Source organism: Buttiauxella agrestis, assembly GCF_900446255.1.
GTDB lineage: Bacteria > Pseudomonadota > Gammaproteobacteria > Enterobacterales > Enterobacteriaceae > Buttiauxella > Buttiauxella agrestis.
The window spans coordinates 2410688-2466666 of sequence record NZ_UIGI01000001.1; the positions used below are offsets into that span (position 1 = coordinate 2410688).

Consider the following 55979-nt stretch of genomic DNA (forward strand, 5'->3'; position numbering starts at 1 on the left):
CATTACAACCCCGACGTCTGCACCGGCTGCCGTTACTGCATGGTCGGCTGCCCGTTCAATGTGCCGAAATACGATTACGACAACCCGTTCGGCAAAATTCATAAATGCGAACTGTGCAATCAAAAGGGCGTTGAACGCCTGGATAAAGGTGAGCTTCCTGGTTGCGTTGCGGTGTGTCCTACCGGGGCGGTGATTTTCGGCACCCGTGAAGAACTGCTGGATGAAGCGAAACGCCGACTCAACGGCAAAGCCGGTGAAAACACCCGCTATCCGCGCCAGACGATTGCGCATGACAGCTACGAACATCCCATCGCCCATTACCAGCCGCATATCTACGGCGAAAAAGAGGGTGGCGGTACTCAGGTTTTGGTGCTGGCGGGCGTGCCTTTCGACAAGCTGGGCTTGCCTGCGCTGGCGGATTTGTCTACCGGGGCGCGTTCGGAACATGTCCAGCACTCCCTGTACAAAGGCATGGTACTGCCGTTTGCCGCGCTGGCGGGGATCACTTTTATGGTGCAGCGCAATATGCGCAATGAGCAGCGCAAGGACAAAGAGGATCAAGACGATGAGTAACACGAAGCCTCTTGGCGGGCGGTTGGTGAGCTGGCCGGTGATGCTGCTGGCTCCTTTTGCCGTCCTTTGCCTGCTGCTGATCGTCAAACGTCTGGTCTTTGGACTGGGGAATGTCTCTGATTTAAACGGTGGTTATCCGTGGGGGATCTGGATTGCCTTTGACCTGCTGGTGGGCACCGGCCTGGCCTGCGGTGGCTGGGCGCTCGCCTGGGCGGTGTATGTCTTCAACCGTGGTCAATATCACCCGCTGGTGCGCCCGGCGCTATTAGCCAGTTTGTTCGGCTATTCCCTCGGCGGTTTGTCTATCACGATTGACGTCGGGCGTTACTGGAACCTGCCGTATTTCTATATCCCCGGCCATTTCAACACCAACTCAGTGCTGTTTGAAACTGCCGTCTGCATGACGATTTACATCGGCATTGTGACGCTGGAATTTGCCCCGGCGTTGTTGGAACGCCTCGGCTGGAAGAAACCGCTGCGCTTGCTGAATAAAGCGATGTTTTTGATTATCGCGCTGGGTGCGTTGCTGCCGTCGATGCACCAGTCGTCGATGGGATCGCTGATGATTGCCGCAGGCTACAAGGTGCATCCGCTGTGGCAAAGCTATGAACTGCTACCGGTATTTTCGCTGCTGACCGCCGCCATTCTTGGCTTTTCGATTGTGATTTTCGAAGGCTCGCTGGTGCAGGCTGGGCTGCGGGGAAGAGGAGTGAACGAGACGCCGCTGTTTACCCGCCTGACGCGGCTCACTGAGATCTTCTTGCTGTTGTTTATCGTTTTACGCGTAGGCGAAATCATCGTGCGCCAAAAAACAGCGTATCTGTGGCATCTCGACCGTTTTGCGTTGTCGTTCTGGGCCGAAATGGCACTGATGCTCTTCCCGCTGGTGATTTTCCGCTGGAAGCGCAACCGCAAAGATCCGCGTCTGCTGTTTCTCGGGGCTTTAAGCATGGTGTGCGGCGCGGCCTTCTGGCGGCTGAATTACGCGCTGCTGGCTTACAACCCAGGTAACGGTTACGCCTATTTCCCGACCGCCAGCGAATTGCTGATCTCCATCGGCTTTGTCGCCATTGAAGTGTGTGCCTACATTTTGCTCATCAGACTTTTACCTGTCCTGCCAGAGCAACACCGTCATAGCGAAAATAACGAAACTAAAAATTCAGGGGAAGTTCATGAGCCAACGCATCACCATTGATCCTGTCACGCGCATTGAGGGACATCTGCGCATCGACTGTGAAATTGAAGAGGGGAAAGTCGTTAAGGCCTGGTCTTCCGGGACGATGTGGCGCGGCATGGAAGAGATTGTCAAAGGCAACGACCCACGCGATGCCTGGATGATCGTCCAGCGTATTTGCGGGGTTTGCACCACCATTCACGGGCTGGCCTCGGTGCGCGCGGTGGAAAATGCCCTGAGGATGGAAGTGCCGGTCAACGCGCAATACATTCGCAATATCATTTCAGCGGCCCACAGCATTCACGACCATATCGTGCATTTCTATCAGCTTTCGGCGCTGGATTGGGTTGATGTCACCTCCGCACTTAAGGCCGATCCGCAGAAAGCCGCAGATATGTTACGCGGTTTGTCCCAATGGCCGCTGAACAGCGCAGCCGAGTTTCTTGCGGTGCAGAACAAAATCAAAGCGCTGGTAGATAGCGGGCAACTGGGCATTTTTGCCAACGGTTACTGGGGGCATCCGGCGATGACACTGCCGCCGGAAGTGAATCTGATTGCTGTGGCGCACTATTTACAGGCGCTGGAGTGCCAACGTGACGCGAACCGCATTGTCGCGGTGCTCGGCGGCAAGACGCCGCATATCCAGAACCTGGCCGTGGGCGGCGTGGCGAACCCGATAAATCTGGACTCCCCAGGCGTGCTAAACCTTGAACGCCTGATGTACCTGAAAAGCTTTATCGACAAACTGGGGGATTTTATCGAGCAGGTTTATCTGGTCGATACTGCGATTATCGCCGCGCATTATCCGCAGTGGCTGACGATGGGTAAGGGCGCGGATTGCTATCTCTGTGTCCCTGAATTGCCAGTCGATCGTAAAAGTGAGCACTATCTGCTGCCGGGCGGTTATCTGGAAAACGGCAAATTCCGGCCGATTGCCACGCAACAGGATGCGTATCTACAACAGGGCATTGAGGAAAGCGGCAAACACGCCTGGTATCAGGATGACCAACCGCTGGCCCCCTGGGAAGGGCTGACGCGGCCGAACTACACCGGCTGGCAGGAAGATGGGAAATACTCCTGGGTTAAAGCGCCAACATTTTACGGCAAAACCGTGGAGATGGGACCGCTCGCGTGGTTGCAGTGTAGCCTGCAAGCCGGGCATCAGCCTACGCAGCAGGTATTTAGCCAGTTCACCGGGATGATGAAAACCCTGACCGGAGAAACGCTTAAAACCGAACAGCTTGAATCTACATTAGGGCGCGTGGTCGGGCGTACGGTTCATGCCTGCGTGCTGCATCAGACTCTCAGTCAGCAGTGGCAAGCGCTGGTCACTAATATTGGCACCGGCGACCACGAAACCTTTATTCCACCAAACATTCCCGCTACCGGTGAAATCCGCGGCGTCGGGTTTATCGAGGCACCGCGCGGGGCTTTGTCGCACTGGGTGGTGATCAAAGACGGCAAAATCGCAAACTATCAGGCGGTTGTACCTTCTACGTGGAATGCCGGGCCGCGCAATTTCAACGATGAGCCTGGCCCGTATGAGCGTGCTCTGGTCGGTACTCCTGTGAGTGACCCGGCTAAACCGCTGGAAGTGGTGCGAACCATTCATTCGTTCGATCCCTGTATGTCGTGCGCCGTTCACATCGTCGATGCCACCGGCGGTGAAGTGACCCGCGTTAAGGTGTTGTGATGAGTATTCTGGTGTTGGGCATAGGCAATTTATTGTTGGGTGACGAAGCGATAGGCGTGCGAATCGTCGAGGCGCTTGAGCAACGCTATCTGCTGCCACCGCACGTTGAAGTGCTCGATGGCGGCACCTCGGGCATGGACCTGATGGACGTGATGGCGAATCGCGACCATTTGATTGTCGCCGATGCGGTACTCACCGGGGACGAGCCTGGGAGTGTCGTGGTGCTTCGTGATGATGAAATCCCGGCGATGTTTACCCGCAAGGTTTCGCCTCATCAGCTTGGGCTTGCCGATGTGCTGATGGCGCTGCGCCTGACCGATGAGTTCCCGGCAAAACTGACGTTGGTTGGCGTGGTGCCACAGACCCTGGCGCCGGGAATTGCTTTGTCGCCGGTCGTGCGTCAGGCGATTGAACCTGCGTTGCAGCAAATTATGGCGGCGTTGCACGCCGAGGGCGTGAGCATGATTAGTGCGGAGGTGTCAGATGTTGCCGGGCATTAACGGGTTTACGCACGACCCCTCCACTTTGCTCGAAGACGCGTTTCAGGCCGTCGCGCAGAAACAAATGCGCCAGTTGCCATTTTATCGGGCGCATATTCCTGTTAGAGCCTGCTGTTTTCAGCTGTTCGAGCATCAATGGCTGGGCAGCATGCTGACGCCCTGGATGCTCAGTTTAATGGTGTTACCAGGGCCAGGTCAGGTGTGGCCGATGCGCATCGTGGGGGAAAAACTGGCGCTTATACTTCCCTGCGGCAATGTTCGTTTTACCGTCGGGGAAATGGACGGTTGTGGGCAATATCTGGCTGCTTCGCTGATGTCACCCCTGGAAAAACAGCTCTCTGTGGACACGATGATCATGCTCGCGGAGCAGACCGCCAGAATGGCGCTGTCATTGCCGGTGGTGGATAGCACTCAGCCTGAAAATCCAGGGCGCAGGGCTTTTTTCCGTATGCCAGTCGGGAGTCCCGAAGGTGCATGAACTCAGCCTCTGTCTCAATATGGTGGAGCTCATCGAGCAACAGGCAAGGCTGCACGGCGCACAAAAAGTGACGCAGGTGTGGCTGGAGCTTGGGGCGCTGGCCTGCATTGAAGAGCAGGCGCTGCGCTTTAGTTTTGCCAGTGCCACTCGCGGCACGCTGGCAGAAAACAGTGAGCTTCGCCTTAGTCATCTTCCTGCTTTGGCGTGGTGCTGGGATTGCAGTCACAGCGTGCAGATTGAAAAGCACACCAGCCCGTGTCCGTTGTGCGGGGGTCGCAAGCTGAGTATTGAGACGGGCGAAAGTCTGCGTATTAAACAGCTGGAAATTGAATAACCACGCAGCGGAGGAATAAGTATGTGTATCGGTGTGCCCGCAAAAATTATTGAGGTAGGTGAGGATTGTCATCATTTCGCCAGCGCCGAGGTGTCGGGCGTAACAGTCAAAATCAATATCTCGCTGGTGTGTGAAGGTTCGCCCCAGGAGTTGGTCGGGCGTTGGGTTTTGCTGCATGTTGGGTTCGCCATGAGCCTGTTGGATGAGCAAGAGGCATTGAACACGCTCGAAGCGCTTAAAGCGATGCAGATGGTTTGACAGGCAAAGGAAAATAACTTTAAGGAGAACCAAAGATGCGTTTTACAACTAAGACTGTTGTTTCACTTTTTGCGCTGTTTCCGGCACTGGCATTGGCTCATACGGGCCAGGATAGTGGGGCGCACCACACTTTAAGTTTCAGTGAAGGTTTTCTCCATCCGCTGACCGGAGCCGATCATCTGGTTGTCATGCTGTTGGTCGGTGTCTGGAGCGCCATGAATACCCGGCAATGGTGGCTTGCGCCGCTGGTGTTCGCCTGGCTTTTATTGACCGGGGCACTGGCGGGTATGGCCGGTCTTACCCTGAGCGGAACGGAATTTATTGTTGCCACTTCGCTGCTGGGGTTGGGCGTGATGGTGGCGCTGCAAATGAAGCTCCCTGAAGCAACGGGCGCGTTAGTCATCGGTGCTTTTGCGATTTTCCACGGGCTGGCGCACGGTGCGGAACTCTCGCACTCTTTAGCCGCGCTTTCAGGGATGGTCCTCGCCACAGCGGGGCTGCATCTGGCGGGGCTTGGCATTGGCTGGCTGTTGATTCGCTCGTCAGTCAAACACGGTGCGTCGCGTGTGCTGGGTGCTTTCGCATCGTTAATCGGCATCGGACTGCTCGCGGGGATGATCTAAGGCGTTTAGCCCTTTTCTTTATGAGTTCTTTATGGGCGACTTTACGGCAAAGCGCCTGAATTTGCAGCAGGCTGTCAATATTTGTTGACACAGCGCTTCCCGCAGCATGGGAACTGTCTTATCATCCAGAGGTTAATAGCTATGAGGATGATATTCCCATGCGTCTTGAAGTCTTTTGTGAAGACCGTCTCGGTCTGACTCGAGAATTACTGGATTTACTGGTACTGCGTAGTATCGATTTACGAGGTATCGAAATTGACCCCATCGGGCGAATCTACCTGAATTTTTCTACCCTCGATTTTGATACTTTCAGCAGCCTGATGGCTGAAATTCGTCGCATCCCGGGAGTGACGGATGTGCGTACCGTGCCGTGGATGCCTTCCGAGCGCGAACATCGTGCGTTAAGCGCCTTGCTTGAAGCGCTACCTGAGCCAGTGCTGTCGCTGGATATGAAAAGCAAAGTTGAGCTGGCGAACCCGGCGAGCTGTGCACTGTTCGGCCAAAACGAAGACAAGTTGCGTAACCATAACGCCGCGAGCCTGGTGAACGGTTTTAACTTTATGCGTTGGCTGGAAAGTGCGCCGACGGAATCTCATACCGAACATGTGGTGATTAACGGGCAGAATTTCCTGATGGAAATCACGCCGGTTCATCTTGATAGCGAAAACGAAGGCGCGACGTTAGTCGGCGCGGTGGTGATGCTGCGTTCAACCGTCCGCATGGGGCGCCAGCTCCAGAACCTCTCTAATACCGATGTCGGCGCGTTTAGCCAGATTGTCGCGGTCAGCCCGAAAATGCGCCATGTCGTTGATCAGGCACATAAACTGGCATTGCTGAATGCACCACTGCTGATTGTGGGTGATACCGGGACCGGTAAAGATTTGCTGGCTCATGCTTGCCATCTTGGCAGCCCACGGGCGCAGAAACCGTATCTGGCGCTCAATTGCGGCTCGATGCCGGATGACGTGGTTGAAAGCGAATTGTTTGGCCATGCGTCAGGCGCATACGCCAATGCCGTCGAAGGTAAAAAGGGCTTCTTTGAGCAGGCAAACGGTGGCTCGGTTCTGCTGGATGAAATTGGTGAAATGTCGCCGCGCATGCAAACAAAACTGCTGCGTTTCCTCAACGACGGGACATTCCGCCGCGTGGGTGAGGAGCATGAAGTTCATGTCGATGTGCGCGTGATTTGTGCGACGCAAAAGAACCTGATTGAAATGGTGCAAAAAGGCGAATTCCGTGAAGATCTCTATTATCGCCTGAACGTCCTCACTCTGAATTTGCCGCCGTTGCGTGACCGCCCGCAAGATATCATGCCGCTGACCGAGCTGTTTGTGGCCCGTTTTGCCGATGAACAAGGTGTTCCGCGTCCGAAACTGGCCAATGACTTAAGTAATGTGTTAACGCGTTATGGTTGGCCGGGCAACGTGCGTCAGTTAAAGAATGCGATCTACCGCGCATTAACCCAACTGGAAGGGTACGAATTACGTCCGCAAGACATTTTGCTGCCAGATTTTGATACCGCGAGTTTAGTGGTTGGGGAAGAGGCAATGGAAGGGTCGCTGGATGATATTACCAGCCGCTTTGAGCGTTCGGTGCTCACACAGCTTTATCGTACTTATCCAAGTACGCGCAAGTTGGCTAAACGTTTGGGCGTTTCGCACACCGCGATTGCGAACAAATTACGTGAATACGGCCTGAGCCAGCGTAAAACAGAAGAGTAATCAATATGCCCCCGGTTCGCGGGGGCATTCACACTTAAGCCTTCAGAGCTTCCAGTGCTGCGGCATAATCTGGCTCATTAGTGATTTCGTTCACTAACTCGCTGAATACCACTTCGTCTTTCTCATTGAGAACCACAACAGCGCGAGCCGTCAGGCCTTTCAGTGCGCCTTCAGAAATACCCACACCGTATGCTTGCTGGAACTCTGGATTACGCAGAGTAGACAGTGTGACAACATTGCTCAGACCTTCTGCGCCGCAGAAGCGAGATTGTGCAAATGGCAGGTCAGCGGAAACACACAGTACAACGGTGTTATCCATCTCTGTCGCCAGTTGGTTGAATTTGCGCACGGAAGCCGCACAAACGCCGGTATCAATGCTTGGGAAAATGTTCAGGACTTTACGTTTTCCATCGAACTGGCTCAAAGTAACATCAGAGAGATCTTTTGCTACCAGAGAGAAGGCTTCAGCTTTGTTGCCAGCTTGTGGGATCTGACCTGCAACCGCTACAGGGTTGCCCTGGAAATGAACGATTTGTGACATGTTTGATTTTCCTGTTTACATATAATTAACGCCGCCCACAGTGTATGTCAGTATTCATCGTCTGAATATAAAAAACTGATACTGCAAGTAAAAGTGTTCTCTGGCTATACTCTGGCAACGATAAAAACAACGACGACAGGCAAAAAATAATGAGAACAGTCAAGGTTTACCAGGAAGCGTGGCCGCTCCATACCCCGTTTGTGATTTCACGTGGTACACGCAGCGAAGCGGTGGTTGTGGTGGTCGAATTGGAAGAAGACGGCATTAAAGCGGTGGGCGAATGCACCCCGTATCCGCGCTATGGCGAGAGTGTGGAATCGGTGCTGGCGCAAATCACCACGGTGATTCCCCAGTTGGAAAAAGGAATCACGCGTGCCCAACTGCAAGATGCGCTGGCGGCGGGTGCCGCGCGTAATGCCATTGATAGCGCATTGTGGGACTTAGAAGCCCGACGCAAACAACGCACGCTGTCTCATATTGCGGGTGTCGAACTCCCGGAACTGGTGACCACCGCACAAACCGTCGGTATTGCTGAACCTGAACAAATGGCCGCCGCCGCGAAACTGCTGTGGGATAAAGGCGCGCGCCTGTTAAAGGTTAAAATTGACGACCGACTGATCACCGAGCGCATGGTGGCGATTCGTGCCGCTGTGCCAGAAGCGGTGATTATCGTTGATGCCAACGAAGCATGGAAAAGTGACGGCCTGGCGGCGCGTTGCCAGTTACTGGCCGATCTGAATGTGGCGATGCTGGAACAGCCGCTGCCTGCCGGGCAGGACAGTGCGTTGGCGAACTTCATCCATCCATTGCCAATTTGTGCGGATGAGAGCTGCCATACTCGTGAAAGCCTTGCCGGGCTGAAAGGGCGCTACGAAATGGTGAACGTCAAGCTGGATAAAACCGGTGGTTTGACCGAAGCGTTGGCCTTAACGCAAGCCGCGCGCGAAGCAGGATTTGATGTGATGTTGGGCTGTATGCTGTGTACGTCGAGAGCTATCGCCGCCGCATTGCCGCTGGCGGCGAAAGTCCGCTTCGCCGATCTCGATGGCCCAACCTGGCTTGCGGTAGACGTTGAACCCGGTTTGCACTTTGAAACCGGGAAACTTTATCCGTAGGGCGGTTATTTTTGCCAGTGCAGTAAGCCCATCATGGCATCCAGATACCGCTCACTCGCTTCGTCAGCCGAGATGGGCGGGAATTCTGCGGTAATACAAGGCAGGTCTAAATCGGCACACCAACTGCCAAATGACCCCGGTGTTTCGTAACCCACGCTGGTCACTAACGGCAGCGCAAACTCTTTCGCAAGCCATGCGCCAAGCGGGGAGTTATCAGGATCTTCAATACAGCCTAACGGATCGTGGAAAGAGACAATCCATGCAGGTTGTAACGTATGAATCAGCTGACATAATGCGGCGGTTTCTGGCTCAGAGCCGGGCTTTTTGCCGGTCGATAACACCACGTCGCGTGCGTCGGCGCTGCTGTTCCAGCGATAAACGGTTTCGCCAGATTTCCAGTTTGCCGCCGGGAAATTACGATTTAAATCCACACCGTTGGCATTGGCGCGTAAACCCAGTTGGCAACCGTCAGGATTCACCGCCAGCACAACGTGATGACGGCGGTGTTCGGGTTCCAGGGTGCGCAGTGCGCAAGACAACGTGACCATGGCCGCATTTTCATCGCCATGCGTGCCTGCAATGATTAAGCCGCTGCGTTGTTCACTCGGGGCGGCCGGGAACCAGATAAGCGGCGCGCCGAACACAGATTTGCCATAACGCTCGGAGCCTTTCGGCAAATGACCACGTTGTGAACGAGGGCGGTGGGCTGACATAGCATTCCTTAAATCGACTCAAATTTTTAATGCTGATAGTAATAGCAGTGATTTAAAAAAAACTCATCTGAAACAATCTCCTGACAGACCCGTTCATCCTTTGCGCCGATATTCACAAAAACCTCACCGGGAGGCGATTTTCGTCACGTTATTTATTTTTGTTATTGGCAAAACAGTTGATTGCGTTACATTGTTTGTCTGTCACTGGCGTGAGCGTAGTGCTGGCCCAAACAAAATTATTCATAAGGGTAAAACATGAAAAAGCGTTTTTTGACTACTTGTTGCGCATTAGCCATTGCCAGCCTCTTTTCTAATGCCTGGGCGGCGGATGTCCCCGCTGGTACTAAACTCGCGGCTGACCAAACTCTGGTTCGCCATATTAAAGATGAACCGGCTTCACTTGATCCCGCCAAAGCCGTCGGGTTGCCAGAAATTCAGGTGATCCGTGATTTGTTTGAAGGCCTGGTTAACCAGAACGAGAAAGGGCAGCTCGAACCCGGTGTCGCCACCAAATGGCAAAGCAACGACAACCGCACCTGGACCTTTACGCTACGTGACAACGCGCGCTGGTCTGATGGCTCACCGGTTACCGCACAAGATTTCGTCTATAGCTGGCAGCGTTTGGTTGATCCGAAAAATACCTCGCCATTTGCCTGGTTTGCCGCCCTTGCTGGCATCAACAACGCACAGGCCATCATTGATGGCAAAATGCCTGCGGATAAACTGGGCGTGACGGCGGTTGATGATAGAACGCTGCGGATTAATCTCGATAAGCCCGTACCATATTTCCCGAATCTGACCGCTAACTTCTCGCTCTATCCGGTGCCAAAAGCGGTAGTTGAGAAATTCGGCAATGACTGGACCAAACCAGGTAACCTGGTCGGCAACGGGGCATATGCGCTCAAAGATCGCATCGTGAACGAAAAACTTGTGGCGGTGCAGAACAAGAATTACTGGGATAACAGCAAAACAGTGATCACCGAGGTGACCTTCATTCCTATCAACCAGGAATCTTCAGCCACCAAGCGTTACCTGGCGGGTGACATTGATATCACTGAGTCATTCCCGAAAAACCTCTATCAAAAGCTATTGAAAGATATTCCGGGCCAGGTTTATACGCCGCCACAATTGGGCACCTATTATTACGCCTTTAACACTCAGAAAGGCCCGACGGCTGACGCGCGTGTGCGTCTTGCCCTGAGCATGTCGATTGACCGTCATATCATGGCTGAAAAGGTATTGGGTACGGGTGAGAAACCGGCGTGGCGCTTTACGCCAGATGTGACGGCGGGCTTTACGCCAGAGCCTTCTCCGTTTGAACAGATGAGCCAGGAAGAAGCCAATGCGCAGGCTAAAACACTGCTGCAAGCAGCAGGCTATGGTCCGAACAAACCGCTTAAATTAACGCTGCTGTATAACACCTCCGAAAACCATCAGAAGATTGCGATTGCTGTAGCATCGATGTGGAAGAAAAATCTTGGTGTGGATGTGAAGCTACAAAACCAGGAGTGGAAAACGTACATCGATAGTCGTAACACCGGTAACTTCGATGTGATTCGTGCATCGTGGGTGGGGGATTACAACGAACCTTCGACGTTCCTGTCGCTGTTAACTTCAACGCACAGCGGTAATATTTCGCGCTTCAACTCCCCGGAATATGACAAAATTCTGGAGCAGGCAAGCCAGGAAACAACCGATGCCGCGCGTAATAAAGATTACAATCAGGCGGAAAAAATCCTCCAGGAAAAAGCTCCGATCGCACCGATTTACCAGTACACCAATGGTCGCTTGATCAAGCCATGGCTGAAAGGGTATCCGATTAATAACCCTGAGGATGTGGCTTACAGCCGTACCATGTATATCGTGGCACATTAATTAAATTTTGATTTAACGGCCCTGACTTTCATCAGGGCCTTTTTGTTTCATCACGAAACAGAAGTGGCGTAACCCCCGGCAATAAACCAGGTGATAAACACGATTGCGGCCACGATGATGGCTATTGGGAACAAAACGCCAATTTTCATTTTCTTCTCATTCTTCAGTGTGGAAAAGTTGCCACTGGTTCCGGCCTTGTTCTTTGGCCTGATACAGCGCCGCATCAGCTTGCGCAATCAGTCGCGTAGCAGACATGCCCGGCTCCCAAATCGCGATACCGAGACTCATTGTGACGCAGGGTAAGACGAGCGACCCGGCATGAGGAATTGCGAGTGCTTTTAAGTTCTGTAGGATACGTTCTGCCACGTCAATCGCCTGCTGCGCAGTGGTATCAGGAAGCAGCATAATAAACTCCTCGCCTCCAAACCGCGCCACAACATCTTGTGTCGAACGAACCGCATCTTCAAGGCATTGAGCGACTTTTATCAGACATTCATCACCGGCCTGATGACCGTAATGGTCGTTATATTTTTTGAAGTGATCGACGTCTAACATAATCACTGACAGCGACGAGTTGCATTGTTCCTCTCGTTGCAGCGCTTTATCCAGCAACAGATGGAACACACGTCGATTGGCAATCCCGGTTAACGGGTCGCGGTTCGCCAACGTTTGTAACTGCGTTATCAAATCTCTGTTTTCATGCTCACGGCGGACGGCCAGAATAAACCAACCGCACAAAATCCGGCGGCCCGACTCAAACAACCCCGCCAGCAGGATATACAACAGCGCATTGAGCACCGTGAGATCAGAAGGATAAACAAAGTTACAGATAAGAATAACCACCCAAATGGGCAGGGTGAAACTCAGTAAAACGCGGGTATCAAAATAGAGTGAAATCAGCGCGGTGAAAATCAGCAACGCGGCGAAGGGGAACACAATCCGCGAATCGCCGCTGGCAATGAAGATGTAAAAACAACACACCCAAAGAGCGCTGATGCCCAGTAATGCCCCGTGCAGGCATTTACTCAGCCACTCGGCGTGTTGATCGGGGGCCATTCGCAAAAGGAAAATCACCGAAGACGAGATGGCGAGTATCAACCCCATAAGCAGTTCAAGCACGGGGTATGATTGCGTGATGTTGGCGATTTGTTGTATCGGCGAAAAGTAATGTCGGCCTAAAATGAATAGACAGAACAATAGGTTAATCCACAAAAACCAGACACCACTGATCGTGATCGCACGTTGCCGCATGACCTTAAGGCGAAAATCTAAATTGGTGTAAGTTCTGCGTACATCTAGCAAACATCATCTCCGTATGCCCTGGTGGCATTGCTGTATCCGAAAAACAACAGAAATGTAACATTTTTTATTGAGCAAATTCAGGAAGTTTGCATATTTTTCCGAGTTACATAACAAAAGAAGACGGCTAGACTGACAACAGAAATGTGGCAATACGTGGAGAAATGCTTTGGAAACCATTAAAGGGCACGATTTAAAAGTGCCGGACGCCGTATTAGCCTGGCAACTCGATGGCAATGGCGGCGTCGAAACCATCGAAGATAACGACACTATCGATGCTGCACATCCTGGTTGGTTGCATTTAAATTATACCCATACCGATAGTGCAAACTGGCTGGCGACCACACCATTACTGCCCAATTATGCCCGTGATGCGCTGGCCGGCGAAAGCTTGCGCCCGCGTGTGACACGTATTGGCGAAGGGACGCTCATCACGTTGCGCTGCATCAATGGCAGTACCGATGAACGCCCCGACCAACTCGTCGCAATGCGCTTATATATCGACGAGCGGCTTATTGTCTCAACGCGTCAGCGCCGGGTACTGGCACTTGATGACGTGGTGAATGACCTCAAAGAGGGCGCTGGTCCGGCCGATACGGGCGGTTGGCTGGTGGATGTTTGTGACGCGCTGACTGACCATGCCAGCGAGTTTATTGAGCAGTTGCATGACAAAATTATCGATCTCGAAGATAACTTACTCGATCAACAAATCCCTCCACGAGGTTTTCTGGCGTTACTGCGTAAACAGCTGATTGTGATGCGCCGTTATATGGCGCCGCAGCGGGATGTCTATGCGCGTCTTTCGAGTGAGCGATTGCCGTGGATGACCGATGATCACCGTCGTCGGATGCAGGATATTTCCGACAGGTTAGGGCGCGGGCTGGATGAAATCGACGCCTGTATTGCGCGTACTGCTGTGATGGCGGATGAAATCGCCCAGGTGATGCAAGAAGCGATGGGGCGTCGAACCTATACCATGTCATTAATGGCGATGGTTTTCCTACCAAGCACATTTCTGACGGGGCTGTTTGGCGTGAATTTAGGCGGCATTCCAGGCGGCGGCTGGCATTTTGGTTTTAGCCTGTTTTGCATCATGTTGGTGGTTCTTATTGGCGGTGTTGCCTGGTGGTTACATCGCAGTAAATGGCTGTAAAATTTAACATTTTTAACAAGGTGCTTACTAAAAAAGGCTGCGATAATTGAGCCAGGTCAATAACTGGAACGCCGGTTCAAGGCACTATCTCTCTCGCAGGTGAATGCAACGTCAAGCGATGGGCGTTGCGCTCCATATTGTCTTACTTCCTTTTTTAGAATTACTGCATAGCACAATTGATTCGTACGAGCCGACTATTAGTCGGCTTTTTTTTGTCTGCGATTTGTTGACTATGCTTAAAGGGAAGGTACAAAACTGGAGGCCATAATGACTTTTTATCGAAGCTTATTCATGAGCGACCCGACATTCCCGAGCGAACCCACGCCTGTGCCCGATCCGATACCCAGGCCGCAGCCGATACCCGACCCGCCGCTTGATCCCGATCCAAAACCGATTATCGACCCGCCGCCGCACATGTGAAGGTTTCCCTCTCCGCTGCCGGAGAGGGACGATATGACTATTTTATTTCGAGGATATCGAGGCGTTGCGCAGGGGATTCACTGTCTTCGTCTTCTGGCTGCCAGCCCGCAGGCTGCATCGGCAATTCTTCGCGGTCGAACGCTAAATCACCACCATCGACAACTTCCGCACCGTGTTTCAGGCCTTTGAAATCAAACAGCGTGGTATCGCACATATGCGAAGGCACCACATTTTGCATCGCGCTGAACATGGTTTCGATACGGCCAGGATAACGTTTATCCCAGTCGCGCAGCATCTCGCCAATCACCTGGCGCTGGAGGTTTGGCTGTGAACCACACAGGTTGCACGGAATAATCGGGTATTCACGCGCGATGGCGAAACGCTCAATATCTTTCTCGCGGCAGTAGGCCAGCGGGCGAATCACAATGTGCTTGCCGTCATCACTCATCAGTTTTGGTGGCATGCCTTTCATTTTGCCGCCGTAGAACATATTCAGGAACATCGTCTGAAGAATGTCATCGCGATGGTGGCCAAGGGCAATTTTCGTTGCCCCTAACTCGGTTGCGGTGCGGTAGAGAATGCCACGGCGTAAACGAGAGCAAAGCGAGCAGGTGGTTTTCCCTTCTGGGATCTTGTCTTTTACGATGCCGTAAGTGTTTTCTTCGACAATTTTGTACTCCACACCAATGCTTTCCAGGTACGCAGGCAGAATGTGCTCAGGGAAACCGGGTTGCTTCTGGTCGAGGTTAACCGCCACCAGGCTGAAATTGATTGGCGCGCTCTGCTGCAAATTACGCAGAATTTCCAGCATGGTGTAGCTGTCTTTGCCACCAGACAGGCAAACCATAATGCGATCGCCTTCTACAATCATGTTGTAATCAGCGATAGCTTCGCCCACGTTACGACGCAGACGTTTCTGTAATTTGTTCAGGTTGTATTGTTCTTTCTTAGTAACTTCTTGTTTATCTTGCATTTAGTTGACGCTCTAACTCGAAAAGGGGCACCGCAGGGGCATAGCCATGCTACATGGCGTGTATGGTACGGATTGCGGCGACGAAAGTCAGCACGAAATGAAGTAAAAAGCGTTTCTTAATGGCGTGGTTTTAATGAGATTAGAATAAGTTTGCCCTATTAAAACCTTATTTATTGCATGGATAATTTCACTTATGTATTATGCGCCGCCGGCCAATCTTTATAATCCCTATGTGATTATGAAATGAAGGGTCAGGCATGCGTTAAAAACCGCCACTAGCTCATCGGGAAGAGCGGCAACCTCTGTGTTGTAGTACGGGGTTCGAGGCTCCGGTGGCGGACCAAAGCAAAATCTCTTTTACTTCACTCTCACCACACTATTTGCTTCACACAATCCCGTTATGCATCTGGTTTTTCATAGCGCGGCAACTGCGTAATCTCATAGGTACTTGTGCTCAGCACGACGCAGCGATCTGGCTCAGGGTTGCCGGAATAAAACATGAAATAGGTCTGTTTTCCCGGGAAGAACACCAGGTCATCTCCATTTTGAAAACGTGTGACGCGGAAAGGGACATCATTCTGGGTTTTGTTCTGTCTGACTCCGGAGGCAACCTGAAAGTGTTCGTCCCATTTCATTGTCGTGAGGCTATAAGCAAAACGCGAAATCACCATATTTTCACGCATTGAACATGAAAGTCGGGTTGCTGTGGCGGCAAATACAGAAGAATGAACGAGGCCTAAAAGGCTTAATAAAAGAACAAATTTCATGAGACACCTTGTCATCTAATGTAGGTAACAGAAGGGTAACATGAATCGCCATAGAATTTAAATTTGCGCAATTCATATTCTTTAGATGATTTATCTAATGAAACTGAAGGTTCGCGGAACTCAAAACCGGGGAGGGATATATTCGCAGGTGGGTATTAATTCGGGGAGGGGTTAACCTGATTGATAATTTAGTAAATTGCTTCTAGCTTATCCAGAAAATAAAAAGAGTGGGTTGGTACATCAAGAGCATTAACCAGCAACATTAACCAGGCCAGAACCACAAGAACTAAAATGATAGCGGCGGCTTTGAATCCCTGAATCATAAAATATTTTATCGTACAATGAGTTAGATTATTTAAAGCCAGTGCATAGCACTGGCTATTTAACTTACTTAGAGCAATAAACGCGTGCATCACGTGGGGTATAAATACCAAACGTGATAAAGCCGAGGAAACCGTCAGCAAACGTCTGCTGAACTTCTGTGCGTACCACTTTATCTGCACCGCCGCATACCGCTGCCGCATCAACAGTTTTGGTTTGACCAATACCGCTTACAAAGAAGTGATGTGTCGTGGTTTGCTGTGGTTTCTCAGCAATATCTTTATTAATCGTGAAGGTTTGCTGCGCACAGCCAGATAAAACCAGAGAAGCAACAGCCGCTATCATTAACTTTTTCATAACAATCCCTTTGTTTATTTGTAGTAACCGCGCGCAGAATCGCATTGTAATTATTAATAAGAAATCCGACCAGTTGTTGGTATAAGAATTATCTTGCCATTGTTTTGGATTTGTTTATATCGCATCAAATTAGACGATTTGGATTAACCTTTATCGATCATTTGAAAGATTTAATACTGAAGTCATGATTATCAGGGTAAATCAGGTCTTATCACAGCGTGTGACTTGAAATGGCAGCCCTAATTTGCTGGAAACTGCCGCGTTGCAGCGACGAATCTGCTAATATGCGCGCCAGACGCTGTCTGACAGCCCATTAATTGAGAGTATAACTGTGACATCTTTTTCTACCCTAAACGTTCTGCCAGCAGAACAACTCGCCAACCTCACCGAACTTGGTTATCACACCATGACGCCTGTTCAGGCGGCTGCATTACCCGCGATTCTGGCTGGGAAAGATGTCCGCGCACAGGCGAAAACCGGCAGTGGCAAAACCGCTGCATTTGGCCTGGGCTTACTGCAACACATTGACGCAAATCAGTTTATTACTCAGTCGCTGGTGTTGTGCCCGACTCGCGAACTGGCTGACCAGGTAGCAAAAGAATTACGCCGCCTGGCACGCTACATGCCGAATATTAAAGTGCTCACGCTTTGTGGCGGGCAGCCGTTTGGTGCCCAGCGCGATTCGCTGCAACATGCTCCGCATGTGATTGTCGCGACACCTGGCCGTTTGCTGGATCACCTGAAAAAAGAGACCGTCAAGCTCGATGCCCTGCAAACGCTGGTGCTGGACGAAGCAGACCGCATGCTGGATATGGGATTTGCTGACGCCATTGACGAAGTGATTAGCCATGCGCCGCAAGATCGCCAGACCCTGCTTTTCTCTGCTACCTGGCCGACGGCTATTGCATCCATTAGCTCCCGCGTGCAGCGTTCGCCAGAAACCATCGAAATTGATTCCGTAGATGAATTGCCTTCTGTAGAGCAGCAATTCTATGAAATCTCCCGCAGTGGCAAAATTAGCCTGTTGCAGAAACTTCTTAGCAAGCATCAACCTGCGTCTTGCGTCGTCTTCTGTAACACCAAGAAAGATTGCCAGGCCGTTTGTGATGCGCTAACCGAAAGCAACCAAAGCGTGCTGGCGCTGCATGGCGACATGGAACAGCGCGATCGCGATCAAACGCTGGTGCGTTTTGCCAACGGCAGTAGCCGCGTGCTGGTCGCAACGGATGTTGCAGCACGTGGTCTGGACATCAAAGCACTGGAAATGGTGATTAACTACGAACTTTCCTGGGACCCGGAAGTTCACGTTCACCGTATTGGTCGTACCGCTCGCGCCGGTGAAAGTGGCCTGGCAATTAGCCTGTGCGCACCTGAAGAAGCCCAGCGTGCCAGCGTGTTAGCAGAGATGTTGAACTTGTCTTTGAGCTGGCAGCCCGCGCCTACAGCCGGAAGCATCAAACCGCTGGAAGCGACTATGGCGACGTTGTGCATCGACGGCGGTAAAAAAGCGAAAATGCGTCCAGGTGATATTCTCGGTGCGTTGACCGGTGATTTGGGACTGGATGGCGCAGATATCGGCAAAATTGATGTGCACCCGATGCACGTTTATGTCGCGATCCGAGAATCTGTAGCGCGTCATGCGTGGAAGCAATTGCAGAGTGGTAAAATTAAAGGCAAATCCGTCAAAGTGCGTTTGCTGAAGTAAGTTTTTAACACCGCTCCCTGCAACATTAGGGCAGGGGGCGGTTAATTCTATTCTTTCGCGACCGCATCCAGTACCCGCACCAGTTGCGTGACGAAACCGTACTCGTTATCGTACCAGGCCACGGTTTTAACCAGTTGCAAATCACCCACTTCAGTCACTTCCGTCTGCGTGGCATCAAACACCGAACCAAAATTCGTGCCGACAATATCGGACGACACAATTTCCTCGTCGGTGTAGCCAAATGATTCATTGCCGTCGGTCGCTTTTTTCAGCGCCGCATTAATCTCCTCGACCGTTACCTTCTTATCAAGAATCGACACTAATTCAGTGACCGAACCGGTCAGCGTTGGCACACGTTGCGCGTGACCTTTGAGTTTGCCCTGAAGCTCAGGGATCACCAGACCAATGGCTTTTGCCGCGCCGGTTGTATGCGGAATGATATTTTGCGCAGCCGCACGCGAAGCGCGCAGATCTTTACCTCGCGGGCCATCTACCAGCGATTGCGTGCCGGTGTATGCATGGATGGTGGTCATGGTGCCGACTTTAATCCCAAAGTTGTCGTGCAGCGCTTTTGCCATTGGCGCGAGGCAATTGGTGGTACATGAAGCGACGGAAAGAATTTTATCTTCCGGGGTAATCGTGTTGCAGTTGACGTTAAAGACGATGGTTTTCATATCGCCAGCAGGGGCGGAGATCAGCACTTTCTTCGCTCCGGCATCCAGATGTGCGCTGGCTTTTTCCTCGGAGGTATAGAAACCGGTGCATTCGATGACTATCTCAACGCCGACTTTTCCCCAGGGAATGTTTTTGGCGTCTTTCTCGGCATACACCGCAATTTTCTTGCCGTTCACAATCAACGCGTCGTCGGTGTAATCCACCGAGCCGTTGAAATTGCGGTAACTGGAGTCGTGTTTTAACAAATACGCCAGCACTTCAGGCGAGGTGAGATCGTTGATAGCAACAATTTCAACTTCGCTTTTGGTTTCAAGAACACGGCGTAACACCAGGCGACCTATACGACCAAAGCCATTGATACCGACCTTTTTCATGAACTGCTCCTCAATTTTAGCTTTTGTGAGGGTAACTTCCGAAATCAACTCTTAGTGATAGTTCATAAAACCATCAGCTGCAAACCTATACCGGTAACCACAAACGCTACCAGACGTACTGGAAACGTACCGTCCAGTTACTGACATCGGGTGAATAAGACCGCTTTTGCACCGTATCTGAATAAGCAATCAGCCCACCTAACTCCGGGGATAACTGAAAACCAATTGTAGCGCCTAACAGATTGTTATTTTGTCGATTATCTTGCGGGGCGCCGTCAATTTTAGTTTCGCCTCCCACACTCCAGGTCGTATCGATGGATGCCCACAACGCTTGATTAAAGTTGTAGCTGTAATGCCCTTCAATGGCCCACTGTGGGCGCTGTGCCAGCGTCTGATTACCGAGGTAATCATCGTTATTGGTATAGAGTGAAACCCAGGTATTCACTTCAATCCAGGTGGGGCCGATAGGTTTGCCAAAAGCGAGTTCAGGTTTGAATACCCAGCGGTTGGCACCGGTGTTAATCAACCTATCTTTGTCGTAATCACCGGTAGGGGCTGTGAGCCAGAACGCTGCGCTGAGAAAGGTTTCTGGTTGCCATTTAGCGAATTCTTCGCGACTTAAAGCAGGTGCGCCAAACAGGTTATGAACCAGGATAAATTGCGTATCTCCCATTCCATGTCGCTTATGTTCACCGTCCAGCATCACTGCGTCATCAAGTGTGGCGCGAATATCGGCATACGGTTGCAGGATTTGAATGCCCGAAGAGCGGCCATCAATTGCAAACGAGTGGGCATAACGAAGGATATAGACATCCGCTTTGATGGTGGAACCGTCGATGGGCACCGAAGTATCCAGCGACGTATTTGCCTCTACATGACTGTAATAACCAAAGACCAAATCTAAATCTTGCGGCATATTTTGCCAGTCGCGGGCATTATCGGCGTCAGCGCAAAACGACATTAGCGACAGCACCAACCCGCCCGCGCATATAGCGCGGGTTGAACCATAATAGCTACCCATAAAAGTTCCTGACTAATAAGGTTAAGGTGTGCTTATTGAGCTATTCCATATTGAAAGTAATTTAATTCACGGTGTCACAATATTAAACATGCCAGGGAAGTTATCTAGCATATCTATCAGTTGATTAATTTTTACTTTATCCCCAGTAATGGTTGAGGACTCTTTTAGAATGGATTCACGCATGGTTGTTGGGCCCATTACTAATTTCGCGAAACTGAGTGTATCCATTTTTAATGTTGCATCAGCATCACTAAACTGTTTATTGGCCTCGTAAATAATAACGCTGTTGTTCAGTTCAATCGTATATTGTTGGCCACCAGGTTGCTGCCAGTTCAGGCGAATATGCTGGCCGTTAGCTTTATCTGTATTTAGTCGTACCCCCATATAATCGAGTAACAGTTCCGGCGTCATGGCTTTGATCATATCCCGGCTGGTTGTGCTTATTGGCGGCAAATCAGGAATACCGTTACGTAGCTCATAAGCGCCCATCAGATACTCATTGCGCCAGGTTGGATTCTCGCTCTGATATCCCAGTTGTTCGAATGCATCGGCCTGTAATTCACGGGCTTCTTTATTCTGCGGATCGGCAAAAACAACTTGCTTAAGCACCTGTGCTACCCAGCGGTATTCACCCTTAGCAAACGACAACCGGGCTTTAGCCAGCACATTGTCCGCACCGCCCATATAATCTACATACTGTTTAGCGGCTTCAACCGGAGGGAGAGGGTTTAAATCGGCGGGATTACTGCTATACCAGCCAATATATCGCTGATATACCGCTTTCGCATCGTGGCTGACTGAACCGTAATAACCGCGGTTCGCCCATTTCAACGCCAGAGAATCAGGTAATTTTACCGATTCGGCCACTTCGTCCATAGTCAAACCTTTATTAGCCAGATTCAACGAACGGTCATGGATGAATTTGTACATATCCCTTTGGCCTGACAGGAAATCTACAATTCTGGTTTGTCCCCACACCGGCCATTGGTGCTGAGCAATAACTATTTCGGCACGGCTACCATAGTTTTCAATAGATTGATTAAGCGTTTTCCACCAGTTACTGGCATCCCGAACTTCAGCACCACGTAGGGTGTATAGGTTATGCAGCGAGTGAATGGCATCCTCTGCAACATCCAGTGTTTTAAACTGTGGTAACCAAATCAGCATTTCTGCGGGCGCTTCGGTACCTGGTGCTAACTGGAATTCCATTGTCACACCATCAATAACGCGCTGCTCTTTGTCACGGGTAATGGTGTCGGTGGGGGCGATGAGAGTGAATGTTCCTTCAGACGTCGTTTTACCGATCCCTGCATCTACCTGGCCGAGCGGGCTTTTCGGCAACATCGCACCATATTGGTAAAGTGTCCTACGGCTCATTGCATTCCCCGCCAGGACGTTCTCACTGACTGCGGCATCCATAAAACCCGTTGGGGCCAGCACTTTGACCTGACCGCTGGCAACTTGCTGCTCAGTAACCACGCCTTTTACACCGCCATAATGGTCAGCGTGGCTATGGGTGTAGATAACGGCAACAACCGGGCGGTGCGGACGGTTCTGATAATAAAGATCAAGAGCCGCTTTAGCGACTTCAGTTGTGACCAGCGGGTCAAGAATAATTAATCCTGTTTTCCCTTCAATAATGGTCATATTGGAAAGATCATAACCCCGAACTTGATATAACCCATCGGTAACTTTAAATAGACCATTATTCATGTTCAGTTGGGTGTTGCGCCATAAACTTGGATTAACAGTGGCAGGGGCTGTGCCTTTTAAAAACCCATAGTCCGATAAATCCCACGAAATATTCCCCTTTGCATCACGAATGGTTAAAGGGGTTTGCGTGGCAATAAATCCACGGCTGGCATCGTCAAAATCTTGTTTATCATTAAAAGGTAATTGTTTTAAAACAGACTGATTGGCTGAAGCTGTAATATCGGTGGCGTTTTTTGCCATTTCCGCAGCACTTAAATTCTGGCTACATATGCCCATCACGCACAGGAGTGCGAGCTTTTTAATTTTCATCATTTGAGTGTCCGTTTGCTATAATTTAGCTTTGCTGAATCAAAAGTGAACTGTAACTTAATGTCATTTGAAAGAGCCCGCCGGTGGCTTCCGGTGTGGGTGACTGACAAGCTCGAGCATGATAAGGGAATGAGCATCACTATTGCGTTCACTGCCTTTTGAGACGCTGGCGCTGCGATACTTAACTGACGTTCTTTGAACGTGCTGCTGACAATAACAACCTATATAAACCAAATCAACCGGCAGGGTTGATTTTATTGATTGCAAAGGATGTCTGGCGAAGTTGCAGTGTAGTTATTCTTTTTAAAACAAAGAGTTTAATAATTTAGAGATGAAGAAAAATCAACCAGTAGTTGATATTGATCAAAATAAAGACAGCCTGATTTCTGAATGGTTGGCTATCAAAGAGATGATTGGTTTACCGGGCATGCCTGGCAGCGCCCAGGGATGCCATAAAATGATGGTGCGCATGACGCGGGATAATCCGGAAGCAAAAAGAAAAATTCCAGGCACCAAAGCCTACGAATACCACTTTTCGTTACTGCCGCGTGAAACGCTGAAAGTCGTTTTTACCCAGAACCACCCAGGCCACGCGCAGGAGTGTATTGGCAGCAATAAGTTGTTGAATCAGTGGATGGATATCTTCCACTCGATGTCCACTAAAGAGCAGGAGCAGGTTGTGGCATACGTCTTTCGTCATGGATTTAGTAGCATTCTTAACCTGGTAATAAATAACCCGCAAAATGATTGCCGGGACGAACCCTGCGATTAAATAAGTTTGGGTGTTTAATGTAGGGAGTAACCTGCGTGATCAGCTCAGTCGTATGCCGACTTAAGTCAGAGGCAGCGACTGGTCGATTCGGTTCATGTCATGGCAGGGAGAAGCCACTCATCAAACGGGAAATGTTGCTGTAATTCACCAGATGTTAATGATTTTCTAAGTATTTGCCGTTATCCTGGAAAAAATCATTGTGACTAAGCAGGACACCTTAATGCGCAGCAAATACACCTCGTTACAGATAACACTTCACTGGCTGGTTTTTTTATTGATTGTGGGGGCTTATTGCGCGATGGAACTGAAAGGTTTTGCGCCGCGATCGTACCGGCCCATTTTTAACGCCACCCACGTGACCTGCGGGATCAGCGTCTTTATTTTGATGATTACGCGCCTGCTGGTGCGAGTTAAGTATCGCGCTCCGGCCATAGCGCCCAAGCCACATCCCGCGATTACCGGGATGTCGCACCTGGTGCATACGATTATCTATCTGATGTTTATTGTGTTACCGATTCTGGGATTCATGACGGTGTACTTCAAAGGCAGCGACTGGTCGGTGTTGGGGATCCCGATGCCACACGCCGTTGAGCCGGATGAAGATATGGAATTCAACATCAAAAGTTACCACGAACTGCTCGCCAACATCGGCTACTTCGTAATTGGCATTCATGCTTTCGCCGCACTGTTTCACCATTACGTCTGGAAAGACAACACGCTGCTTCGCATGATGCCTGGCAAAAAAGACTGATATCAGGCCACGCCAAACTGGCGCAAAGTGGCCGTGATTGCCGCAGAAATAATAATCACGGCAATCAGCGGGACTTTGCGCCAGGCGAGAAACACGGCAATCGCCACGCCCGTAACGCGGGCTATGCCGGAAAAATGATCGTTCTCGTAAAAAGTAGTGGCGATGGCGACCGAAAAAAGCAGTACCGTCGCCGCATCCGAAAGCAGTGATTTCGCCGTTTCAGAGAACACTAGCCGATTGCCTAATTTCGCCCCCGCCAGGCGCATTAAATAAGTGCCGCAGGAAAGCAGCGCGAGGCCCGCTAAAATTTTCATCGTTTCAGTCATTATTTTTTCCTCGCAAAGACACCCAGCAGCGATAACAAAACAGGCATCCCCACTGGCGTGAAGGGAACGGCAAGTAGCGAAATTGCGGCTCCGGTTAAAGAACGCAGTGCGGTAGTGCGGTTTTTAAAGGCTGGGATCACTAACGCCAATAAAATGGTTGGGAATACCGCATCCAGACCGATGGTTTCCGGCGCGGGTAAGAGTTTACCCACCGCACTGCCCAGCAGCGTTCCAAGCGGCCAAAAGAGCGCCACGCCAATCCCGCATAACCAATATGCCGCCTTACGTGCCTCGGGCGTTTTCTGTGATAAACCAAACACCACGCTTTCATCATTCATGATGTGACAGCCGATAAAGCTCGACAGGCGAGTGCCGACTAAGTCACGCACCGCAATGCCGAACGGGAAATGGCGAGCGTTCACCAGTAAACCGGCTATGGCGGCGGCAATCGGACTCCCCCCGCTGGCAATAATGGCGATAAACATAAATTCTGACGCGCCGGCCAGCACCACAATCGAAGAGAGCACCGGCAACCAGAGCGGGAAGCCGTAGGCGATGGATAGTGAACCATAGGAAACGCCCACCACACCTACGGCGAGGCAGACCAAAAATATCGCTTTTTTAGACTCTCGGGACACAGCTGCAAAATGTGTAGAGAACATGATGTCATCTCATAACGAACGTAATGTACAATATAATGAACAAACATGATGAATTGATCAAGCGAACGATTCGTTCGTTTTAATGAACGAAGGGGCGAAAATGTCACAACCAATCGACATCATTGCAAAGAGTCTGGTACGTGAGCGTGAAAGCGCTAATTTGTCACTCGCCGAAGTGGCAAGGCGGGCAAATATTGCAAAATCGACGCTGTCACAACTGGAAGCGGGCAACGGAAACCCTAGCCTGGAAACCTTATGGGCGCTGTGCGTCGCGCTCAATATTCCTTTCGCAAAACTGCTGGAGCCGCAGGGAAACACCACGCAGGTTATTCGTAAAGGGGAAGGGACGAAAGTGGTGTCAGAGCGTGCCGATTACCAGGCGATTTTGCTGGCGACATGCCCGCCAGGTGCGCGGCGCGATGTGTATCTTTTAATGGCGCAACCCGGCGAAGAGCGGCGTTCGCATCCGCATCCAGCAGGGTCAGTTGAGCATATTATTATCACGCAAGGCAAAGCGCTGGTCGGCACACTGGACAACGCGCATGAGCTTGAGGCGGGGGATTACATTTGTTATCCCGCTGATGAGGAACATCTCTTTAAGGCGCTGGAAGCCGATACCATGGCGGTGATGGTTTCCGAGCAAAATTAAAAAATCGCTCAATCCAGTTCAACAATATTCTGGCCGTCTTGCCCAAAAACGTAACGGCAAAGGATCTTGTAACTGTCGCGGTCAAAATGTGTTGTGGGCGTGATCATTGATTTACCTGACTCCAGAGACTGAGCCGTCCCCAGATATAACCAGTTACTCAGGATATGGTATTCAGTGAGCGCGCCTGATTTCTCTTCTATTGCGATGCGGCCGGGATAAGGCCAACTGCGAATTCGTAACGATTCAAGCGAGTCTCTGAGTCGTTGCTGATGGTTTTCCAGCGTCTCTTGCCCGCAACATGCGCCTGCACATTTCTTCAATGAGAAACGGAAGCACGCTCTACCCGCCGTTAATTTTTCCAGCCCCAGTGCGCCATAGCAAAGCCTTTCCTGATCCGCTAACTCTCTTATCTGATCGATAGCCGCATACCGGGTTTTAAACAGGCCAAACAAATCTGGCGCATGCGTGAAATCAGTTTCATTGCTGAAAACGAATTGCGTGGTTTTCTCGGTAATGCGCAGAGAACACAGTTTACGAGCTACCCGTAATCTCTTATTAAACAATGGGCTTTGGTTTTTTATCAGTTGCGATTCAAGCAGCAGGGCACCAATTTCACCAATGGTTTCATGAAAACCAATGTCAGTGGTCATATGCAGCAATTTCGCTTCCGATTGCGTTCTGAAATGCGCCAGAACACGGCTGCGGATGTTGATACTCTTCCCGATATAAAGTGGGAAGGTTTGATCCGAACCATAAAAAATATAAACGCCGGGACGCGACGGAAGTGTTTCAAGGGTATGCCGGAGATGCTCAGGATATTGATACTGTAGGGTCATGCTTGAGTCAGATAATTCTCTTCACAGCGGGAAATAGCGCATCCACTTGCAATATCGCAGTCTTTGCATGAGTTTTAACCAGGTTATCGTAATGCTCATTTTGTGGACTTGCAACACTGGGCACCCGCATCGTCTATGGTTTTGTTAGCAGATAAGTAGATTGTTAGCGAAACGCGATAAAACAATGTACCATACCCCCCTATAGTATCAGGAGGTCAAAATGCCCCATTCACCTGAAGACAAAAAACGCATTCTGACTCGCGTGCGACGTATTCGTGGCCAGACAGAAGCGCTGGAGCGCGCGCTGGATAGCGGCGAGCCATGCATCGCTATCTTGCAACAAATCGCCGCCGTACGCGGAGCCGCGAATGGCCTGATGGCCGAAATGATGGAAATTCATCTTAAAGATGAACTGGTCGCGGGGGAAACCTCCGAGGATCAGCGCGCGCTGCGCATGGCAGAAGTCGGTCATTTAATTCGCTCTTATCTAAAATAGCGCTTATCTAAAACAACATTCACTCTCACCTGACGACGGAAGAAGAATATGAAATCACGTGCTGCAGTTGCATTTGGCCCAGGCAAACCGCTTGAAATCGTTGAAATTGACGTAGCGCCGCCACAAAAAGGCGAAGTGCTAGTCAAAATTACCCATACCGGCGTGTGCCATACCGATGCGTTTACTTTATCTGGCGACGATCCTGAAGGCGTATTCCCGGCGGTGTTAGGCCACGAGGGCGGCGGGATTGTGGTTGAAGTGGGCGAGGGCGTCACCAGCCTGAAACCCGGCGACCATGTGATTCCGTTATACACCGCAGAATGTCGCGAGTGTAAATTCTGCAAGTCTGGCAAAACTAACCTTTGCCAGGCGGTTCGCGCTACGCAGGGCAAAGGCTTGATGCCAGACGGCACCACGCGTTTCTCCTACAACGGCGAGCCGATTTATCACTACATGGGCACCAGTACCTTCAGCGAATACACTGTGGTTGCTGAAATTTCGCTGGCAAAAGTCAACGAGCAGGCACCGTTAGATAAAGTTTGCCTGCTCGGTTGCGGCGTCACCACCGGTATCGGTGCGGTACACAACACGGCGAAAGTGAAAGAGGGCGATACCGTTGCCGTCTTTGGTCTGGGCGGCATAGGTCTGGCGGTTATTCAGGGCGCGGTGCAGGCAAAAGCCGGACGTATTCTGGCTATCGACACCAATCCTGAGAAATTCAAACTGGCGACTGAAATGGGCGCGACTGACTGCATCAACCCGAAAGACAGCGAAAAACCTATTCAGGACGTGATTGTTGAGCTGACCGACGGCGGCGTAGATTTCAGCTTTGAATGTATTGGCAACGTGAATGTTATGCGTTCTGCACTGGAATGCTGCCACAAAGGCTGGGGCGAAAGCGTCATCATTGGCGTTGCGGGTGCGGGTCAGGAAATCAAAACCCGTCCATTCCAGTTGGTCACTGGCCGTGTGTGGCGCGGTTCAGCGTTCGGTGGCGTCAAAGGGCGCACGCAGTTGCCGGGCATGGTAGAAGATGCGATGGCGGGCAGAATCAATCTCGACCCGTTTATCACGCACCGTATGCCGCTTGAGCAAATCAACGAAGCGTTCGACCTGATGCACGAAGGGAAGTCTATTCGTACCGTGATTCATTTCGGCGACAAATAAACCCTCATCTGGCCCTTGCTGATTTCGCCGCAAAGCGAGTCGGTAAGGGCTTTTACCCCTCCAGTTCCCCGCTATTTTCTCTCATCCAGTGCGCTAAAGAATCCAGCGTCGGGCGCAACGACTTTCCTAACTCTGTAATCTGATATTCCACGCGCGGCGGCACTTCGGCGAACACTTGTCGGGTCAGCAGCTTTCTGGACTCGAATTGCCGTAGCTGGCGCGTCAGCTCTTTTTGCGTGATGGGACGAACCGCGCGTTGCAAATCGCTAAAGCGAACGGGTGCGTCAATCACCATCAGGCGATAAAGAATGGGAATCGCCCATTTGCCGGAAATCAGATTCACAAAACTCACCATCGGGCAGCTTTGGCCCGCTTCTGGCAAGGTCGAAAAATTATTATTCATCAGTTTCCCTTGTGGTGCGTCATTGCATCCCATTGCGTGCCATAGTATCCAAATGGTGCCTACTATCCAAAGGATACTATAGCGTAAATAATGCCGTTACCAGTTAATCGCGAGGTAACGAAAATGGGCAGACTTGAAGGTAAATACGCTTTAATCACCGGTGGCACCAGCGGTATTGGGCTTGAAACTGCACGGCAGTTTATTGCCGAGGGCGCAACCGTTGCCATTACCGGACGTAGCCAGGCGGGACTGTCGGCGGCAAAAGCCGCGTTGGGCAATGTGCATACTTTTCACAGTGACGCAGGGGACATTGCACAACAGCGTTTACTGGCAGAACAGGTTTCACTACTCTGGCCGCGCCTCGATGTGCTGTATATCAACGCGGGTGATGTTACGCATCGAGCATTGCAGGAGTGGGACGAGCAGGCTTATGACTCGCTGATGAACACCAATCTCAAAGGCCCTTTCTTTTTGATTCAGGCGCTCTTGCCGATGCTGGCAAATCCGTCCTCAGTAATTGTTTGCGGTTCGGTGAGTGCACATATTGGCCTGGCGCAAAGTAGCGTTTATGCCGCCAGTAAAGCGGCGATTCTTTCTCTGGCGCGCACGCTTTCCGGCGAATTGCATCCGCTCGGCATTCGGGTCAACGGATTGAGTCCCGGCCCTACGGAAACTCCGGCGTTGGGGAAATTAGGCAACGGTGCTTCTGAGAAGGCGCTACGTGATGAAATTCGTGCGCTGGTGCCGGTTGGGCGTTTGGGGACGGCGCTGGAACTGGCCAAAGCCGCGGTCTTTCTCGCCTCCGATGAGTCGGCATTTATGGTCGGCGGCGAATTGCTCATCGATGGCGGCGTGAAGAACGTATAGCGGCGAAAAGCGAATTACAGTTGATGCGTACCAGGCCGCCGCTCGCTGACGTGGTAATAAAATTCACGGAAATCGGCGGCGGAATCTTCAGCTGCCTGGCGCAATTCATCGCTATCCGCCTGGTGGCGTAACAACATATCGGCACTTTTCACCACCAGATACAGGTGTCCATGCGTTTGCGCTGTGGTCTGGCCGGAAAACAATGCCGCGCCGACCAGCAGCAAAATCATCCCCAGTTTTGACCTCAATTGCTTAACCATTCCAACCCACCTCATTAACGTGACGGGCTAAATGTATAGATAATTGCACCTGGTGACTATTCAACTTTTAGAAATTTAGCAAAAGAATTGTCAGTTATGTAAAAGGCACGATAGTTAAGATTTGGTTTACGGCTGGTTAATAATTGGTGTGCGATGCTCTCGCGTTTTGCCGGGAGCATCGACGGTAAAAAGAGGGGATTAGTGAGCGACAGATTTTGAAAAAAGATTGATAACTAACACGCCAATAATGATCAGCGCCATTCCCGCAATCGCTGGCCAGTCGAGTTTCTGCCCCAAAAATATCCAGCCCACCGCGCCAATTAATACAATTCCTGCCCCGGACCAAATCGCATAAATCACCCCAGTCGGAATAGTGCGCATCGTTACCGACAGGCAATAAAACGCCACGCCATAAAAGACAATCGTGATAACGCTTGGCCATAAACGAGTAAAGCCTTCAGAAAGTTTTAGCGAAGTCGTCGCGATGACTTCAGCGACAATCGCCACAATTAGCCAGATATACGTCATGTCAGTTTCTCCCTCGAGGTCAGGCCGCCAATGTAAAGATCAAAGCGATTTCTGGCAAGAATTGCGGCGCATAGTCATCAATAATTCTTATTGCAATCACGTACGGTAAACGTCCTGTAACAATTGTAAATGTCAGTTGAAAACACTGGCTTTGCGGTTAATGATACAATTTCTGTGATTGTAAATAAGCGAAATATTAGTTTTATATTCTTTCTGTATTTAAATTCTTACATTATGATACCGGTAACATATGAGGCCCTAATGTGTATTCGTCAGACCTCCTGTGGATGACAGCACTGGGTTTCACATGACCTTTGGGGTAAAGAATGGACTGGTTTGTTGATTACTTTTCGACGTATTTATACGGTTTGAAAGTCATCGCTATTACTCTGGCAATTCTGATGTTAATCAGCGGAATTGATGACTTATTTATTGATATCGTCTATTGGGTTCGCCGCGTGTGGCGCGCGATCACGGTATACCGCAGCAACGATCGTCTGGACTATAAAGCCCTTTATGAGCCGCAAGAAAAGGCGTTGGCGATTATGGTTCCCGCCTGGAATGAAACCGGCGTTATCGGTAACATGGCGAGCCTGGCCGCCAGTTCGCTGGACTACGAGAACTACCATATTTTTGTCGGCACTTATCCTAACGACCCGGATACACAACGCGATGTCGACGAAGTTTGCGCGCGTTTTCCAAACGTTCACAAAGTGGTCTGCGCCCGTCCAGGTCCCACCAGCAAAGCCGACTGTCTGAACAACATTCTTGATGCGATTTTGCAGTTCGAGCGCAGTGCGCGGTTTAACTTCTCTGGCTTTATTCTCCACGACGCGGAAGACGTTATCTCTCCGCTGGAATTGCGTCTGTTCAACTATCTGGTCGATCGCAAAGACTTAATTCAGATCCCCGTTTATCCCTTTGAACGCGAATGGACCCACTTCACCAGTCTCAGTTACCTGGACGAATTTTCGGAATTACATGGCAAAGATGTCCCGGTGCGTGAAGCGTTAGCGGGGCAGGTTCCGAGCGCGGGCGTAGGCACCTGTTTTAGTCGTCGCGCCGTGCTCTCATTATTGGCCGATGGGGATGGTATTGCGTTTGACGTGCAAAGTTTGACCGAAGACTACGACATCGGATTCCGCTTGCGTCAAAAAGGCATGGAAGAGATTTTTTGCCGCTTCCCGGTGGTAGACGAAAACGACCGCTCCTCCAAACCCTTTTTACAGCGCGCCCGCACCGCCAACGTTATCTGCGTGCGTGAATATTTCCCGGACACCTTTGCCACCGCCGTGCGACAAAAATCGCGCTGGATTATCGGCATTGTTTTCCAGGGCTTCAAAACTCACCGCTGGAGCACCAGCCCTGTCCTTAACTATTTCCTCTGGCGCGACCGCAAAGGGGCGATTGCTAACTTCCTGAGCTTTGCCGCGATGCTGGTGATGTTACAGCTCGTCGCCATCATGATTTATCAGCGCAGCGTCGAAGGTGCCTGGCAGTTCCTGTCTATTTTTGTCGGCGGAGCGTGGCTGACGACATTGCTGTGGATTAATTTCTTCCTGATGGCTAACCGCATCATTCAGCGCATGATTTTCGTCACGGCTTATTACGGCCTGGCGCAGGGCATGCTGGTGTTGCCACGCTTGTTCTGGGGCAATCTGATTAACTTCATGGCGAACTGGCGGGCGATAAAACAGGTCATTCAACATGGCGATCCGCGCCGTGTGGCGTGGGATAAAACCACGCATGATTTCCCGACCGTCGGCGAACAGCGTTCGGCCCAACCGCTGGGTTACATTCTTGTCGACTCCGGTGTGATTACCCAGGCACAACTCGAAGAGGCATTACAAACACGCGTTCCTGGACTGAAACTGGGCGGCAGCATGGTGCATCAGGGGCTGATTACCGCGCAGCAACTGGCGGTGGCGCTGGCCAAACAGGCTGACGTTCCGATGGAGTCGATTGACCCGCTGAGTCTGGATCAATCGCTGGTGCAAAGTGTTGCGGCGAAGGTCGCGCACCATCATGCGGTGCTCCCGATACGCATGGAAGGCGAAACAATGGTTTTGGCTTCTGAAAACACCATCGATCCCGTTTCGCTTGGCGCGCTGGCACGCAAAATTGGTCGCCCGGTGAGTTATGTGATTGTGCCGCGCGGGCAGGTGGTAATTGGCCTGCGCTACTGGTTCGGTGACGATAAAACCCTCAAAGAAAAACGACTGCTGGACGGTGCCGTGCGCGAACAGCTTCTTACTCAAGAGCAGGCTGACGAGCTTTGGGACAAATATGTCTCCGGGCAACTGATGTTCGCCGAAGTGCTGACCAACGAATCGCATCTGAATGAAGCGGTGCTTCGCGCGGTGCTGCTGCGCTATGAACGTAGCGAGGTCATGTTTGGCGAATATCTGGTGCAAGAAGGGGTGGTCAGCCAGCACATTGTTGACCAGTCACTTGAGCAACAGCAGCAACTGCAACCGAGCATGAGCGCACTGCTGCAAAGTGTCGGTATTAGCGAATTGCAACAGGCTCGTCTGGCGGGGGAAGCGTTATGAATATCCGCTTAAACCCGCTGACGGCGCTGATTTGTGGTGTGTTACTCGCTTCTCCAGCCATGGCCGCACAAGAAGGATCTCGCCAGGATCTTGGCCTTAGCGATTACCGCTACTTCAAGGTGTATCCGCACATCGAGCGGGCGCAGAAGGCCCTGAAGCAAAATGACGAAACCCGGGCGCTGCGCAGTTTTGAACATGCACACCAGATGGCACCGGAAAGTTTACGTCTGACATTGTGGCTCGCCGAAGCGTATCGCCATTTTGGTCACAATGATAAAGCGCAAGCGTTGCTGGAAAGTGAACTGAAAAAACACCCGCAAAATGCTGACTTACAGCGTGCGCTGGAGGCGATCCCCGTTCCGGCTCCAGACATTCACACCACAGAACAGTTGGTGGCGTTACAAAAGCAATGCGATGCCACGCCAACGGTGCGTTGCCGCAGTGAGGTAGGCAATCATGCTATCAAGCTCAACCAGTTAGACATTGCGCGTGCGCAGCTAACGGATGCGAAATTCCGTCACACCAAAGAAGGTTTAGCTCTGGCGGACAACTACACGCAGCGGGCGATATTCCTGCAACAGTGGAGCGCTGCGGATCAGGGTTTTGCGCTGCTTGATGGCGAGGCCACGCTCACTGACGCGCAGTATCAGCAATGGTTCGCCATCTTGCTGCATATGCAACGTGACCAGCGGATTCTGGACTTGCAAAGTCAGGGCGTGATGAACACGGCAGGTATGCAGCTTGCGTATGCGCAGTCTCTGGCTGAACGCCAGGCGCTGGGTCCACTGCGCCGCTATCTGGCTAACCGTAAACCGGAGTTTTCGACACCCGCCGAAGAGCACAACTGGATGCGATTGCTGGCAACTTATAGCCAGCAACCCGGCAACGCCGTCGCTAACTGGCCGGTGAAGCACGCGGAAAACAAAAAGTACGTGTTATCCACCCTGGTGCCTATTCGCATTCAACAAGGCGACTGGCAAGGTACGAACCAACTGCTCAACACCTTTCCTGAAAGCCAGGTGCTCGATCAGCGCCTGGCGTTAAGTCTGGCGCAAAAAGATACGCCATCCAGCCTGCGGTTGCTCAATCAAATCAACCAGACGCGCGGATTAACAGCCCAGGAACTGGGCACCTTAAGCTATCAGCTTGCGGCGCACCCGGAATGGATGAACGCCGAAAACAAAGCCCGGCTGGCAAAACCCTTGCCGACACCCGCGCAACGTATGGCGCAGGCGCGCCTGTTCCAGGGCAAAGAAGATTGCACCGTCGTGCGTAATTTACTGGGCGATTTGTCGCCGCAGTATGACGCCGAAAGCTGGTCGCATCTGGCACAGTGTTATCCGTGGCAACCAGGCCTTGCGTTATACGCCGCCCAGCAAGCCGCAGCACGAGACTCATCGCCATACTATCAGCGCCAGGTGGGATATCTGGCCTACAGCGCGGAAGATTACCCGCTGGCACAAGCGCACGGGGTCGTCGCTCCACAGGCTAGTGCGGCAGAGCCAGACGATGCCGCACGCGGTTTTGCGCTGGCCGCACAGGGCAAACACCGTGAGGCCCGTGACGCGCTGGAAAAAGCGCGCAAGGCACAGCCAGATTCACCTGAAATTCTGCGTCAACTGGTGTTTCTCAATGAACACCTCGACGATAAACCAAACACGAAGCAGTACAGCGAGCGTGTGGTGGACGACATCGATAACACCCTCACGCCGCAGCAATCCCTGAGCGACAAACAACAAGAAGACCGTTTTGCCTTCCGCCGTATTCACGAGGACAGCCAGCGCCGCTGGACGTTTAGCTACGACGGCTCATTTGGTTTAACGCCCGACTCGCTCAACAGCGGCGGCAGTAATAACGGTGTTCAGCAAAATAAAAGCTATCGCAGCTACCAGCAATTCGAGGCGGAATACCGTATCGGCAAAAACAAAATACTCGACGGCGATCAGCTCTCTGTTTACAGCCGGGTGTTTGCAGGCAGCAAGGACAATAACTTCGTGCCGGTGGATGAGCCAATGCTTGGAATTGGTGTGCGCTGGAAACCGCTGCGCGACCAAGTCATTTATCTGGCCGCCGAGCAGCAAATCCCGCGCGACCACCACCATGGCGAAGCGGATCTAATGTTACGGGCCAGCGCTTCATTCTTTAACGGCGGGAAATTCAGCGATGACTGGCATCCCACCGGCAATGGCTGGATGGCGCAAAATCTGTATCTGGATGCGGCGCATTTCGTTAAAGCAGATTATCAGATCTACACCGCGGATTACCGCATGAGCTGGCACCAGAAAATCAACCACAAACAAACGCTCGAGCCTTACTGGCACGCGCAGTACAACGCCAGCACCGACACGCCTTATCGTGATAACACGCTCGGCGGCGTCGGGGTGAGGCTGAATACCTGGTTTGGGGAATCGCATTACAGTGCCTTCCCGCACAAAGTTAGCGTGGGCCTGGAATATCAACGTGCGTTCTCAGGTCACCATCGCGACACCGATTCCAAAAACAGTCTTTTCCTGACGTTAGGAGCACGCTGGTAATGAAGAAAATCCTGTTAACGACGCTGTTGCTCGTCACACCGCTGGCAAATGCAATGAATGCGGTGATGTATCAACCCCAGTTGCGCGATACCACGGTTTCTGACGCCCAATGGCAAAGCGTGTTAAACAAACTCAAAGGGCAGGGAATCGACACGTTAGTGTTGCAGTGGACGCGCTATGACGATGCGTTCCGCGAAGGAGAATCTCGCGCCTGGCTTGAGCATAAAGCGCAACTCACGACCGCAAACGGTCTGAAACTGGTCATCGGCCTCGCGGCGGACGGGCAGTTTTTCGAACGCCAAAAGCAGCCGCTTCCGGCACTGGAAAACTATCTCAACCTTTTACGTGCCGATGACGTATCGGTAGCGAAACGTTGGGTAGAAGTGCTGGGCAAAAATGCGATTGCAGGCTGGTACATCAGTAGCGAACTCGATGACCGGCGTTGGCGTGAACCCCAAATGCAGCAAGCGGCACAAGACTGGCTGAACAAAACACGGCTTTCTTTGGCGGCGGTTGCCGATAAACCGGTGGCGGTAAGCAGCTTTTTTGCCGGAAATATGACGCCTGATTCCTACAGCAAATGGGTGACGACACTCAGTCAGAGCGGCGTAAAAGTGTGGGTGCAGGATGGGGCAGGAACGCAGATGCTGAATGAAGCCGAACGCTCGCTTTACCTGAAAGCGTCGTCAGCCGGGAAGGTGATTGAACTCTTCCGCCAGGACAAACAGGCGAAAACGTTCAAAGCGACACCCGCCCCTGCACAATACCAGGAAAAGTGGCTGGCGACGCCTGTCCCGCCGGGGCAGGACAGAATCTACTTCTCATTACGTTATATGAATGCGGCCAGCGGTGTGCTGGCGTTGTAACCAGATATCAGGATTTAAATCCGGCAGCGGTCATCAGCAGCCGGAACCCCATTCCCACGGCGGCCAGGGCTAAAACACTGCCGCCCCATAACACCACCAACCACACCAGACGAGTTGCTGTTTGTTTCATCAGTGATACCCCTCACCATGCTGTACTTTTCCGCGGAAAACGTAATAACTCCAGAAGGTATAAACCAATATGATCGGAATGATAAACAGCGCGCCGACCAGCATAAAACCCTGACTTTGTGGCGGAGCCGCCGCTTGCCAAAGCGTAATAGACGGCGGGATAAGATATGGCCAGATGCTGATGCCCAATCCGCTAAATCCTAAGAAAATCAGCGCCAAAGTCAGCAAAAATGGTGTGCTGTGCCAACTTTGCTCAGACCCCACGGCTTTCCATAGCCAGATGCTACACAGCACAACCAACAGCGGAACTGGCAGCAGAAAATAAAGGTTCGGCAAACTAAACCAACGCTCAGCAATTTGCGGATGCGCAAGCGGTGTCCACAGGCTAATGACGGCAATAATCAGCAGCATAACCATCAGCAGCGGTTTGACGATTTTACGCATAACTTTCAGCAGCGGATCCTCGCTCTTCATCACCAGCCAGCTTGCGCCCAATAACGCATAAGCCACGATGAGCCCGACCCCGCAGAACAGATTAAACGGCGTTACCCAGTCGAGCTGCGAACCGCTAAACGCGCGTCCGCTCACCGGGAAGCCGGAAATCACCGCTCCGACGACCACGCCCTGGCAAAACGTCGCCACAATCGAGCCGCCAATAAACGCTTTATCCCAGAAGGGACGGTGCGCGGGTGTTGCTTTAAAGCGGAACTCAAATGCCACCCCACGGAAAATAAGCCCGAGCAGCATGACCGTCAGCGGGATCGTCAGCGCATCAATAATCACGGCGTAGGCGAGGGGAAACGCGCCGAACAGCGCCGCTCCACCCAACACCAGCCAGGTTTCGTTCCCGTCCCACACCGGTGCGACACTGTTGACCATCACGTCTCTGTCTTGCGCGTCACGCACGAACGGAAACAGAATGCCGATGCCAAGATCAAAGCCATCCATCACGATATACATCAACGTGGCGAATACGATAATCACAAACCAGATAACGGATAAATCGACGCCCATTAGTGTGTCTCCTCAAACGGCTGCGGCCCTTTCTTAATCTGCTTGATCATGTAGCTGTAACCCACGCCAAATACCGACATGTACACCACAAAGAAGGTCAGTAGGCTGATACTCATCTGCAAATTACCGTGTGCGGAAACCGCGTCTTTGGTGCGCAGCAACCCATAAACCACCCACGGCTGGCGACCCACTTCGGTTGTCACCCAACCGGCGAGAATAGCGATAAGCCCGGATGGCCCCATCCACAGCATAAAGCGCAGGAACGTGCGGCTTTCATATAAACGATGGCGGTAGCGCAGCCACAAACTGAACACGCCAGCCAGAATCATCAACATGCCCAGCCCCGCCATAATGCGGAATGACCAGAACACCATGGTGGAATTTGGGCGATCTTCTTTCGGGAACTCTTTTAGCGCCGGGACTTGTTTATCCAGGCTGTGAGTCAGAATCAGGCTGCCGAGTGCCGGGATTTCCAGCCCGTAACGCGTGCGCTCTTGTTCCATATCCGGCCAGCCAAACAGCAATAGCGGCGTCGGTTCGCCCGGTACGTTTTCCCAATGACCTTCAATCGCGGCTATTTTTGCGGGCTGATGTTTTAAGGTATTCAGGCCATGCATATCCCCAATCATCGCCTGTAGCGGGGCGACGATTAATGCCATCCACAGCGCCATTGAAAACATGGTTTTGATGGCTGGCGTTTTGTTGCCTTTCAACAAATGCCAGGCCGCCGACGCCCCGACAAAAAATGCGCTACTGAGAAACGCCGCCACCGACATATGCAACAGCCGGTAAGGGAAGGACGGATTAAATACCACGGCAAACCAGTCAACCGGCACCACTTGCCCATTGTGAATTTCAAACCCTTGCGGCGTTTGCATCCAACTGTTCGACGCCAGGATCCAGAACGTGGAAATAAGCGTACCTGACGCCACCATACAGGTGGCAAAGAAGTGCAGGCCAGGGCCGACGCGCTTCCAGCCAAACAGCATCACGCCAAGAAAACCCGCTTCAAGGAAGAACGCCGTCAGCACTTCATAGGTCAGTAGCGGCCCGGTGATACTCCCCGCAAACTGTGAAAACCCGCTCCAGTTGGTGCCAAACTGATAAGCCATTACCAGCCCGGACACCACGCCCATACCAAAGTTGACCGCGAAAATCTTCGACCAGAAATCGTAAAGCGAACGGTAAACCGGATTTTTAGATTTGAGCCACAAGCCTTCAAGCACCGCCAGATAACTGGCAAGACCGATGGTGATGGCGGGGAAAATAATGTGGAAGGAAACAGTAAACGCGAACTGAATTCTTGCCAGATGAAAAGCGTCTAAACCAAACATGCGCAACCTCATAGCACAATAACTTCAAGGCTATGTTAGGGCTTTGGGAAGGGAATAATCAGAAACAGAAAGGTGATATTTATCTATAACAGTTGGCGACTGTTATGGGTTTTCGCGTGCATTGCTATTACGCGCACTTATCCGAAAGTATCAATCCGGACATCGTTTACATTAGCCAGCAGCACACAGGTCAATATAATACCGGGTTGGATTTTTACCCAATGTCGCATCAGCATCACGTGGAATATTAAAAAGGAATAGCATGAAACATTTTTTAAAAATGAGCCTTCTGGCGACTTCATTATCAATAAGCTTTTTATCGCAGGCACAACAGGCAAATATAGAAGTGTTGAGCGCAACAGTAAAAGATCAAAAAATTGCTAACGCTCAAGTTGTTGTGCAGCACAATGGGGAGCGTTCTCTTTCTATATTGAGTGATGCAGCAGGCAAAGCGACATTTACCAGCGAATTTTCCGATACCAGTGACAATCTGATCATTATTAAAAAAGAAGGGTTTTCCACCTTAGTCGCAAAATGTCCGTGCGATGGAATGTCTTATGCTTTAAGTCCAGTCATGAAAGGTCTGGATAGTATACGTGTGGTTCTGAGTTGGGGTCGTACGCCATTTGATCTTGACTCACATATGGTTTATCCAGGTAACCATCTCTATTTTAGCCGGAAGAATGGCAGTAATGGCAATCTGGATGTCGATGATACGGACAGCTATGGCCCTGAAACCATTACCATCACGAAGCGTGAAAGCGGGCAAAATTATGTTTATGCGGTGCATGATTTTAGCGACCAGGGTGAACCGGATACCACAAACCTTTCCAGTAGCCAGGCAAAAGTATTTGTCTATGTTGGCGAGTCATTAGTCAGAACCTATTATGTTCCTGCTGGTAAGAACGGAAACTTATGGACGGTATTTAAAATTAATGGAAGTGGCGAAATTGAAGATATTAATAATATCGCAGGGATTTCATTATCAGCAGATAAAATTCATTCCAACCTGGTGCCGATAATGAATGGGAACGCGCCATCGAATACATCAATGTGGAGCGAAGGTAATATTCAGCAGTCAAACGTGCTTAACCTCAAAGGTGAAAGTGCTTATCGTGATAAAAATTATGAGGATGCGATTGGATTCTTTACCGATGCCATCAACCTATATCCAAATAATGGTAAGGCCTATGGCAACCTCGGTATTGCCTATCAAAAGGCTGGACGCACTGCAGAAGCTATTTGGGCAAACCGTAAAGCCATTGCATTAGCATCCGGTAATGGTGCTGCCACCATTCGCGCAGGCGCTAATTACAATATTGGGAAAATATACGAGGCGGCGAATCAATATTCTGATGCGCTAAATTATTATCAAGCGGCCAAAAATGAGAAGCAGAATGTTGTTTACGACAACGCAATCGTTAGAGTTCGTAGCAAAGTAAGTCAGTAACCCCCAGAAAATAGCGTGTTTGAGTCGCTCAGACACGCTATTCACATCTCCAGTCTTCCAGCTTATGCCTTGTCATCACCGCGAAAAACACCCATCACAAGATAAAAAGCACTATCGATCTATAACAGTTATCTAATAAAGAGTATTTTTAGCTAACTGATATAGACGGTGGGGCCGTATTAAAAATGAAAAAATACCAGCAACTTGCCCAGCTTATTATTGACCAGATTGCGCTTGGTGCCTGGCTTGCGGGAGACAAACTCCCTTCATTGCGTGAGCAAGTGGCGCTGAGTGGTATGAGTTTTATGACAGTCAGCCATGCTTACCAGACGCTTGAAAGTCAGGGCGTGATTGTAGCGAGGCCGCAGTCGGGTTATTACGTAGCTTCGCGCCCGGCGGCACGCAACACGCTGGCCCCGGTAAAAGTGACGCGCGACGAAGCGGTGGACATCAATACCTATATTTTTGATGTGCTGCAGGCGAGTTGTGACGCCAGCGTGGTGCCGTTTGGCTCCGCATTTCCCGACCCGCGTTTATTCCCGCTACAACAGCTTAATCGCTCGCTGGCGACCGTCAGCAAAACCGCCACGGCCATGAGCGTCATTGAGAACCTGCCGCCGGGGAATGAAGCGTTGCGCCACGCCATTGCGCGGCGTTATGCGCAGCAGGGAATGCAGGTTTCGCCGGATGAAATCGTCATCACGGCAGGCGCGCTCGAAGCGTTAAACCTCAGTCTGCAAGCCGTTACTGAACCGGGCGATTGGGTGATTGTAGAAAACCCGTGTTTTTATGGTGCGTTACAGGCGCTGGAGCGTCTGCGCTTAAAGGCGTTGTCGGTAGCCACCGATCCCATAAACGGCATTGATCTTACCGCGCTAAAACAGGCTCTTAACGATTATCCGGTGAAAGCCTGCTGGCTGATGACCAATAGTCAAAACCCGTTAGGTGTGACACTGTCACCGGAAAAGAAAAAACAGCTGGTTGAATTGCTGCAACAACATAATGTGACGCTGATTGAAGATGATGTTTACAGCGAGTTGTATTACGGGCGCGAGCGCCCCTTGCCGGCACGCGCGTATGACGAAAAGGGCATTACGCTGCATTGTTCATCGTTCTCAAAATGCCTGGTTGCCGGGTTCCGTATCGGCTGGGTGGCGGCGGGGAAACACGCCCGTCGCATTCAGCAGCTCCAGTTAATGAGCACGCTTTCGACCAGCTCACCGATGCAACTGGCACTGGTTGAATACCTGGCGACCAAACGTTATGACACCCATTTACGCAAACTACGGCGCATTCTCGCGGAACGCAAACAGCAAACCTGGCAGGCATTGCATCAGCATTTCCCCGCTGGGGTGAAAATTCACCACAGCGAAAGCGGTTACTTTTTGTGGATTGAATTGCCGCAATATATGGATGCCAGCATCCTGAGCGAACAGGCGATTGCACAAAAAATCAGTATCGCTCCGGGGAAAATGTTTACGACCGGGGGCGCCTGGCATAATTATTTCCGCCTGAACGCGTCATGGGCTTTGGGCGAACGTGAGCGACATGCCGTGTTAACCCTGGCAAATTTAATCAGACAAAACATTAAGGAGTGAACATGGAATACCACACCGAGCGCCTGATTTTACGCCGCTGGAAGCAAAGTGACCGTGAGCCTTTTGCTGCGTTAAATGCCAATCCAGAAGTGATGCGCTATTTCCCCAGCACGCGCACTCGCGAAGAAAGCGACAAAATGGTCAACGCCGTTGAGCAGATAATCGCCGAGAAAGGCTGGGGTTTGTGGGCGGTTGAAGAAAAGAGTAGCGGGGAATTTATCGGTTTTGTCGGGTTAAATATTCCCGGCTACGAATTGCCTTTTTCGCCGGTAATTGAAATTGGCTGGCGCCTGGATAAACCATTTTGGGGTAAAGGCTATGCGCCTGAAGCGGCAATAAAAGCGCTGGAAATTGGTTTTGAACAGTTTGGCATGACAGAAATTGTCGCGTTTACCGCGCTGGAAAACTTACCGTCACAACGGGTAATGGAAAAAATCGGCATGACGCGCTGCGAGGAATTTGATCACCCAATGCTGGCAGAACATCACCCTTTGAGGCGTCATATTCTTTACCGAATTTCGCACCCAAAAGCCGGTTAAAAATAGTTCTTGAACCCATCTCGCCCAAAGCCGTTAACCGGCTTTAGGTTTTTTCTTTCTTTACCGAATGAAAACATCACGAAGTGATCTCAATCAGATTACCGTCGGGGTCGGAAATCACGGCTTCGTAGAAGCCATCACCCGTCCAGCGAGCTTCATGGACTAATGCCCCCAAAGGTTTGAGGCTGGCGACCATCGTATCCACCGCTTCAACGGAGCCAAGGCTGATGGCGATATGCGCCCAACCGGTGCGGTTATCTTCACGCGGCGGTTTATCCACCAGCCCTGGCAACGTCATTAACTCGAGCGCAGGCCCATTTTCCAGCGTCACAAAATGGGAGATAAAACCTTCGCGGCGTTTAGAGTGATAAGCCTCGCCAATATGTGCTTTAAAATGTAGACGCCAGAATGTACAAGCCTCTTCAAGTTTATTCGTCCACAGCGCGATATGAGCAACCTGCATTTATTCTCTCCATCCATATGAAATTTCGATAATTAAGAAAACCAGTGGCGTACTTTCACCGCCTCGCTTACATCTTATCTACACTTTATAAATCATCCATTTATCTTACCGCGGAAGAAATATCAGGGGCGTGTTTTACTGCGCTGTGTATCACATCCTGATGAAATTTCCTCTCGCCGCCATGCTTGCCATATAGCCGCAGACTATTGTTTTTATACGGGGATTTTTTTGCTCTTTCGGCACTGATTTTTGACTTGCGTGCCGCCTTTATCTTTCAGACAGGAGTAGCAGCAATGCGTACAAAACAGACTATATGGACTCTTTCAGCCCTCTGTTTGACCGTGCTCTCTGCACAGGCGGCGGGGCTTCCGGACAAAATCGGTGCTGGCGAAGGGCAGCTCGATATCATCGCCTGGCCGGGTTATATCGAACGCGGTGATACCGATAAAGCCTACAACTGGGTGACGGATTTCGAAAAAGAAACGGGCTGTAAGGTCAACGTGAAAACAGCGGCCACTTCCGATGAAATGGTTAGCCTGATGGCGAAGGGAGGTTATGACCTCGTGACCGCGTCGGGCGATGCGTCCCTGCGTCTGATTATGGGTAAACGCGTGCAGCCGATAAACACGGCACTCATCCCAAACTGGAAAAACGTCGATCCGCGCCTGGTGAAAGGATCGTGGTTTAACGTTGACGGCAAAGTGTACGGCACGCCGTATCAGTGGGGACCAAACCTGCTGATGTACAACACCAAAACCTTCCCGACGCCGCCAGATAGCTGGAGCGTGGTGTTTGTGGAACAAAATTTACCGGACGGCAAAACTAACCAGGGCCGTGTGCAGGCTTACGATGGGCCAATTTACATCGCCGATGCCGCGCTGTTTGTTAAAGCTACACAGCCGCAACTGGGCATTACCGATCCGTATCAACTCACCGAAGAACAATACGCCGCAGTGCTGAAAGTGTTGCGCGACCAACACGGCCTGATTCACCGCTACTGGCATGACACCACCGTTCAAATGAGTGACTTCAAAAACGAAGGCGTTGTGGCTTCCAGCGCGTGGCCGTATCAGGCTAACGCCCTGAAAGGTGAAGGTCAGCCGATCGCCACCGTATTCCCGAAAGAAGGCGTCACCGGTTGGGCGGACACCACTATGTTGCATGCTGATGCCAAACATATGAATTGCGCATACAAATGGATGGACCACTCGCTAAAAGCGAAAGTTCAGGGTGATGTCGCGGCCTGGTTTGGTTCGCTCCCGGCAGTGGCTGAAGGATGCAAAGCCAGCACATTGCTCGGCGATAAAGGTTGTGAAACCAACGGCTATAACTACTTCGATAAGATTGTGTTCTGGAAAACCCCGGTCGCTGAAGGCGGTAAATTCGTGCCGTACAGCCGCTGGACCCAGGATTACATCGCGATTATGGGTGGCCGTTAAGCCCTGGAGGCGTTATGCCGTACGCTGTGCAGTTCAGAAACGTCTCGCGCCTTTATGGTGATGTACGAGCCGTGGATAACGTCTCGATTGATATCGAAGACGGGGAGTTTTTCTCGATGCTCGGGCCATCTGGCTCGGGCAAAACCACCTGCCTGCGGCTGATTGCGGGCTTTGAGCAGGTGACATCCGGGGAAATTGCGATTTTTGGCAAACCGGCACAAGACGTGCCGCCTTATCAGCGCGATGTGAATACGGTCTTTCAGGATTACGCATTATTCCCACACATGACGGTGCTGGAAAACGTCGCTTACGGCTTGATGGTAAAGGGTGTCGATAAAAAGACGCGCCTTGCCAAAGCGCAGGAAGCTCTGGAGCGCGTGGCGCTGGGATTTGTTCACGCCCGTAAACCCTCGCAGCTTTCTGGTGGCCAGCGTCAGCGTGTGGCGCTGGCTCGCGCTTTAGTCAATCGTCCACGCGTTTTGCTGCTGGATGAACCTTTGGGCGCACTCGATCTCAAATTGCGTGAACAAATGCAGGGCGAACTGAAAAAGCTCCAGCGCGAATTGGGCATCACGTTTATTTTCGTCACCCACGACCAGAGCGAAGCGCTGTCGATGTCCGACCGTGTTGCGGTATTTAATAACGGTCGCATTGAGCAGGTCGATACCCCGCGCCAGTTGTATATGCAGCCACGCACCGCCTTTGTGGCGAGTTTTGTCGGCACTTCAAACGTGTTGCAACCGGCGCTTTCCGGCAAAGTGTGCGGCGAGGAAGGGCTGTTCTCACTGCGGCCAGAACATATCGTTTTGAGCGATGAACCTGCCCACAACGGTGATGTTCGGGTCAGCGGCATGATTCAGGAAATCCACTATCAGGGTGCGGCAACTCGCCTTGAACTGCGCCTGTCAGACGGCGAAAAACTGCTGGTCAGCGAGGCGAATCCGCAACGCATTATCAGCGAAGAACGCTATCAAATCGGGCAGCAAGTCACCGCGGTCTGGCCCCGTGCAGCGATGGTTCCGTTGCAGGGGGAAGGATGAAATGGATATGAGTCTTCCCGCGTCCCATCCTGACAACCGCCTGATGCGGCGCGTCGCCACGTTTTTGTGGCAACGTCCTGGGTTCTGGCTGGCGTTGTTATTGCTGCCGCCATTGCTGTGGTTCGGCGTTATTTATCTTGGCTCGCTGTTAACGCTGCTGTGGCAGGGGTTTTACACCTTCGATGATTTCACCATGTCGGTCACGCCGGACCTGACTTTTGCCAACATCGCCGCGCTGTTTAACCCGGCGAACTACGACATTATTTTGCGCACGCTGACCATGGCGGTGGCCGTCACGCTCGCCAGTGCCGTATTAGCGTTCCCGATGGCCTATTTTATGGCGCGTTATACCTCGGGCAAACTCAAAGCATTTTTCTACATCGCCGTGATGCTGCCGATGTGGGCGAGCTACATCGTTAAGGCTTACGCCTGGACGCTGTTGCTTTCTCGTGATGGCGTGGCGCAGTGGTTCCTTAATCATATGGGGCTGGAACCGTTACTCAACCTGATGCTGACGATCCCGGCAGTGGGCGGTAACACGCTGTCGACCTCCGGTTTTGGGCGTTTTCTGGTGTTTCTCTACATCTGGCTGCCGTTCATGATTTTACCGATTCAGGCTGCTCTTGAGCGCCTGCCGCCGTCATTGTTACAGGCCTCGGCAGATTTGGGCGCGCGACCGACGCAAACCTTCCGCCATGTGATTTTGCCGCTGGCGATCCCCGGCGTGGCAGCCGGCTCAGTGTTTACGTTCTCACTGACGCTGGGTGATTTTATCGTGCCGCAACTGGTTGGCCCGCCGGGGTATTTCATCGGCAACATGGTCTACTCTCAACAAGGTGCGATTGGCAATATGCCGATGGCGGCGGCTTTTACGCTGGTGCCCATCGTGCTGATTGCGATTTATCTCTCACTGGTGAAACGACTGGGGGCTTTCGATGCACTCTGAACGCGCTCCGTTACTGTTAAAAATCGCCGCCTGGGGCGGGGTGATTTTCCTGCATTTCCCGCTGCTGATTATCGCGCTGTATGCGTTTAACACCGAAGAGGCGGCATTCAGTTTCCCGCCCAAAGGGCTGACGTTGCACTGGTTCAGCGTGGCGGCATCGCGTGGCGATATTCTTGATTCGGTGACGTTGTCACTTAAAATTGCCGCACTGGCAACGTTACTTGCTTTGATTCTTGGCACGCTGGCGGCTGCGGCGCTGTGGCGGCGGGAATTCTTCGGCAAAAATGCCATCTCTTTATTGCTGCTGTTACCCATTGCTTTACCGGGGATTATCACCGGGCTGGCGTTGTTAACCGCCTTTAAGATGATGAATTTTGAACCGGGGTTTTTCACGATTGTGGTCGGGCACGCGACGTTCTGCGTGGTGATCGTCTTTAACAACGTCATCGCCCGTTTTCGCCGCACCTCGTATAGCCTGATTGAAGCGTCGATGGATTTAGGGGCTGATGGCTGGCAGACCTTCCGCTACGTCATTTTGCCCAATTTAGGTTCGGCGTTACTCGCCGGGGGCATGCTGGCGTTTGCGCTGTCGTTTGATGAAATTATTGTCACCACCTTTACCGCCGGGCATGAACGCACATTGCCGCTGTGGCTGCTCAACCAACTGGGCCGCCCGCGTGAAGTGCCGGTGACAAATGTCGTGGCGTTAATGGTGATGCTGATGACCACCATTCCGATTTTAGGGGCGTACTGGCTGAGCCGTGGCGGAGATGAAGTCGCGGGCAGCGGTAAATAACGAAAGGGTATCACTATGCAAAGCCAACTCTTAATTAACGGCCAGTTAGTGAAAGGCCTGGGTGAAAAATTGCCGGTCTACAATCCGGCAACGGGGGAAGTGCTGCTTGAGATTGCGGAAGCCACAACGGAGCAGGTTAACGATGCGGTGAATGCCGCAGAGTTTGCATTTGCAACCTGGGGGCAAACCACGCCGAAAGAGCGCGCCGAACATCTGCTCAAGCTGGCGGATGTTATCGAGCAAAACGGCGAATCGTTTGCCCGTCTGGAATCGCAAAACTGCGGCAAGCCTTATCACTGCGTGTTAAATGATGAAATTCCGGCGGTCGTGGATGTCTTCCGTTTCTTCGCGGGAGCCAGCCGTTGCCTGAATGGCCTGGCCGCAGGGGAATATCTTAGCGGCCACACCTCGATGATCCGCCGTGATCCGGTTGGCGTAGTGGCGTCTATCGCGCCGTGGAACTACCCGCTCATGATGGCGGCCTGGAAACTCGGCCCGGCGCTGGCCGCAGGCAACTGCGTGGTGATCAAACCATCGGAAATCACACCGCTAACCGCGTTTAAACTCGCTGAACTGGCAAAAGATATTTTCCCGGCGGGCGTGTTGAATGTGCTGTTTGGGCGTGGGCAAACCGTGGGTGATGCGCTGACCGGACATCCAAAAGTGCGCATGGTGTCGCTCACCGGCTCGATTGCCACGGGCGAACATATCATCAGCCATACCGCGCCTTCGATTAAGCGCACCCATATGGAACTGGGTGGCAAAGCGCCGGTTATTGTGTTTGATGATGCCGACTTAGATGCCGTCGTCGAAGGGGTTCGTACCTTTGGTTATTATAACGCCGGGCAGGATTGCACTGCCGCGTGTCGTATCTACGCTCAGAAAGGGATTTACGACAAACTGGTCGAGAAGCTGGGTGAGGCGGTCAGCACGCTGAAATTTGGTGCGCCGGATGATGAGTCCACCGAACTTGGCCCACTGAGTTCCGCCGCCCATCTTGAGCGTGTAAGCAAAGCGGTGGATGCCGCTAAAGCCCTGGCACACGTAAAAGTGGTGACGGGCGGGGCAAAAGTAGACGGGCCGGGATATTACTTCCAGCCGACGCTGCTTGCTGGTGCAAAACAGGAAGACGACATCGTGCAAAAAGAGGTGTTCGGCCCGGTTGTCAGCGTCACAACGTTTGACGATGAAGAGCAAGTTCTGGGCTGGGCCAACGACTCCAGTTATGGGCTGGCGTCATCAGTCTGGACGAAAGACGTGGGTCGTGCGCATCGCCTGAGTGCGCGGTTGCAGTACGGTTGCACCTGGGTGAATACCCATTTCATGCTGGTGAGCGAAATGCCGCACGGCGGGCAAAAACTTTCGGGTTATGGCAAGGATATGTCGTTATTCGGGCTGGAAGATTACACCGTAATTCGGCATGTGATGATTAAGCACTAGCTTTTCGTGACGATGGATAAAGGTGGATAGCGCGGATGTGTCTATCCGCCTTCATAAATTTAGAGGTAACCTGTATTTTTTTATAAGTTCTTCATATTAATGATCAAGATACAGATAGTGCATCCAGCTGGTCATGCGCAGCAGCACTTTACGCATCACCGACACATGAGTGAAGTGGTCAGAGTAAACGGCGACCTGCGCAAAAATTCCATCCGGTAAATCATCAACTTGCTGATTTGGCTCAAGCTCAATGACCGCAAGAACGCCGTCACTGCCGGGTGTGAGCGTTAATGACTGCAATGTCCCTTGCGCCTGGTAACTGCCGCCAGGTACCACCGGAAGAATTGAAGTGAGTTTCCCGCGGAAAACCTGGCCGGGAAGAGCATTAAACACCACTTCAGCTTCATCACCCGCTTCGAGGCGTAACAGCGAGTTTTGCCTGAACTGTGCAATAATTTGTCGTTTTTGTTGCGGAATAAACACCATCACCGGGCGTAATGGCAGGGCGGCTGCATAAGTGCCGGGGCGAATCAGCACTTGCGTTACGTACCCGTCGCTGGGGGCGCGAATGACTGTCTGGCTGAGGTTATATTTGGCTTCAGCAAGCTGGGCGCGCAGGCTGACAATCTGTGATTGTTCGCCATTCACCATGCTGTCTAACTGGCTTTTAATTTGCGATTGCTCAGCAAGCGAGCCTTTCACCAGCGCATCCTGAGCCAGGTAATTCTGCCGGGCATTATCAATATCGCTTTCAGAAAACGGGTTCACTCGCGCCTGACTGCCGCGCAAGTAACGTTGGTAATCTTTATATAATCTATCGCGCTCTGCGGTGACTCGCGTGGTATTTGCCACGGCTTCATCGAGTTCACCTTTAAGTGACTGAGTGCTGTGAATCGCCGTCGTTAAATCAGCCTGGAGTCTGTCCACTCGCGTTTGGTAGCGGGTGGGATCTAATTTAAACAGCACTTCTCCTTTTTTAATCATCATATTTTGTTTATCAGTCACTTCACTCACCACACCGGTAACTTGTGGAGTAAGTGGAATAGAAATCACCGCTTTTTGCGCTAAATAAGTATAAGGATGGTTGTAGTTCATTAACAAAATAAGCGCGCCAATTAAAAATACGCCGCCGAGGGCAGCCGTTGGCACTGTCCATTTATTTACCGGTATTTTAAATATTTTGAAGATTGACCAGGCAATAGCAACATATGTCAGGATAATGAGCAAATCCATGATGTTACTCCGATGGCGGTATTATTTTATTGTCGCCTAACTTTTGCTCCAGCTCAGAAACCCTTTGCTGTAACGAAGCCAGTGTTGCGTCGGGGTTTTGTTGCATACCCCAGCCTCTTTCAGGTCGGTAAAGAGTGGCCCAAATCCACAAAAACGGCCAGATAACATGCAGCGTAAACAAACTTACCCAGCCCGCTACATGAATAGCATCGGCATGGGGATGATTACGTGCTTTCGCAATAAGATAAGGAATATCGTGAAGAATAATGATCCCGTAAAAAATAATCAGGAAAACGAAAATAAGCACGCCGAGCGCAAAATAGTTAAGAAACATAGCGGCCTCGATTCATAGAACAGCGGTTCTGTATTAAAGATAGACGCTATCAAATCAGGCGGCAGGGAATTATAAAAATCTCACCCGTTATCATTAAGCTCTCCCCATTAAGAGGGATGGCACGTGCTTTTACTCGATTGCTTTGAAGCCAGCAGGGTCGCTAAAACTTGATCTGAGTCATAAAAAACGGCATATTCCGCAACATAATTTTTCAAAGCCCTTAATTATTCATGACTACTTATCAACATATGTTGGTTTTTTACGCTGCAATGTCGTTAATCACCGCTTTTATCACATGGTTTTTGGCTCGTGATACCAAAAGAATTAAACTGTTAAGCTCTGTGCTGGTGGGCGCAACGTGGCCGATGAGTTTTCCAGTCGCGTTGATGTTTTCTCTTTTCTAAAACCCGTCATATACATGGCTCAGGGTTTAGCCGAACAGGTATTCCATGAACGACATAACATTTTTTCAACGCTTTGAGAGCGATATCGTTGCCGGGCGTAAAACCATTACGCTGCGCGATGTTTCGGAGTCGCACTTTATCCCAGGCCAACAGTTGCGCGTAGGGCGTTATGAAGATGACGTCTACTTTTGCACCATTGAAGTGGTGAGCGTGACTCCGGTAGCGCTTGAAAAGCTGACAGACGAGCACGCGCGCCAGGAAAATATGACGCTGCCGGAACTCAAAGCAGTGATTGGTGAAATTTATCCCGGTTTGACGGAGCTTTACGCGATTGTTTTTAGATTGCAGGCAAAGGGCGAACAACGGGTTTTGTAGGGTGGATAAGCGCTAGCGTCATCCACCATTAGCGTCAATAGTGTCGGATGACGCTTTGCTTATCCGACCTACGAAGAGGTTTGCTGACTGGCCTTCTTCAACATCTGATACAACTCATCTTTTAGCCGCAACTTTTCTTTTTTCATCTGCACGACCTTTTCGTTGCATCCCGTCCCTTGCGGTCCTCCCTTGCGTAAAATCTCGTCGTCGAGTTGATTGTGCTTGTCAAACAAGCTGAGGAAACGCGGGTTAGCGGATTTTAGTTCGTTGATCAATTCACGGTACTCAGGAAACATGACATACCTCCTGGACTTGGGTGGGTGAATGGAATGTCGCTTGGCACTTGCTGCCATAGCCAGTGTAGGCACTCCTTAAGGCAAATTGAAAGCACCGCTTCGTAAGGGTTTGTCAATTTGCGACCCATCTTGTGAGTTCACTATTCTGATGATATTTTCGCCACTTTATGCCTTGCATAAAAGCAAAAATTGACAACGACAATCTCATTATCGTGTGCTAAAACATATCTATGATATATCTTAAATGCCGAAAAATGAGAATCCAATGACCTTACAAACCAAACCCCATCTCCCGCAGCGCGTAAAAAATGAACTCAAATTTCGCGAGTTAACCGTTAAAAATAAAGAAACTATTGCCGGGTGTTTTCATCGCATTGTGTTTACCAGTCCGGAGCTGGCGGGCTTTTCCTCACAGGGCTTTGATGACCACGTAAAAGTCTTCTTCCCACCTGAAACCGGTGACTTCGCGCGCCCATCCGTCACTGACGATGGGATTGTCTGGGGGGAAGGCGCTCGCCCCATTTCCCGCGACTACACGCCGCTGCATTTTGATGCCGCGCGTAATGAACTGACGCTGGATTTCTATATTCACGACGGTGGCGTTGCCAGCCTGTGGGCGGAAAACGCGCAAACTGGCGATACGTTGCTTATCGGCGGGCCAAGAGGTTCGCTGGTTATTCCCGTTGATTACGCTTTCCAGGTTTATGTTTGTGATGAAAGTGGTTTGCCTGCGGTACGCCGTCGTTTGGCTTCGCTGGCGCAACACATTTCCCCGCTGGTGCTGGTTAACAGCCATCACCCGGATACTCACGATTACCTCCGTGAGTTTGAACACGCGCACATCGAATGGCTTGATACCGAATCTATCGCCAGACGCATCAGCGAACTTGAATTCCCGTCCAGCGACTATTTTGTCTGGATAACGGGTGAAGGGCGCGATGTGAAACAACTGAGCGATGAACTGCTGGAAAAGCGGGGGCTGGACGGAGATTACATCCGCGCTGTGGCTTACTGGCATAACAAATAATGAGAGTTCACGAACACGGTGGCATGGAAGGCAAAGCACGCATGCGCCGCGAGCGTCTGTTTGATGCCAGCGACATTCGTTTGCTGATCCTGCATTTCCTTTCAGGTAACGCGGCCCACGGTTACGAGTTGATTAAGTCCATCGAAGCGACGGCCAAAGGTGAATACGTACCCAGTCCCGGGATTATCTACCCGAACCTTTCGTTACTTGAGGAGATGGGATTTATCGCTGCGGTGCAGGGCGACAGCAGTAAAAAAGCCTGGATGTTAACCGCAGAGGGTCAGGCTGAACTCGCGCAACAGCAGGAACACCTTGGGCATATCATTGCGAAGCTCGAATCGTTAGGCGTGCTGGGTGACAACCGCCGTTTGCCAGAGATTCAGCGCGCGATTCATAATTTCAAAATGGCGCTCAATACCAAACTTGGCCAGAGCGATTTACCTAAAGAGACGCTGTATAAAATCATCGATACCCTGGATCAGGCCGCGAAAGATATCGAGCGGAGTTAATTTCGTCCATTCTCGACAATGAAGCATAAAGATTCGCCCAAATCTGCCGAAACTATATGCTTCTGTTGCCATGAGAATAAAAAAGCATGTTAAATCGTATAAAAGTTGTTACCAGCCTACTATTTGTGCTGGGTTTATTTGGAATTTTACAAATGACGTCCGGCGGGTTGTTCTTTAACGCGCTGAAAAACGACAAAGAAAACTTCACTGTGCTGCAAACGATTCGCCAGCAACAGTCGACGCTCAACGGTAGCTGGGTGGCGTTATTGCAAACCCGCAACACGCTTAACCGTGCGGGTATCCGTCATATGATGGACACCAACAACATCGGGAGTGGTGCGACGGTCAATGAGCTGATGCTGATTGCCAGCCAGTCGCTCAAGCAGGCCGAAAAAGAGTGGGCCGCGTATGAAGCGCTGCCACGCGATCCGCGCCAGAGCGAAGAGTCCATCAATGAAATCAAGCGTAACTATGCGATTTACCATGGTGCTTTGGCCGAACTGATCCAGTTGCTGGGGGCGGGTAAAATTAATGAATTCTTCGACCAGCCGACGCAGAAGTATCAGGATGGGTTTGAGAAAGAGTACGTTAACTATCTGCAACAAAACGACCACTTGTACCAGGAAGCGGTTGACGACAATAACCAGTCTTATTCACAGGCCATCTGGATACTGGTTGTCATTCTGACGCTGGTTGTCGCGGCCATTATTACCGTGTGGCTGGGTATCAAGAAAACCCTCATCGAACCGCTTCATCGCTTGATTGATAACATCCGCCACATTGCGGATGGCGATTTGGTGCACACCATTGATGTGCATGGCACCAATGAAATGGGCCAACTGGCGGCAAGTCTGCGACACATGCAGTCAGAGCTTGTGAGCACTGTTAACGAAGTTCGTAACGGCGCACATGCGATTTATAGCGGTGCCAGTGAAATCTCTATCGGTAATAACGACCTGTCTTCCCGTACCGAGCAACAAGCCGCTTCGCTTGAAGAGACCGCTGCCAGCATGGAACAGCTGACCGCGACCGTTAAGCAGAATGCCGAAAACGCCCGCCAGGCAAGCCAGCTGGCGTTGAGCGCGTCAGAAACCGCGCAGAAGGGCGGCAAAGTGGTGGATAACGTGGTGCGCACCATGAATGACATCGCTGGCAGCTCGAAGAAAATTGCCGACATTACCAGTGTGATTGATGGCATCGCTTTCCAGACCAATATTCTGGCGCTGAACGCCGCTGTTGAAGCGGCGCGTGCCGGTGAACAAGGCCGAGGTTTTGCGGTTGTTGCAGGTGAAGTCCGCAACCTGGCGCAACGCAGCGCGCAAGCGGCGAAAGAGATCAAAGGCCTGATTGAAGATTCCGTCAACAAAGTGGATACCGGTTCAACGCTGGTTGAAAGCGCGGGCGAAACCATGGGTGAAATCGTCAATGCGGTCACGCGTGTGACGGATATCATGGGCGAAATCGCGTCGGCGTCTGATGAGCAAAGCCGGGGTATCGACCAGGTCGGTCTGGCGGTGTCTGAAATGGATCGCGTAACCCAGCAAAACGCCGCCCTGGTGGAGGAATCCGCCGCCGCCGCTTCTGCACTGGAAGATCAGGCGAGCCGTTTGACTCAGGCTGTTGCCGTGTTCCGTATTGGTCAGGAAGCCAAAAAGGAGTCTCGTCAGGTTGAGCCAAAACTGACTATCGCTCCGGTGATGAATCGTAAAGCCGCCGTCAGCGACTCAAACGAGAACTGGGAAACCTTCTGATTTTTTAGACAAGCCTGGATAAGCGACAGTGCCGGATGACGCTGCGCTTATCCGGCCTACAACGCGTAAATGTCAGTTCCAGTACAACCTGTTGTACTGCTGCTAAAAAAATCTGCGTGCTTCCTCACATTTCTCCGTACTAAATCTTCGCGTTTATCCGACAAACAAAAAAGTATGACCCTCTTCACATAAGCACAGCGTACCGATCGCCACACTTGATTCCATCAGACAAGACCGGAGTCCAGCCCAATGGAATCAAGCAAAGTTCCCGCACTCACGCGATCTATCGAAATTATCAATTTCATTGCGCAGCACGGGCCATCCAGTGCTGCAACGTTGATGAACGCACTGGGTATCCCGAAAAGCACTCTTTATCTGCTGTTAGCGGAATTAAAGAAGCACCGGTTTCTGGCGGTTGATGCACAAGATAACTACTGCCTGTGGACCAAGCTGGTTGAGCTTGCCGGGCATGCGCTGAGTAAAATCGACCTGCGGGATATTGCCCGTAAGCGTCTGACTCAATTAATGGAGCTGACCGGATTGCTGTGTCATTTGGGGATCATTGATGGCGGGAATGCTTATTACATCCTGAAAATCGAATCCTCATCCACTATCAGCGTGCGTTCGCATGAAGGGAAAAGTCTCTCGCTGAGCCGTTCGGGTATTGGCAAATGCCTGCTCGCCTGGCAGCCCTCGCCGCAGCGTGAAAACATTGTTGCCGGGCTTGATTACAGCCCCAGTACGCTGACCTCGATTACCACCCCAGAACGCATGCTCCAGGAGATAGAAAAGATCCGCTATCAAGGCTGGAGCTATGACCGGGGGGAAGATTATACCGATGTGCGCTGTGTCGCCGCTCCTGTATTCAATGGGCACAACAACCTCACTGCCGCTATCTCAGTGGTCGGTACTCGCCTGCAAATCAATGATGACAATCGTGACCTGATTGCCAGCCAGACTATTGCCTGCGCCAAAGATATTTCCCGTTTACTCGGCTGGCGCAGTCCGTTTGACCTGAAAGCCTCATAACCTATTTCATAAGGAGAACGACCCAATGACCCTACCTAAAATTAAACACGTTCGAGCCTGGTACCTGGGCGGTGCGACCGCAGAAAAAGGCAGCGGGGGTGCCGATTACCACGATCAGGGCAATCAGCACTGGATTGATGACCATATCGCGACACCAATGAGTAAATACGCCCAGTATGAGCAATCACGCCAGTCGTTTGGTATCAACGTACTGGGCACCTTAGTGGTGGAAATCGAAGCCGAAAATGGACAGACCGGTTTCGCGGTATCCACGGCCGGTGAAATGGGATGCTTTATTGTCGAAAAACACCTCAATCGTTTTATAGAAGGCAAATGCGTCAGCGATATCAAACTCATTCACGATCAAATGCTGAATGCTTCGATGTATTACTCCGGTTCTGGCGGCCTGGTCATGAATACCATTTCCTGTATCGATCTCGCATTATGGGATCTGTTTGGGAAAGTGGTCGGGCTGCCCG

General features: G+C 51.3%; 61 protein-coding genes (2 of these 61 running past the window's edge). 38 read left to right on the forward strand and 23 right to left on the reverse strand.

All coding sequences use genetic code 11. The features are described 5' to 3' along the window. The 9 genes from hybA to tyrR form a co-directional block, all read left to right on the forward strand. Positions 1–573: the 3' portion of a hydrogenase 2 operon protein HybA gene (gene hybA / locus DY231_RS11660; protein WP_115628504.1), read on the forward strand. 432 nt of this gene lie to the left of the window's left edge; 573 of the gene's 1005 nt are visible here — the last part of the coding sequence; its start codon lies beyond the left edge, outside the window; its stop codon occupies positions 571–573. Next, a complete protein-coding gene (hybB, locus tag DY231_RS11665) occupies positions 566–1768 on the forward strand; it encodes a Ni/Fe-hydrogenase cytochrome b subunit (RefSeq protein WP_115628505.1) in 1203 nt (400 codons plus the stop codon). The genes hybA and hybB overlap by 8 nt, the downstream gene beginning before the upstream one ends. Beyond that, complete coding sequence (hybC, locus tag DY231_RS11670) at positions 1746–3440, forward strand: hydrogenase 2 large subunit (protein WP_115628506.1); 1695 nt, start codon at positions 1746–1748, stop codon at positions 3438–3440. The genes hybB and hybC overlap by 23 nt, the downstream gene beginning before the upstream one ends. Continuing rightward, a complete protein-coding gene (locus DY231_RS11675; RefSeq protein WP_115628507.1) occupies positions 3440–3940 on the forward strand; it encodes a HyaD/HybD family hydrogenase maturation endopeptidase in 501 nt (166 codons plus the stop codon). The genes hybC and DY231_RS11675 overlap by 1 nt, the downstream gene beginning before the upstream one ends. Further along, entirely contained in the window at positions 3924–4418 is a 495-nt protein-coding gene (gene hybE, locus DY231_RS11680) for a hydrogenase-2 assembly chaperone (protein ID WP_115628508.1), read from the forward strand. The genes DY231_RS11675 and hybE overlap by 17 nt, the downstream gene beginning before the upstream one ends. After that, complete coding sequence (gene hypA, locus DY231_RS11685; RefSeq protein WP_115628509.1) at positions 4411–4752, forward strand: hydrogenase maturation nickel metallochaperone HypA; 342 nt, start codon at positions 4411–4413, stop codon at positions 4750–4752. The genes hybE and hypA overlap by 8 nt, the downstream gene beginning before the upstream one ends. A gap of 21 nt (positions 4753–4773) precedes the next feature. Then, positions 4774–5010, forward strand: coding sequence for a hydrogenase maturation factor HybG (gene hybG / locus DY231_RS11690; protein WP_115628510.1), 237 nt, complete (start codon positions 4774–4776; stop codon positions 5008–5010). A 35-nt stretch (positions 5011–5045) separates the two neighbouring features. Beyond that, positions 5046–5633 (forward strand): HupE/UreJ family protein, encoded by a 588-nt coding sequence (locus DY231_RS11695; protein WP_115628511.1) that lies wholly within the window; start codon positions 5046–5048, stop codon positions 5631–5633. A gap of 158 nt (positions 5634–5791) precedes the next feature. Continuing rightward, positions 5792–7354, forward strand: coding sequence for a transcriptional regulator TyrR (gene tyrR, locus DY231_RS11700; protein WP_115628512.1), 1563 nt, complete (start codon positions 5792–5794; stop codon positions 7352–7354). A gap of 34 nt (positions 7355–7388) precedes the next feature. Here the strand turns inward: tyrR and tpx are convergent, their stop codons facing one another. Continuing rightward, positions 7389–7895: a thiol peroxidase gene (tpx, locus tag DY231_RS11705; RefSeq protein WP_034495560.1), complete on the reverse strand. Its 507-nt coding sequence runs from the start codon at positions 7893–7895 to the stop codon at positions 7389–7391. Positions 7896–8044: 149 nt separating this feature from the next. Between tpx and ycjG the strand changes: the two genes are divergently transcribed. After that, positions 8045–9010, forward strand: coding sequence for an L-Ala-D/L-Glu epimerase (gene ycjG / locus DY231_RS11710; RefSeq protein WP_115628513.1), 966 nt, complete (start codon positions 8045–8047; stop codon positions 9008–9010). A gap of 5 nt (positions 9011–9015) precedes the next feature. Here ycjG and mpaA read toward each other — a convergent pair whose 3' ends face one another. Next, positions 9016–9723, reverse strand: coding sequence for a murein tripeptide amidase MpaA (mpaA, locus tag DY231_RS11715; RefSeq protein ID WP_115628514.1), 708 nt, complete (start codon positions 9721–9723; stop codon positions 9016–9018). A 255-nt stretch (positions 9724–9978) separates the two neighbouring features. Between mpaA and DY231_RS11720 the strand changes: the two genes are divergently transcribed. Further along, positions 9979–11598: a peptide ABC transporter substrate-binding protein gene (locus tag DY231_RS11720; protein WP_115628515.1), complete on the forward strand. Its 1620-nt coding sequence runs from the start codon at positions 9979–9981 to the stop codon at positions 11596–11598. A 50-nt stretch (positions 11599–11648) separates the two neighbouring features. Here the strand turns inward: DY231_RS11720 and DY231_RS25130 are convergent, their stop codons facing one another. Then, positions 11649–11747 (reverse strand): YoaK family small membrane protein, encoded by a 99-nt coding sequence (locus DY231_RS25130; RefSeq protein WP_147295643.1) that lies wholly within the window; start codon positions 11745–11747, stop codon positions 11649–11651. Positions 11748–11754: 7 nt separating this feature from the next. Further along, positions 11755–12849 (reverse strand): GGDEF domain-containing protein, encoded by a 1095-nt coding sequence (locus DY231_RS11725; protein ID WP_115628516.1) that lies wholly within the window; start codon positions 12847–12849, stop codon positions 11755–11757. 217 nt (positions 12850–13066) lie between these two features. Between DY231_RS11725 and zntB the strand changes: the two genes are divergently transcribed. Beyond that, a complete protein-coding gene (gene zntB / locus DY231_RS11730; protein WP_115628517.1) occupies positions 13067–14050 on the forward strand; it encodes a zinc transporter ZntB in 984 nt (327 codons plus the stop codon). 267 nt (positions 14051–14317) lie between these two features. Continuing rightward, positions 14318–14470 (forward strand): proline-rich small protein YnaL, encoded by a 153-nt coding sequence (gene ynaL / locus DY231_RS25215; protein ID WP_156104874.1) that lies wholly within the window; start codon positions 14318–14320, stop codon positions 14468–14470. Between the two features lie 37 nt (positions 14471–14507). On the opposite strand, the gene ttcA is transcribed toward ynaL, so the two are convergent. From ttcA to DY231_RS11745, 3 genes are all read right to left on the reverse strand, one after another. Next, positions 14508–15443, reverse strand: coding sequence for a tRNA 2-thiocytidine(32) synthetase TtcA (gene ttcA / locus DY231_RS11735; RefSeq protein WP_115628518.1), 936 nt, complete (start codon positions 15441–15443; stop codon positions 14508–14510). 398 nt (positions 15444–15841) lie between these two features. After that, positions 15842–16210, reverse strand: coding sequence for a hypothetical protein (locus DY231_RS25410; RefSeq protein ID WP_232062578.1), 369 nt, complete (start codon positions 16208–16210; stop codon positions 15842–15844). Positions 16211–16597: 387 nt separating this feature from the next. Continuing rightward, positions 16598–16888 (reverse strand): Bor family protein, encoded by a 291-nt coding sequence (locus DY231_RS11745; RefSeq protein WP_115628519.1) that lies wholly within the window; start codon positions 16886–16888, stop codon positions 16598–16600. 331 nt (positions 16889–17219) lie between these two features. Here DY231_RS11745 and dbpA point away from each other — a divergent pair, with 331 nt between their 5' ends. Next, positions 17220–18593, forward strand: a complete 1374-nt coding sequence (gene dbpA, locus DY231_RS11750) for an ATP-dependent RNA helicase DbpA (RefSeq protein ID WP_115628520.1) — start codon at positions 17220–17222, stop codon at positions 18591–18593. 47 nt (positions 18594–18640) lie between these two features. Here the strand turns inward: dbpA and gap are convergent, their stop codons facing one another. The 3 genes from gap to DY231_RS11765 all read right to left on the reverse strand — a co-directional run bounded on the left by gap (position 18641) and on the right by DY231_RS11765 (position 22685). Next, positions 18641–19642, reverse strand: coding sequence for a type I glyceraldehyde-3-phosphate dehydrogenase (gene gap / locus DY231_RS11755; RefSeq protein WP_115628521.1), 1002 nt, complete (start codon positions 19640–19642; stop codon positions 18641–18643). Positions 19643–19748: 106 nt separating this feature from the next. Next, the gene (locus tag DY231_RS11760; RefSeq protein ID WP_172588686.1) at positions 19749–20663 is read right to left on the reverse strand and encodes a transporter; all 915 of its coding nucleotides are present in this window, start codon (positions 20661–20663) and stop codon (positions 19749–19751) included. Positions 20664–20729: 66 nt separating this feature from the next. Further along, entirely contained in the window at positions 20730–22685 is a 1956-nt protein-coding gene (locus DY231_RS11765) for an alkyl/aryl-sulfatase (RefSeq protein ID WP_115631830.1), read from the reverse strand. A 331-nt stretch (positions 22686–23016) separates the two neighbouring features. Between DY231_RS11765 and DY231_RS11770 the strand changes: the two genes are divergently transcribed. Together DY231_RS11770 and cybB are read left to right on the forward strand one after the other, a co-directional pair. Beyond that, positions 23017–23457 (forward strand): MerR family transcriptional regulator, encoded by a 441-nt coding sequence (locus DY231_RS11770; protein WP_115628522.1) that lies wholly within the window; start codon positions 23017–23019, stop codon positions 23455–23457. Positions 23458–23677: 220 nt separating this feature from the next. Further along, complete coding sequence (gene cybB / locus DY231_RS11775) at positions 23678–24208, forward strand: cytochrome b561 (protein WP_115628523.1); 531 nt, start codon at positions 23678–23680, stop codon at positions 24206–24208. Between the two features lie 2 nt (positions 24209–24210). On the opposite strand, the gene DY231_RS11780 is transcribed toward cybB, so the two are convergent. Both DY231_RS11780 and DY231_RS11785 read right to left on the reverse strand, forming a co-directional pair. Continuing rightward, positions 24211–24534: an AzlD domain-containing protein gene (locus tag DY231_RS11780; protein ID WP_115628524.1), complete on the reverse strand. Its 324-nt coding sequence runs from the start codon at positions 24532–24534 to the stop codon at positions 24211–24213. Then, complete coding sequence (locus DY231_RS11785) at positions 24534–25196, reverse strand: AzlC family ABC transporter permease (RefSeq protein ID WP_115628525.1); 663 nt, start codon at positions 25194–25196, stop codon at positions 24534–24536. Before DY231_RS11785 ends, DY231_RS11780 begins: the two co-directional genes overlap by 1 nt. 100 nt (positions 25197–25296) lie before the next feature. Between DY231_RS11785 and DY231_RS11790 the strand changes: the two genes are divergently transcribed. Further along, a complete protein-coding gene (locus tag DY231_RS11790) occupies positions 25297–25845 on the forward strand; it encodes a helix-turn-helix domain-containing protein (RefSeq protein ID WP_174977366.1) in 549 nt (182 codons plus the stop codon). 8 nt (positions 25846–25853) lie between these two features. On the opposite strand, the gene cho is transcribed toward DY231_RS11790, so the two are convergent. Continuing rightward, the gene (gene cho / locus DY231_RS11795; protein ID WP_115628527.1) at positions 25854–26681 is read right to left on the reverse strand and encodes an excinuclease Cho; all 828 of its coding nucleotides are present in this window, start codon (positions 26679–26681) and stop codon (positions 25854–25856) included. Between the two features lie 220 nt (positions 26682–26901). Between cho and DY231_RS11800 the strand changes: the two genes are divergently transcribed. Then, complete coding sequence (locus DY231_RS11800) at positions 26902–27177, forward strand: metal/formaldehyde-sensitive transcriptional repressor (RefSeq protein ID WP_034495523.1); 276 nt, start codon at positions 26902–26904, stop codon at positions 27175–27177. 48 nt (positions 27178–27225) lie between these two features. Continuing rightward, positions 27226–28344: an S-(hydroxymethyl)glutathione dehydrogenase/class III alcohol dehydrogenase gene (locus tag DY231_RS11805; protein WP_115628528.1), complete on the forward strand. Its 1119-nt coding sequence runs from the start codon at positions 27226–27228 to the stop codon at positions 28342–28344. Between the two features lie 52 nt (positions 28345–28396). Here DY231_RS11805 and DY231_RS11810 read toward each other — a convergent pair whose 3' ends face one another. Further along, the gene (locus DY231_RS11810) at positions 28397–28747 is read right to left on the reverse strand and encodes a winged helix-turn-helix transcriptional regulator (protein ID WP_115628529.1); all 351 of its coding nucleotides are present in this window, start codon (positions 28745–28747) and stop codon (positions 28397–28399) included. A 123-nt stretch (positions 28748–28870) separates the two neighbouring features. Between DY231_RS11810 and DY231_RS11815 the strand changes: the two genes are divergently transcribed. Next, positions 28871–29614 carry an SDR family oxidoreductase gene (locus DY231_RS11815; protein WP_115631831.1) on the forward strand — a complete coding sequence of 248 codons (744 nt, stop codon included), beginning with the start codon at positions 28871–28873 and terminating at the stop codon, positions 29612–29614. Positions 29615–29628: 14 nt separating this feature from the next. Here DY231_RS11815 and DY231_RS11820 read toward each other — a convergent pair whose 3' ends face one another. Next, positions 29629–29874, reverse strand: a complete 246-nt coding sequence (locus DY231_RS11820; RefSeq protein ID WP_115628530.1) for a DUF2554 family protein — start codon at positions 29872–29874, stop codon at positions 29629–29631. Positions 29875–30072: 198 nt separating this feature from the next. Beyond that, positions 30073–30402, reverse strand: a complete 330-nt coding sequence (locus tag DY231_RS11825) for an SMR family transporter (protein ID WP_115628531.1) — start codon at positions 30400–30402, stop codon at positions 30073–30075. Between the two features lie 326 nt (positions 30403–30728). Between DY231_RS11825 and nfrB the strand changes: the two genes are divergently transcribed. The 3 genes from nfrB to DY231_RS11840 are packed head-to-tail and all read left to right on the forward strand — an operon-like array spanning position 30729 to position 36354. After that, positions 30729–32954 (forward strand): cyclic di-3',5'-guanylate-activated glycosyltransferase NfrB, encoded by a 2226-nt coding sequence (gene nfrB / locus DY231_RS11830; RefSeq protein ID WP_115628532.1) that lies wholly within the window; start codon positions 30729–30731, stop codon positions 32952–32954. Continuing rightward, positions 32951–35488: an NfrA family protein gene (locus DY231_RS11835; RefSeq protein ID WP_115628533.1), complete on the forward strand. Its 2538-nt coding sequence runs from the start codon at positions 32951–32953 to the stop codon at positions 35486–35488. Before nfrB ends, DY231_RS11835 begins: the two co-directional genes overlap by 4 nt. Next, a complete protein-coding gene (locus DY231_RS11840) occupies positions 35488–36354 on the forward strand; it encodes a DUF4434 domain-containing protein (RefSeq protein ID WP_115628534.1) in 867 nt (288 codons plus the stop codon). Before DY231_RS11835 ends, DY231_RS11840 begins: the two co-directional genes overlap by 1 nt. Before the next feature lie 7 nt (positions 36355–36361). Here DY231_RS11840 and DY231_RS11845 read toward each other — a convergent pair whose 3' ends face one another. The 3 genes from DY231_RS11845 to DY231_RS11855 are packed head-to-tail and all read right to left on the reverse strand — an operon-like array spanning position 36362 to position 38831. Next, positions 36362–36484, reverse strand: a complete 123-nt coding sequence (locus DY231_RS11845) for a DUF2474 domain-containing protein (protein WP_115628535.1) — start codon at positions 36482–36484, stop codon at positions 36362–36364. After that, positions 36484–37497, reverse strand: coding sequence for a cytochrome d ubiquinol oxidase subunit II (gene cydB, locus DY231_RS11850; RefSeq protein WP_115628536.1), 1014 nt, complete (start codon positions 37495–37497; stop codon positions 36484–36486). The genes DY231_RS11845 and cydB overlap by 1 nt, the downstream gene beginning before the upstream one ends. Further along, a complete protein-coding gene (locus DY231_RS11855) occupies positions 37497–38831 on the reverse strand; it encodes a cytochrome ubiquinol oxidase subunit I (RefSeq protein WP_115628537.1) in 1335 nt (444 codons plus the stop codon). The genes cydB and DY231_RS11855 overlap by 1 nt, the downstream gene beginning before the upstream one ends. 262 nt (positions 38832–39093) lie before the next feature. Here DY231_RS11855 and DY231_RS11860 point away from each other — a divergent pair, with 262 nt between their 5' ends. The 3 genes from DY231_RS11860 to DY231_RS11870 all read left to right on the forward strand — a co-directional run bounded on the left by DY231_RS11860 (position 39094) and on the right by DY231_RS11870 (position 42418). After that, on the forward strand, positions 39094–40281 hold the full coding sequence (locus DY231_RS11860) for a tetratricopeptide repeat protein (protein WP_115628538.1): 1188 nt from the start codon (positions 39094–39096) through the stop codon (positions 40279–40281). A gap of 185 nt (positions 40282–40466) precedes the next feature. After that, positions 40467–41879, forward strand: a complete 1413-nt coding sequence (locus DY231_RS11865) for an aminotransferase-like domain-containing protein (RefSeq protein ID WP_115628539.1) — start codon at positions 40467–40469, stop codon at positions 41877–41879. Between the two features lie 2 nt (positions 41880–41881). Next, positions 41882–42418, forward strand: coding sequence for a GNAT family N-acetyltransferase (locus DY231_RS11870; protein WP_115628540.1), 537 nt, complete (start codon positions 41882–41884; stop codon positions 42416–42418). Positions 42419–42494: 76 nt separating this feature from the next. Here the strand turns inward: DY231_RS11870 and DY231_RS11875 are convergent, their stop codons facing one another. Further along, positions 42495–42881, reverse strand: coding sequence for a VOC family protein (locus DY231_RS11875; protein ID WP_115628541.1), 387 nt, complete (start codon positions 42879–42881; stop codon positions 42495–42497). A 293-nt stretch (positions 42882–43174) separates the two neighbouring features. On the opposite strand from DY231_RS11875, the gene ydcS reads away from it, so the two are divergent. Genes ydcS through patD form a run of 5 tightly spaced genes read left to right on the forward strand, consistent with a single transcriptional unit; the run spans position 43175 to position 48542 of the window. Continuing rightward, positions 43175–44320 (forward strand): putative ABC transporter substrate-binding protein YdcS, encoded by a 1146-nt coding sequence (gene ydcS / locus DY231_RS11880; protein WP_115628542.1) that lies wholly within the window; start codon positions 43175–43177, stop codon positions 44318–44320. A gap of 14 nt (positions 44321–44334) precedes the next feature. Further along, a complete protein-coding gene (locus DY231_RS11885) occupies positions 44335–45360 on the forward strand; it encodes an ABC transporter ATP-binding protein (RefSeq protein WP_115628543.1) in 1026 nt (341 codons plus the stop codon). Positions 45361–45367: 7 nt separating this feature from the next. Next, positions 45368–46306 carry an ABC transporter permease gene (locus DY231_RS11890; RefSeq protein ID WP_370511299.1) on the forward strand — a complete coding sequence of 313 codons (939 nt, stop codon included), beginning with the start codon at positions 45368–45370 and terminating at the stop codon, positions 46304–46306. Beyond that, positions 46296–47102, forward strand: coding sequence for an ABC transporter permease (locus DY231_RS11895; RefSeq protein WP_115628545.1), 807 nt, complete (start codon positions 46296–46298; stop codon positions 47100–47102). The genes DY231_RS11890 and DY231_RS11895 overlap by 11 nt, the downstream gene beginning before the upstream one ends. Positions 47103–47117: 15 nt before the next feature. Then, positions 47118–48542: an aminobutyraldehyde dehydrogenase gene (patD, locus tag DY231_RS11900; protein WP_115628546.1), complete on the forward strand. Its 1425-nt coding sequence runs from the start codon at positions 47118–47120 to the stop codon at positions 48540–48542. 96 nt (positions 48543–48638) lie between these two features. Here the strand turns inward: patD and DY231_RS11905 are convergent, their stop codons facing one another. Continuing rightward, positions 48639–49775 carry an HlyD family secretion protein gene (locus tag DY231_RS11905; RefSeq protein ID WP_115628547.1) on the reverse strand — a complete coding sequence of 379 codons (1137 nt, stop codon included), beginning with the start codon at positions 49773–49775 and terminating at the stop codon, positions 48639–48641. Between the two features lie 4 nt (positions 49776–49779). Then, positions 49780–50109, reverse strand: a complete 330-nt coding sequence (locus tag DY231_RS11910; RefSeq protein ID WP_034495476.1) for a DUF3302 domain-containing protein — start codon at positions 50107–50109, stop codon at positions 49780–49782. 230 nt (positions 50110–50339) lie between these two features. Here DY231_RS11910 and DY231_RS11915 point away from each other — a divergent pair, with 230 nt between their 5' ends. Further along, positions 50340–50513, forward strand: a complete 174-nt coding sequence (locus tag DY231_RS11915) for a GhoT/OrtT family toxin (RefSeq protein ID WP_115628548.1) — start codon at positions 50340–50342, stop codon at positions 50511–50513. A gap of 45 nt (positions 50514–50558) precedes the next feature. Then, complete coding sequence (gene yqfB, locus DY231_RS11920; protein ID WP_115628549.1) at positions 50559–50888, forward strand: N(4)-acetylcytidine aminohydrolase; 330 nt, start codon at positions 50559–50561, stop codon at positions 50886–50888. A 68-nt stretch (positions 50889–50956) separates the two neighbouring features. On the opposite strand, the gene DY231_RS11925 is transcribed toward yqfB, so the two are convergent. Further along, positions 50957–51184, reverse strand: coding sequence for an HP1242/YdcH family protein (locus DY231_RS11925; protein ID WP_115628550.1), 228 nt, complete (start codon positions 51182–51184; stop codon positions 50957–50959). A 265-nt stretch (positions 51185–51449) separates the two neighbouring features. On the opposite strand from DY231_RS11925, the gene DY231_RS11930 reads away from it, so the two are divergent. The 5 genes from DY231_RS11930 to rhmD all read left to right on the forward strand — a co-directional run. After that, positions 51450–52211, forward strand: coding sequence for a siderophore-interacting protein (locus DY231_RS11930; RefSeq protein ID WP_115628551.1), 762 nt, complete (start codon positions 51450–51452; stop codon positions 52209–52211). Then, positions 52211–52720 carry a PadR family transcriptional regulator gene (locus tag DY231_RS11935; protein WP_115628552.1) on the forward strand — a complete coding sequence of 170 codons (510 nt, stop codon included), beginning with the start codon at positions 52211–52213 and terminating at the stop codon, positions 52718–52720. The genes DY231_RS11930 and DY231_RS11935 overlap by 1 nt, the downstream gene beginning before the upstream one ends. An 86-nt stretch (positions 52721–52806) precedes the next feature. Further along, positions 52807–54471 carry a methyl-accepting chemotaxis protein gene (tsr, locus tag DY231_RS11940; protein ID WP_115628553.1) on the forward strand — a complete coding sequence of 555 codons (1665 nt, stop codon included), beginning with the start codon at positions 52807–52809 and terminating at the stop codon, positions 54469–54471. Positions 54472–54720: 249 nt separating this feature from the next. Further along, the gene (locus DY231_RS11945; protein WP_115628554.1) at positions 54721–55500 is read left to right on the forward strand and encodes an IclR family transcriptional regulator; all 780 of its coding nucleotides are present in this window, start codon (positions 54721–54723) and stop codon (positions 55498–55500) included. A gap of 25 nt (positions 55501–55525) precedes the next feature. Further along, a protein-coding gene (rhmD, locus tag DY231_RS11950; RefSeq protein WP_115628555.1) for an L-rhamnonate dehydratase crosses the window boundary here: on the forward strand, positions 55526–55979 show its 5' end (the start). It continues 752 nt past the right edge of the window; 454 of the gene's 1206 nt are visible here — the first part of the coding sequence; the start codon lies at positions 55526–55528; its stop codon lies off the right edge, out of view.

Coding starts and splice junctions, on each gene's coding strand:
- hybB (WP_115628505.1), top strand. CDS start 566: ATGAGTAACACGAAGCCTCTTGGCGGGCGGTTGGTGAGCTGGCCGGTG.
- hybC (WP_115628506.1), top strand. CDS start 1,746: ATGAGCCAACGCATCACCATTGATCCTGTCACGCGCATTGAGGGACAT.
- DY231_RS11675 (WP_115628507.1), top strand. CDS start 3,440: ATGAGTATTCTGGTGTTGGGCATAGGCAATTTATTGTTGGGTGACGAA.
- hybE (WP_115628508.1), top strand. CDS start 3,924: ATGTTGCCGGGCATTAACGGGTTTACGCACGACCCCTCCACTTTGCTC.
- hybG (WP_115628510.1), top strand. CDS start 4,774: ATGTGTATCGGTGTGCCCGCAAAAATTATTGAGGTAGGTGAGGATTGT.
- DY231_RS11695 (WP_115628511.1), top strand. CDS start 5,046: ATGCGTTTTACAACTAAGACTGTTGTTTCACTTTTTGCGCTGTTTCCG.
- tyrR (WP_115628512.1), top strand. CDS start 5,792: ATGCGTCTTGAAGTCTTTTGTGAAGACCGTCTCGGTCTGACTCGAGAA.
- tpx (WP_034495560.1), bottom strand. CDS start 7,895: ATGTCACAAATCGTTCATTTCCAGGGCAACCCTGTAGCGGTTGCAGGT.
- ycjG (WP_115628513.1), top strand. CDS start 8,045: ATGAGAACAGTCAAGGTTTACCAGGAAGCGTGGCCGCTCCATACCCCG.
- mpaA (WP_115628514.1), bottom strand. CDS start 9,723: ATGTCAGCCCACCGCCCTCGTTCACAACGTGGTCATTTGCCGAAAGGC.
- DY231_RS11720 (WP_115628515.1), top strand. CDS start 9,979: ATGAAAAAGCGTTTTTTGACTACTTGTTGCGCATTAGCCATTGCCAGC.
- DY231_RS25130 (WP_147295643.1), bottom strand. CDS start 11,747: ATGAAAATTGGCGTTTTGTTCCCAATAGCCATCATCGTGGCCGCAATC.
- DY231_RS11725 (WP_115628516.1), bottom strand. CDS start 12,849: ATGCGGCAACGTGCGATCACGATCAGTGGTGTCTGGTTTTTGTGGATT.
- ynaL (WP_156104874.1), top strand. CDS start 14,318: ATGACTTTTTATCGAAGCTTATTCATGAGCGACCCGACATTCCCGAGC.
- ttcA (WP_115628518.1), bottom strand. CDS start 15,443: ATGCAAGATAAACAAGAAGTTACTAAGAAAGAACAATACAACCTGAAC.
- DY231_RS25410 (WP_232062578.1), bottom strand. CDS start 16,210: ATGAAATTTGTTCTTTTATTAAGCCTTTTAGGCCTCGTTCATTCTTCT.
- DY231_RS11745 (WP_115628519.1), bottom strand. CDS start 16,888: ATGAAAAAGTTAATGATAGCGGCTGTTGCTTCTCTGGTTTTATCTGGC.
- gap (WP_115628521.1), bottom strand. CDS start 19,642: ATGAAAAAGGTCGGTATCAATGGCTTTGGTCGTATAGGTCGCCTGGTG.
- DY231_RS11760 (WP_172588686.1), bottom strand. CDS start 20,663: ATGGGTAGCTATTATGGTTCAACCCGCGCTATATGCGCGGGCGGGTTG.
- DY231_RS11765 (WP_115631830.1), bottom strand. CDS start 22,685: ATGAAAATTAAAAAGCTCGCACTCCTGTGCGTGATGGGCATATGTAGC.
- DY231_RS11770 (WP_115628522.1), top strand. CDS start 23,017: ATGAAGAAAAATCAACCAGTAGTTGATATTGATCAAAATAAAGACAGC.
- cybB (WP_115628523.1), top strand. CDS start 23,678: ATGCGCAGCAAATACACCTCGTTACAGATAACACTTCACTGGCTGGTT.
- DY231_RS11780 (WP_115628524.1), bottom strand. CDS start 24,534: ATGACTGAAACGATGAAAATTTTAGCGGGCCTCGCGCTGCTTTCCTGC.
- DY231_RS11785 (WP_115628525.1), bottom strand. CDS start 25,196: ATGTTCTCTACACATTTTGCAGCTGTGTCCCGAGAGTCTAAAAAAGCG.
- DY231_RS11790 (WP_174977366.1), top strand. CDS start 25,297: ATGTCACAACCAATCGACATCATTGCAAAGAGTCTGGTACGTGAGCGT.
- cho (WP_115628527.1), bottom strand. CDS start 26,681: ATGACCCTACAGTATCAATATCCTGAGCATCTCCGGCATACCCTTGAA.
- DY231_RS11800 (WP_034495523.1), top strand. CDS start 26,902: ATGCCCCATTCACCTGAAGACAAAAAACGCATTCTGACTCGCGTGCGA.
- DY231_RS11805 (WP_115628528.1), top strand. CDS start 27,226: ATGAAATCACGTGCTGCAGTTGCATTTGGCCCAGGCAAACCGCTTGAA.
- DY231_RS11810 (WP_115628529.1), bottom strand. CDS start 28,747: ATGAATAATAATTTTTCGACCTTGCCAGAAGCGGGCCAAAGCTGCCCG.
- DY231_RS11815 (WP_115631831.1), top strand. CDS start 28,871: ATGGGCAGACTTGAAGGTAAATACGCTTTAATCACCGGTGGCACCAGC.
- DY231_RS11820 (WP_115628530.1), bottom strand. CDS start 29,874: ATGGTTAAGCAATTGAGGTCAAAACTGGGGATGATTTTGCTGCTGGTC.
- DY231_RS11825 (WP_115628531.1), bottom strand. CDS start 30,402: ATGACGTATATCTGGCTAATTGTGGCGATTGTCGCTGAAGTCATCGCG.
- nfrB (WP_115628532.1), top strand. CDS start 30,729: ATGGACTGGTTTGTTGATTACTTTTCGACGTATTTATACGGTTTGAAA.
- DY231_RS11835 (WP_115628533.1), top strand. CDS start 32,951: ATGAATATCCGCTTAAACCCGCTGACGGCGCTGATTTGTGGTGTGTTA.
- DY231_RS11840 (WP_115628534.1), top strand. CDS start 35,488: ATGAAGAAAATCCTGTTAACGACGCTGTTGCTCGTCACACCGCTGGCA.
- DY231_RS11845 (WP_115628535.1), bottom strand. CDS start 36,484: ATGAAACAAACAGCAACTCGTCTGGTGTGGTTGGTGGTGTTATGGGGC.
- cydB (WP_115628536.1), bottom strand. CDS start 37,497: ATGGGCGTCGATTTATCCGTTATCTGGTTTGTGATTATCGTATTCGCC.
- DY231_RS11855 (WP_115628537.1), bottom strand. CDS start 38,831: ATGTTTGGTTTAGACGCTTTTCATCTGGCAAGAATTCAGTTCGCGTTT.
- DY231_RS11860 (WP_115628538.1), top strand. CDS start 39,094: ATGAAACATTTTTTAAAAATGAGCCTTCTGGCGACTTCATTATCAATA.
- DY231_RS11865 (WP_115628539.1), top strand. CDS start 40,467: ATGAAAAAATACCAGCAACTTGCCCAGCTTATTATTGACCAGATTGCG.
- DY231_RS11870 (WP_115628540.1), top strand. CDS start 41,882: ATGGAATACCACACCGAGCGCCTGATTTTACGCCGCTGGAAGCAAAGT.
- DY231_RS11875 (WP_115628541.1), bottom strand. CDS start 42,881: ATGCAGGTTGCTCATATCGCGCTGTGGACGAATAAACTTGAAGAGGCT.
- ydcS (WP_115628542.1), top strand. CDS start 43,175: ATGCGTACAAAACAGACTATATGGACTCTTTCAGCCCTCTGTTTGACC.
- DY231_RS11885 (WP_115628543.1), top strand. CDS start 44,335: ATGCCGTACGCTGTGCAGTTCAGAAACGTCTCGCGCCTTTATGGTGAT.
- DY231_RS11890 (WP_370511299.1), top strand. CDS start 45,368: ATGAGTCTTCCCGCGTCCCATCCTGACAACCGCCTGATGCGGCGCGTC.
- DY231_RS11895 (WP_115628545.1), top strand. CDS start 46,296: ATGCACTCTGAACGCGCTCCGTTACTGTTAAAAATCGCCGCCTGGGGC.
- patD (WP_115628546.1), top strand. CDS start 47,118: ATGCAAAGCCAACTCTTAATTAACGGCCAGTTAGTGAAAGGCCTGGGT.
- DY231_RS11905 (WP_115628547.1), bottom strand. CDS start 49,775: ATGGATTTGCTCATTATCCTGACATATGTTGCTATTGCCTGGTCAATC.
- DY231_RS11910 (WP_034495476.1), bottom strand. CDS start 50,109: ATGTTTCTTAACTATTTTGCGCTCGGCGTGCTTATTTTCGTTTTCCTG.
- DY231_RS11915 (WP_115628548.1), top strand. CDS start 50,340: ATGACTACTTATCAACATATGTTGGTTTTTTACGCTGCAATGTCGTTA.
- yqfB (WP_115628549.1), top strand. CDS start 50,559: ATGAACGACATAACATTTTTTCAACGCTTTGAGAGCGATATCGTTGCC.
- DY231_RS11925 (WP_115628550.1), bottom strand. CDS start 51,184: ATGTTTCCTGAGTACCGTGAATTGATCAACGAACTAAAATCCGCTAAC.
- DY231_RS11930 (WP_115628551.1), top strand. CDS start 51,450: ATGACCTTACAAACCAAACCCCATCTCCCGCAGCGCGTAAAAAATGAA.
- DY231_RS11935 (WP_115628552.1), top strand. CDS start 52,211: ATGAGAGTTCACGAACACGGTGGCATGGAAGGCAAAGCACGCATGCGC.
- tsr (WP_115628553.1), top strand. CDS start 52,807: ATGTTAAATCGTATAAAAGTTGTTACCAGCCTACTATTTGTGCTGGGT.
- DY231_RS11945 (WP_115628554.1), top strand. CDS start 54,721: ATGGAATCAAGCAAAGTTCCCGCACTCACGCGATCTATCGAAATTATC.